The organism is Microbacterium sp. zg-Y1090, from assembly GCF_030246945.1.
In the GTDB taxonomy this organism is placed as follows: Bacteria; Actinomycetota; Actinomycetes; order Actinomycetales; family Microbacteriaceae; genus Microbacterium; species Microbacterium wangruii.
In genome coordinates, this window is record NZ_CP126742.1 from 622180 (window position 1) to 678111 (window position 55932).

Here is a 55932-nt window from a genome sequence, read left to right on the forward strand (position 1 = left end):
GCAGCTGGCCGACGACAAGGCGCTGGAGTCCCTCCCGGAAGCCGCGGCCGATACGGACCCCGGCCCGGGGGCCGCGCAGAAGTCGGGCGCCGCAGCGCACCCGGCGCCACCGCCGCAGCGCACGGGTGCGCTGCGGCCGACAGACCGGCAGGCCGCCCAGGCGACCGCCGCGACGGGGATCGCGCTGCTCCTCGGCTCGCTGGTCTCGTCGACGCATCAGTACTGGGCGGCCATGCCCGCGTTTCAGACCATCAGCGGCTCCGACGGGGAGACCCGGGTCAAGAGCATCCAGCGCATCGTCGCGACCGTCGCCGCCTCCGGCATCGCGTTCGGGCTGGCGATCGTCGCGGGGCACGATCCGCTCTGGGCCTACCCGCTGCTGATCGTGAGCGTCTTCTTCGTGGCCTTCACCCGTTCCATCTCGCCGGCGGCGATGGTCTTCTGGATCACGCTGGGGCTGGCGACCATGTACGACGTGATGGGCACGCTGAGCGTGGAGACCGTGCAGGCGCGCATGCTCGAGACGTTCGTCGGCGGCGTGGTCGCCATCGTGATCTCCGCGTTGCTGCTGCCCACCCGCACCGGGTCGCAGGTCGCGGCGGGTATGACGTCTACTGTGGGGCGGGCGCGGGCGCTGATGTCGGACCTGCTCGCCGCGCGTAGGGGGGAGCAGGCGCTGACCCCACAGCAGGTCGCCGAGCGCGAGCGCGAGCTGGCCGGCCAGCTGCGATCGCTGGAGATGCGGGCGGCTCCGCTGCGCCGGGACCCCGGCTCCTTGCGCACCGACGGCATCGAAGCGCAGCTGACGGCGCTGTGGTCGGTGCTCGACTACGAACGGCGCCTGGGACGCTCGCTCGTGCGGCTACCGCGCGCGGACAGCCCCGCCGACACCGCGCAGTGGTCGCGTCTCGCGCAGATGTCCGACGACAACTTCGCGGCCCTCCAGGAGGTGCTGCGAGGCGCTCTGCCCAGCAGGTTGCACCCCCTGGCCGATCTCGCGCTCAACCCTGGAACGGGCGAGGGGCCTGCAGCGGACGCGCTCATCCAGCTGACGCGCCTGAACCAGTCGGTGCTCGCACTGATCGAGTCGATCCGCCCCGGAACCGTGGACCCTCCCGACGGGACGACCGCGCAGGTGCCCGCCGACATCGGCCGTCGCCGCCGCGCGTCGCGCTGACCCGGCTCAGCGCTGAGCTGGGCTCAGTGCACGGCGGCGGGCTTGCGGGGCACGGGGATGTGCGTGCGTGGCGTGCTGACGGCGAGCACGGCGATGAGCGCCCCCGCCGCCACCAGCACCGCCCACACCCACCCGCCCATGTCGTCGAACGCGACCGCATCCGATGATGTGCCGGCGACGGCGAGGATCGATCCGGCGCCGGCGATGCCCAGCAGCTGGCCGGTCTGCTTGGACGTGGAGATGAGACTCGACGCCAGGCCGGACTCCTCGGTGGGCAGCTCCGAGAGCGCGGTGACGCTCACCGGGTCCGCGATGAGGCCGAAACCGAACCCGAAGACGAAGTACGGCACGATCACGGTCCACAGCGGGGCGCTCTCGGTCAGCCACAGGCCCGCGGCGCCGATGGCGATGAGCGCGCCGCTGGCGATGAGGGCGGCGCGGGAGCGCTGATGCGCAACGAGGCGGGCGGCCCACAGTGCGGACGCCGTCGCGCCGGCGGCCAGCGGGATCGTCATGAGACCCGCCGCCGTGGCATTCAGCCCCCGCTCGGACTGCAGGTAGAACGTGTTGAGGAAGAGCAGTGCCGCCAGCGACAGGTAGCCGGCGATCGCCATCGTCAGTGCGGTGACGAACGGCCTGTCGGTGAGCAGATGCAGGGGCAGGAGCGGATCCGGCTGACGTCGTTCGTACGGCACCAGAGCGACCAGCGACGCCACCGCCACGAAGATCGCCACGAGCACCGGCACCGAGGTCCAGCCGAGGTGCACGCCCTCGATGAGGGCGAAGGCCATCGCGGCGAGGAAGAGCGTCAGCAGCAGCTGTCCCACGCCGTCGAGCGGCGCCGGATGCTGGGCGCGGGACTCCTGCAGCAGGACCACGGCGAGGATCGAGGCGACCGCTCCCAGGGGCACGCCTGCCCAGAAGACCGAGGTCCAGCCGAGGTCCTTCACGATCAGTCCGCCGAGGATCGGGCCGGCTGCGAGCGACGCGGTGCCGATCGTCGTCCACCACATGACGGCGACGGCGCGGCGCGCGGTCTCGGGGAACGCCGCCGCAAGCAGCGACAGTCCGGCGGGTGCGATCAGGGCGCTGCCTGCGCCCTGGATCACCCGCCCGACGATGAGCAGCGGCACGGACGTGCTGACGGCGCAGATGATCGAGCCGGTGATCATCACGACGTTGCCGAGCACCAGCACACGGCGCCGCCCGATGCGATCGGCCAGGTTCCCCGCGAAGATCAGCAGGCTCGCCAGGGTGAGCACATATGCGCTGACGACCCACTGCAGCGAGTCGATTCCGGCACCCAGATCCCGCGAGATGTCGGGGAGGGCGATGTTCGCGACGCTGCCGTACACGGTGTGCAGGAACTGCGACAGACAGCAGACGAGGATCAGCCAGCCGCCCGCGACACTCCCCGATCTGACCATGCGACCCCCGTTCGAGGCCTCGACTATAGCCCCGCCGGAGGGCCATGCCCAGGGCTCCTGCGACCTCGTCGCAGGAGCGCTGGAACGGTCGACGACGGGCCTGGTCACACCCGTCTTCGCGTGTAATGCTGACCCCCTATCGACGCCCCACGCAGACACGTCGGAGCGCCTCCTCCCTCATCTGATGTCAGGAGTTGCAATGGACCTCACGCCACGAGAGATCGACAAGCTGTACGTCTACCAGGTCGCGGAGCTCGCGCGACGCCGCCGGGATCGCGGCACCAAGCTCAATGTCAGCGAGGCCATCGCCCTCGTGACCGAAGGCGTTCTCGAAGCCGCCCGCGACGGCAAGACCGTCTCGGACTGCATGGAGCTCGGCAAGAAGATCGTCACCGTCGACCAGTGCATGGACGGGGTGCGCGAGCGCGTCACGCTGCTGCAGGTCGAAGCGACCTTCCCCGACGGCACCAAGCTGGTCTCCTGCCACGATCCCATCGGCGGCTGACACGATGACGGGCGCCACCGGAGTGCAGGTCGTCCTGGTCGGTGGACACGAGAGCGACGACGCGCGCGACCTCGAACGGTTCGAGCCGCTCGCAGGTGGGGCGCGCACGACCGTCGCGGGCCGCGCGCTGGACAACATCGCCCGCGCCGCACTCGACCACGGCGACCGCGTCGTGGTGCTCCCGATGACCTTCGGGCGGGACCCCGCCATGGTCGCCGATGCGGCCAAGACGCTCCGTTGGCTGAACCGCACGCATCCCGGGCGGCTCGCGCTGGCCGCGCCCTTCGGCCAGATCGACCATCTCACCGCCTGGCTGCGCACCGCAGCCAATCGCGCGAGCCTCGTCGATCCGGCATCCGCCCTGCTCATCGTCGCGCCGCACTCCAACCCGTTCGACGAGGCGGAGCTGCACCGCGTGGCCTATCTCGTCGCCACGCACGGCGCGCTGGACGAGGTGGCGGTGGCGATCGCCGACGACGGCGCCCAGATCTCGGCAGCAGCGGCGCGGCTGCGCACGCTCGGCGCGACGCGCGTCGTGGCGGTTCCCGCGGGATTCGCCGCTTCGCTGCCCGCAGCAGACGCCGAATTCGGCGGGCCGCTGATGAGCGACGCGTCGATCGTGCGGGTGATCGGCACCCGGGTGCGCGACGCGCTCGCCGCCCTCGATGACGGTGACGACGGCATCGAGGCGGGGCTCCTCGCCGACCACGGCCACGGGTACGCCCACTCGCACGCGTTCGAGGGGGACGCCCACGCCCACCCCCACCCGCACGACCACGCCGACGGAACGCGGCACTCCCACACGCACGGGGGCCTTCACGCCCACGTGCACCATCACGACAGCGACGCGTTGGCGCTCTCCGACGCGCACCACGACCACGACCACTGAGTCGTAACCGGAGGGAACATCATGCTCAGCAGACGCCCCAGCTACCACCACGGTGCCGACACGATCGAGATCAACGAGGGTCGGCCCTCGGCGACGATGAATGTCACGAACACCGGCGACCGGCCGGTGCAGATCGGCTCGCACTTCCACTTCTTCGAAGTCAATTCGGCCATGCGCTTCCCGCGCGAGCAGGCGTGGGGGATGCACCTGGACATCCCGGCAGGCAGCGGGGTGCGCTTCGAGCCGGGCGAGACCAAGCAGGTCACACTGGTGGCCTTCGCCGGCGCGCGCCGGATCATCGGCTTCAACGGGTTCGTCAACGGCGGTCTGGACGCGCCGCAGACGAAGGTCGAGGCGCTGAAGCTCCTCGTCGAGCGCGGCTACCAGGACGGCGAAGCCGACAGCACCCCGAACGCTCCGGCCAAGACCGCGAAGACATCCGGAAACGGAAAAGCGAACAAGAACGCATCCGGAAGCAAGAAGGGGAGCAAGTAGCCATGGCCATCATCTCCAAGAAGCAGTACACCGACCTCTTCGGTCCGACCGTCGGCGACCGAGTGCATCTGGCCGACACGAACCTCGTCATCGAGATCGAGAAGGACTACGCCGCCGACAGCTACGGCGATGAGGTCGTGTACGGCGGCGGCAAGTCCGCCCGTGACGGCATGGGGGCAGACCCCCAGGCCAGTTCCTCCCAGGGGTCGCTCGATCTCGTGATCACGAACGTGATCGTCATGGATGCCATCCTCGGCATCGTCAAGGCGGACATCGGCGTGCGGGACGGCAAGATCGCGGGAATCGGCAAATCCGGCAACCCTCAGACTCAGAAGGGCGTGGACCCCCACCTCGTCGTCGGTCCCGGCACCGAGGTGATCGCTGGCGAGCACCTCATCGCCACCGCCGGCGCGATGGACCCGCACGTGCACTTCATCTCCCCGCAGCAGGTGTACAACGCGCTCTCCAACGGCATCACGACCCTCTTCGGAGGCGGCACGGGGCCCACGGACGGCACCAACGGCACGACGTGCACGCCGGGCACCTGGAACATCCACCGGATGTTGCAGGCGTGGGACGACCTTCCGATCAACGTGGGCATCCACGGCAAGGGCAACAGCTCGCTGCCGCAGGCTCTCATCGACCAGGTCGAAGCAGGCGCGGGCGGGCTGAAGGTGCACGAGGACTGGGGAACCACCCCGGCCGCCATCGACATGGCACTGCAGATCGCCGACGAGTACGACATCCAGGTCGCCATCCACACCGACAGCCTGAACGAGTCGGGATTCGTGGAGAACACCATCTCGGCCATCAACGGGCGGACGATCCACACGTACCACACCGAGGGTGCCGGCGGCGGCCACGCCCCCGACATCATGAAGATCGCCGGACAGTCCAACGTGCTGCCGTCCTCGACGAACCCCACGCTGCCGTACACGGTGAACTCGGTCGACGAGCTGCTGGACATGGTGATGGTGTGCCACCACCTGTCGTACGACGCGCCGGAGGACGTCGCGTTCGCCGACTCGCGCGTGCGTGCCGAGACGATCTCGGCAGAGACCGTGCTGCAGGATATGGGCGTCATCTCCATGTTCTCGTCGGACTCGCAGGCCATGGGCCGTATCGGCGAGTCAGTGACGAGGGCGTTCCAGACGGCGCACCACTGCAAGGACAAGCGCGGCAAGCTGCCGGAGGATGCCGAGGACAACGACAACTTCCGGGTGCTGCGGTACCTCGCGAAGGTGACGATCAACCCCGCGATCACCCACGGCATCTCGGACTACGTCGGCTCGCTCGAGCCCGGCAAGATGGCCGACATCGTGCTGTGGCCGGTGGACACCTTCGCGGCGAAGCCGAAGGTGGTCATCAAGGGCGGGCTGATCAACTGGGGCCTGATGGGCGACCCCAATGCGTCGCTGCCCACGCCCCAGCCGGTGTACTTCCGTCCGGCGTTCGGTGCCCTGCCCCAGACGCTTCACGCGACGAGGGCGACCTTCGTGTCGAAGGTGTCGATCGAGAAGGGGGTGCCGGAGAAGCTCGGGCTGAAGAGTCAGATCCTGCCGGTGCGCAACACCCGCTCGATCGGCAAGAGCAGCATGGTGCGCAACAGCGAGACGCCGGAGGTCACGGTCGATCCGGAGACGTACCGGGTGTCGCTGGACGGCGTTCCGGCCGAGATCGAGCCCGCCCAGTCGCTGCCGCTGACGCAGCTGTTCTTCCTTGCGTGATCGCCACGAGATGACGATCATCACGAGCGCGGGGTCGGCGGTGGCACCGCTGCTGGTCGGCCTGCAATTGACCGACTCCGCGTTCCCCAGTGGGTTCTACACGATGTCGCACGGCCTGGAGGGGTTCCACCAGGCCGGGCTGGTGGATGCCGGCACCGTGGGCGACCTGCTCGAGGATCTCTTGATCTCCGCGGTGGGCCCGGGCGACGCCACGGCGCTCGCGCGGGCGCACGGCTGCGCGTCGCGCGGCGAGTGGGACGCGGTCGCGGAGATCGACCGGGTGCTGTTCGCGTCGAAGCTGAATGCGGAGCTGCGCACATCCAGTGTGCGAAGCGGCAGGCAGCTCGCCGACATCACCGCGGAGATCTTCGAGGGGACCCCGGGGGCCGACGACATCGCGGCCTGGGCGGCACGGGTGAAGCAGCGCCGCACGCCCGGCTGTCAGCCCGTCGTGACGGCTGTCTGCTACGCGGCGGAACGGGTGCCGATCGCCGCGGCGGTGGCGGCGGACCTGTTCGCGTTCGCCGCGAGCTATGCGTTCGCCGCTCTGCGCCTGCGCCTGGCCGACCACCGGTCGGCGCAGGTGATGATCCGGCGTGTTCACCCGGTCATCGAGGCGGTGACCGCAGACGCGCTGGTGCGCCCGGTCGCCGACATCGGCGGCTTCGTGCCGATGGGCGACATCATGTCGGCCGGCCACGAGCGCGCCGAGGCGCGACTTTTCACCAACTGAGCACACGAAGGCAAGGAAAGAGGAACACATGAGCGACAACGTTCTGCGCGTCGGAATCGGCGGCCCCGTGGGGTCGGGCAAGACCGCGCTCACCGAGGCGCTGGTGCCGATCTTCATCGCCAGCGGCCGTACGCCGGGCGTCATCACCAATGACATCTACACCCAGGAGGACGCCCACCACGTGCGACGGGAGCTCGCCGGCATCCTCGACCCCGAGCGCGTCGTCGGTGTCGAGACGGGCGCTTGCCCCCACACCGCAGTGCGCGATGATCCCACCATGAACCTCGCCGCGGGGGAGGAGATGCTCGAGCGCTTCCCCGACATCGACACCCTCATCTACGAATCCGGCGGCGACAACCTGACGCTCACCTTCTCGCCGTCGCTGGCGGATGTGTTCGTGTTCGTGCTCGACACATCGGAGGGGGAGAAGATGCCGCGCAAGCGCGGTCCCGGCATCACCGAGAGCGACATCCTGGTGATCAACAAGATCGACATCGCGCAGTACGTGCGCACCGATCTGTCGATCATGGAGCGCGACGCCCACGCGGTGCGCAGCGGCAAGCCGGTCGTGCTGACCAACTCGCTCGACGGCACCGGGGTGCAGGAGCTCTTCGACACGATCATGTCGGTGTGGCACGCGAAGACGGGCGAGCTGGTCTCGTGACCGATCTCGAGGTGGGCGAGGTGGATGCCGAGTCGTCGTCGCCGACGCCGGAGCCGGCACCGCTGTACGGCGGGCCGCGCCTGCAGCCCGCCCACTTCGAGCCGACGCACGTGCCGATCGAGGTGGCCCGCTACGGCACCGAGAGCTATACGCTGCCCGTGGGGAGCCCGGGAAAAGTCGGCATCCTCGAACTCGGATTCGCGCTGCGCGGGCGGGGCGACGCGCAGCGCACGGAGCTGGTGCATCACTACCAGAAGGCTCCGCTGCAGATCATGAAGCCGCTGTACTACAACACCCTGCGGCCCGACATGCCGTATACGTACCTCATCACGACCGGCGGCGGCATTCTGCACAACGACCGTCAGCGCATGGACCTCACCTTCGGCGAGGGGACCTCGGCCTTCATCACGACGCAGGCGCACACGAAGGTGTACCGGATGGTCTCGGGCTACGCGACGTCGATCGTGAACATCGACGTTGCCGAGGGTGCATACGTGGAGTACCTCCCCGACCCCCTCATCCCGTATGTCGACTCGCGCTTCTATCAACAGCTGACGGCGCGCGTTCATCCGGATGCCACCCTGCTGGTCGGCGAGACGGTGTACGCCGGCCGCCTGACGCGCGGTGAGCGGTACGCCTTCAGTGCCTATGCGAGCGACCTCGACGTCCGCCGTCCCGACGACCAGGGCGGTGAGCCCGTCGCCATCGACCGCGTGCGGCTGGTGCCCCGCGACGGCCGCGTCGGCGGAGATGCGGTGCTCGGCGGCCGCGACATCGTGGCGTCGTTGTACGTCGTCACACCGCTGCAGCCCGCCGCACGGGTCGCGGAGGTGCTGCACGATGCCGTGGGTGCCGTGGTCGCGGCATCCGGCGACGCCGCCGCACGCTTCGGCGTCAGCGTGCTGCCGGGGGACACGGGCGCATGGCTGCGCTACGCCGGCGACGACACCGTCGTCTCGCTGCGCGTGCAGACGGCCGCCGCGGCTGCGATGCATGAACTGCTCACGGGGCGACCCGCCCCGCTCATCCGCAAGTAACAGCTTCGTGGGGAGGATGTCATGACCGACACGCAGACGGAGAAGCGCACGTCCGGCAGGCAATGGGGCCTGGGGTTCCTCCACGGTCCATCGCAGATCTACTTCCAGATCAACATCATCACCGGCATCCTGGTGCTCGCGGCCTTCGTCGTCGCGGACTGGCGGATGGGCGTGCTGGCGGCGATCGGCGCGATCGGCGGCATGCTCGGCGGCCGCGCGGTCGGGTTCCCGCCCAGCAGCGTGGAAGCGGGCATGCAGTCCTTCTGCGGCACGCTCGTGGGCGCCGCGGTCTTCGCGGCGCTCGGCGGCGACGCATGGTGGTCGTACGTGCTGGCCTTCGTCGGCGGTGTCGCGACCGGTCCGGTGACCTGGCTCGTCAACGCCCTGTTCACCAAGACGCCGCTGAAGGTCTACAACCTGCCCTACACCACCGCGCCCTTCGTCATCGTCGCCACGATCATCGCGCTGTCCACGCTGAGCCTCGCGGTCGCGTCGTCGCCGTCGGATCTCCCCGACGAGCCGTTGCCGGCCTTCCTGCTCTCGCTGCTGACGAACGTCTCACAGGTGGTACTCGTCGACAGTCCCATCGCGGGAGCGCTGATCCTTCTCGGCCTGTTCATCGCGAGCTGGAAGGTGGGGCTCGCGGCGATCATGGGATCGTTCGTCGGCACGCTGACGGCCATCGCGATGGGGGAGACTTGGAGCGAGATCGCCAACGGGCTGGCGAACTACTCGGGGGTGCTCACCGCCATCGCGTTGGCCGTGACGTTCCTGAAGAGCAGCACCGGCTCATGGTTGTACTCGCTGCCGTGGATCGTGGTGACCGCGGTCGTGACCCTCGTCATGCACCGGGCAGGCCTCGACACCTACACCTGGCCGTACATCCTCACCACGTGGGTCGCGCTCATCGTCGCGCACTACATCCCGGGTCTCAAACGCTCGTGACCGGTGCCATCGGCTCTGCGCTCGACATGGGGTAGAGGAAGCGCAGGGCCGGTGACACCATGAGGGCATGTCCGAGTCCTCGGCGTTCCCCGAGCACGATGCGCTGCATGCGGCGGCGCGCGGCGAGGACCTCCGTGCGGCGATCTCGACGCTGCGGTCCCGCGGCGAGCGGGTGACCGCGCCGCGCCGCGCGGTGCTCTCGGTGCTCGCCGCCCGAGCGGACCACCTGACCGCCGACGACGTGGCCGCCCTCCTCGGCGACGGGGACGTGCACCGCGCCACGGTGTACCGCACCCTCGACCTGCTCGCGGCATCCGGTGTGGTCTCGCGGCAGCACGTGCCGGGCGGGGCCGCGCGCTACCACCTGGCCACGACCGGGGGTCGGCGACGCCACCTGCACGGTCAGTGCACCGACTGCGGCGCGGTGGTGATGCTGCCGCCGGAAGCGCTGCGCGCGGCAGGACGGACGCTGCGAGCGATGACGGGCTTCGACTGGTCGCCCGATCAGAGCACGTTCAGCGGCAGATGCGCCACGTGCGTCGACCTCGCGCGCTGAGGCCGGGTGCCGGCTGCGGCTAGGGTGCCAGACGCGTGGGACCGCGGAAGAGGTAGGTGACCTCGCGGATCGAGTCCTGCCCGAGCAGCAGCATCAGCACGCGGGCCAGGCCCATGCCGAAGCCGCCGTGCGGCGGGGCGCCGTAGCGGAAGAAGTCGAAGTAGAACTCGAGGTGCTCCTGCTCCAGACCCTTCTCGCGCGCCTGTTCGATGAGCACGTCGACGCGGTGCTCACGCTGTGCACCGGTCGTGATCTCGACACCCTTGAACAGCAGGTCGTACGACTTCGTCAGCCCGGTCTGCTCGTCGCGCATGTGATAGAACGCGCGGATCTCGGGGTGGTAGTCGGTGATGAAGACGAACTGGTGGCCGTACGTCTCCTCGACGTACGCCGAGATCTGCCGCTCGCCTTCGGGGTCGAGGTCGCCATCGGTGCGGGGGATGTCGTAGCCGCGGCTCTTCACGATCTCGCGGGCCTCGGCCAGCGGGATGCGGGGGAACGGGATCGCCGGCACCTGCACCTCGATGCCGAACAGCTCCTCGATCTCGGCCCCGTGCTTGTCCTTGACGGCCTGGATCGCCGTCTGCAGCAGTTCCTCCTGCATCGCCGCGACATCCTCGTGCGAGTCGATCCAGCTGATCTCGGCGTCGATCGAGGTGAACTCGGTCGCGTGGCGGCTGGTGAACGACGGGTCGGCCCGGAAGGCGGGGGCGATCTCGAAGATCTTGCCGAAGCCGGCGACCTGGGCCATCTGCTTGAAGAACTGCGGAGACTGCGCGAGGTACGCGGTCTTGTCCTCGAAGTAGGGGACCTCGAACAGCTCGGCGTTGGACTCCGAGGCGGAGGCCATGAGCTTCGGCGAGTGCACCTCGATGTAGTCGCGCTCGATCCAGTAGGACCGCATCGCGTGCTCGAGCGTGGTCTGCACGCGGAAGATGAGGTTGTTGCGGCGCTGGCGCAGGTCGAGGAAGCGCCAGTCCATGCGCTTGTCCATGCCGCTGTCGGCGGCGATGGGGGTCTCGGGGAGAGCAGCGGATGCCACCTCGAGCGAGCCGATCTTGATCTCGACGCCCCCGAGCTTGACGCGCTCGTCGTGCTTCAGCTCGCCGGTGACGGTCAGGAACGTGCCCGTGGTCAGCTCGGAGATGAGCGAGGTCAGCGCCAGCTTGTCGGCATCCGGCTCGGGTGCGTCGACCGCGTCGGCGGCGGGCGGACGGGTGGCCGGGTTGACCAGCTGCACCGCCCCCGTCTCGTCGCGCAGGATGACGAACTGCACCTTCTTCTGGTCGCGGACCGTCTCGACCCATCCGGATACCGAGACGGGTCCATCGGGGAGACCCTGCAGCTGCTGGACGAGAACGCGTTCACTCACGATCGACCAGTCTACGTGGGCGGACGGGGCGTGCCCCCACCCCACTTCGGGGGCATCCTCCAGGTTTCCGGCCGCGCTGTTCCCTATCGTGGGAGGAATGACGCCTGACGCCGTGATCGCCGCCGCCGCCGCCCCCTCGGACGGCGGCTGGCTGACCGCTCTGGCGGACTGGACGGTGTCGCTCATGGACACCATCGGCCCGATCGGCGCCGGCGCCGCCATCGCGCTGGAGAACCTGTTCCCGCCGCTGCCGAGCGAGGTGATCCTGCCGATGGCGGGACTGGCTGCCAGTCGCGGCGGGTTCACGCTGTTCGAAGCGCTGTTCTGGACCACCGCGGGATCGGTCGTCGGCGCGTTCGCGCTCTACGGCATCGGCGCCTGGCTCGGCGCGCGCCGGCTGACCGCCTTCGCGGACAAGATGCCGCTGCTGCACCCGGAGGACATCGACCGCACGATCGCGTGGTTCCTCAAGCACGGCGGCAAGGCGGTGTTCTTCGGGCGGATGCTGCCGATCTTCCGCAGTCTCATCTCCATCCCCGCCGGGATCGCGCGGATGCCGCTGTGGCGCTTCGGCCTGCTCACCACCGCCGGCAGCCTCATCTGGAACACCATCTTCGTCCTCGCCGGGTTCTTCCTCGGCGAGCAGTGGCACATCGTCGAGACGTACGCCGACGTGCTGCAGTACGTCGTCATCGCGGTCACGGCCATCGGTGTCGCCTGGTTCATCTACGTGCGCGTCCGCGCGCTGCTGGCCGCGCGCGGCACCCCCGGCGCCGACGCGGTGTAGCCGCACTCAGCGCGCGCTCAGCCTGCGCACAGACCGGGCCACCGTAGACTTGGCGGGTGCCCGCCGATCGCCTTCACCTCGTGCGCCACGGCGAGGTCCACAATCCTGGCCGCGTGCTGTACGGACGGCTCCCCGGATTCGGGTTGAGCGCCGACGGCCGCCGCATGGCGCGGCAGGCTGCCGAGTACGTCGCATCGCTCGACCGGCCGGTGGGGAGTCTCGTCTGCTCGCCGCTGCAGCGCACGCAGGAGTCGGCGGAGCCCTTCACCGAGATCTTCGGCATCGAGCCACTCGTGGACGAGCGGGTCATCGAGCCGACCAACGTCTTCGAGGGCCGGCGGATGAAGCGGGCCATGTTCAACCCGTGGAACTGGCGCCACCTGCTCGCTCCCGCGCTTCCCAGCTGGGGCGAACCGTACCTGCAGGTCGTGGCACGCATGGATGAGGCGATGCGCGAGGCATGGGAGCGGACGGAATCGGGTGACGTGGTCATCGTCTCCCACCAGCTGCCCATCTGGGTGACGCATCTCTCGGTGACCGGGGCGGCGCTGCGCCACAACCCCACTCAGCGGCGCTGCGCGCTGTCGAGCGTGACGAGCTTCGACCTGGCCGATGACGAGTGGTCCGAGGTCGCCTACGCCGAGCCCGCCCGCCTGGACGGCGCCGTCGACGTGGGGGCGGTGTGATGCCCGCCGCACGCGCGTCGTCCTCCCGTACCCGCTCCGCACGCCGCCGGCTCCGCGCGGCCACCGCGGCGCTCGCCGCGGTGGCCCTGGCCGGGTCGCTGGCGGCCTGCACGGCTCAGAACGACGACCTGGTCGACGCCTACCGCGAGGGTGATACGTCCGGCTTCGTCTCCCGCGACTTCGCGGCGACCGAGATCGCGCTCGACGCACGCGACGAGGCGATCGTCTTCTCCGGCACCGGCGTGGACGGCAGCACGATCACCAGCGACGACATGCTCGGCGACGTCGTCGTCGTGAACTTCTGGTACGCCGGGTGCGGGCCGTGTCGCGCCGAGGCGCCGTTCCTGCAGGAGGCGAACGAGGAGTTCGCCGACGCCGACGTGTCGTTCCTCGGCGTCAACATCTACGACGAGGCCGCCACCGCCGAATCGTTCGATCGCACCTACGGCATCACCTACCCGTCGGTGCTCGCCCACCGCGACCCCGACCTCAAGCTCGCCTTCGCCGAGGTGACGTCGCTGCAGGCCGTGCCCACGACGCTCGTGCTCGACGCCGAGGGGCGGCTGGCCGCGCGCATCATCGGGCAGCTCCCCGACGCCTCGATCCTCACCACCCTGGTGCGCGACACGCTCGCGGAGACGCCGTGAGCCCGTTCGGGATCGTCTTCGACGGTGCGCTGTGGCTGGCGATCCCGATCGCGCTGCTCGCGGGGCTGGTGTCCTTCCTGTCGCCGTGCGTGCTGCCGCTGGTCCCCGGCTACCTCGGCTTCCTCGGCGGCGCCGCGCCCGAGCGCGCCGGCGCGCGCGCGGGCGGACGCTCACGACTGCTCTGGGGCGTGCTGCTGTTCATCGCCGGGTTCACGGCGGTGTTCGTCGCGATCTTCGTGCTCGGCGGCACGCTCGGACAGCTGTTCATCCGCTTCCAGGACCCGATCACGCGGGTGCTGGGCGTGGTGGTGATCCTGCTGGGTCTGGTGTTCATCGGCCTCTTCGGCGTCGCCCAGCGCACCGTGCGCCTGCGCACGAGAGACAATCTCGGGCTCGTCGGCGCCCCTCTGCTGGGGGTCGCCATGGGGATCGGCTGGGCCCCGTGCATCGGCCCCACGATGACGGCGATCCTGGCGATCTCGATCAACCAGGGCGACCCGGTGCGCGCCGGCATCCTGGGGGTGGCCTACTCGCTGGGGCTCGGGGTGCCCTTCATCCTGCTCGCCGTCGGCTTCGGCTGGGCGACCCGCTCGGTCACGTTCGTCAAGCGCCACATCCGCGCGATCAACATCACGGGAGGGGTGCTCCTCATCGCACTCGGACTGCTCATGGTCACCGGGGTCTGGACGGACCTGCTGTCGCGACTCGGGGCGGTGATCGGAAGTGTCCAGCTCCCGCTCTGACGACGGCACGCTCACCGAGCAGCCCATCGACGGCCCGCTGCGCCCCAGCGATCACGCCGATGGCGCCGGTGACGGCATCCGCGGACCCGCGCTGGGTGGAACCGGGTGGCTGCGGTGGGGCTGGCGACAGCTGACCAGCATGCGCACCGCGATCGTGCTGCTGCTGCTGCTGGCGATCGCGGCCGTTCCCGGCTCGATCGTGCCGCAGCGCTCGGCCGACCCCAACGGCGTCACGCAGTTCCGCTCCGACAACCCCGACCTGTATCCGGTGCTCGACGCGATGAGCATGTTCGACGTGTACACGTCGCCCTGGTTCTCGGCGATCTACCTGCTGCTGTTCATCTCGCTGATCGGCTGCGTCATTCCGCGCACCAAGCACCACTGGAAGGCGCTGCGCTCACGCCCGCCGCGCACGCCTGCACGGCTGACCCGACTCGACGACCACACCGATGCGGTCGTCACCGTGCCGGAGGGGCGGGATGCCGACGCCGTCGCCGCCGAGGCGATCGCCCTCGCCGACGAGCAGCTGCGCAAGGCCGGGTATCGGGTGGAGCGCTACGACGACCGCGGGACGATGTCGGTGTCGGCCGAGCGCGGGTACCTGCGCGAGACCGGGAACCTCGTCTTCCACGCCTCCCTGGTGGGGGTGCTCATCGCGGTGGGCGTCGGCGGCGGGTACACCTATACCGGCCAGGACGTGCTGGTGGAGGGACAGAGCTTCGTCAACACGCTCGCGGACTACTCCTCGTTCAACCCCGGACGGTTCGTCGACACCGAGACGCTGCCGCCGTACTCGATGACCCTCGAGGAGTTCCAGGTCAGCTACGTGCCCGTCGGCGAGCAGGGAGCCGGTCAGGCCGGGGACTTCGCCGCGGTGCTGACGACGCGGGTGCCCGGCGGCGACGAGCAGCCCGCCGAGGTGCGGGTGAACCACCCGGTCGACATCGAGGGCGACCGCATCTATCTGATGGGCAACGGCTACGCGCCGACGCTCACGATCCGAGACGCCGACGGCGACGTCGTCTACAGCGAGTCGGTGCCCTTCCTGCCCCAGGATGCCGCGATGACGTCGCTCGGCGTGGTGAAGGTGCCCGACGGCATGCCCGAGCAGCTCGGCATGGTCGGTTTCTTCTACCCGACGGCAGCCGCCCTCGGGACCGGGGCGCTGACCTCGGTCTATCCCGACCTGGTGAACCCGGTGCTGACCCTCGACGTCTACGCCGGCGACCTCGGCATCGACGACGGCACGCCACGTTCGGTGTACACCCTCGACCCCGAGGGCATGGAGCAGCTGACCGGCCGCGCGATCGGCGTCGACTCGATCGAGCTGGCGCCGGGGGAGACCGCCGACCTGCCCAACGGGTGGGGGACGATCACCTTCGAGAACACGTCGCCGGCCGGCGTCGCCGGCTACGCCGAGTCGGTGCCCCGGTTCGCGTCGCTGTCGATCCACCGCGACGTCGGTGCGCCGTGGGTGCTGCTGTTCGCGGTGCTGGCGACGACCGGGCTGATGGTGGCGCTGTTCGTTCCCCGCCGCCGCATGTGGGTGAAGGCGACGGTCGACGGCGACGCCGTGCGGCTGGAGTACGCCGGCCTCGCCCGCGGCGAGGACCCGACGCTGCGCGCCGCGGTCGACGACGTGGCGCGCCGCCACGGCGACGCCCTCGAAAGCCGTCTCCGAACCCGCGAGTGACTGTTCCCGCGCCCGCGCGCACTCGTTCCACCCCCTTGTTCCGCCCTCTGCGCCCCGGTTCCCCGGGACGCGCCCGACGTAGACTGGATGCCATGCCTGCGACCGAAGCGCTTTCGCTCGACGACGTGTCCGTGCTGCTGGTGTGGACCGCGATCGCGATCTATGCACTGGCCTTCATCGCGTACGCGGTGGACCTGGCCCGCCGCTCCGAGCAGGCTGTGAAGGCTCAGGACACCCGCGCCCGCACGCTCGTGTCCGCCGCTGCGACCGCGGGAGCCACCGGATCCGCCGCCGGAGGCGGTTCGCCGGACCCCGCGGCATCCGCCACCGACGTCGAGGCCCGCCCGAGCGAGCGCCCCCGGCACCTCTGGGCCCGCATCGCCACGGCGATGATGTGGCTGGGCTTCCTCTTCCACGTCGCCGCCGACGTGCTGCGCGGTATCGCCGCCGAGCGCGTGCCGTGGGCGAACATGTACGAGTTCGCCCTCACCGGCACGATGCTGATGGTCGCGGTGTACCTGGGCGTGCTGTTCCGGTACGACCTGCGCTTCCTCGGCGCGTTCGTCAGCGGCCTGGTCGTGGTTCTGCTGGGCGGGGCGACCCTGGCGTACTACGTCGAGGTGCAGCCGCTCATGGACCCTCTCAAGAGCGTGTGGCTCGTCATCCACGTGTTCGTGGCTTCGCTGTCGACGGCGTTCTTCGCCCTCGCGTTCGCCCTGTCGGTGCTGCAGCTGTTCCAGGTGCACCGCGAGGCGAAGCTGCGGCGTCTGGCCGAGACCGACAGTGCGTCGCTGGCCGCCCCGGGCGCCGGATCGCGTCTGCTGCGCACGCTGCCGAACGCCGACACGCTCGAGTCGCTGGCCTACCGCTTCGCGATCATCGGCTTCATCTTCTGGACCTTCACCCTCATCGCCGGATCGATCTGGGCGAACGAGGCGTGGGGCCGCTACTGGGGCTTCGACACGAAGGAAGTCTGGACCTTCGTGATCTGGGTGCTCTACGCCGGCTACATCCACGCCCGCGCCACGCGCGGCTGGCGCGGCGTGCGTTCGGCGTGGCTGTCGATCATCGGCTTCGTGACGGTCATCTTCAACTTCACGATCGTCAACCAGTTCTTCAAGGGGCTGCACGCCTACAGTGGCCTGAACTGACCGACCGGCACCCGCCCCCGGGCGGGTGAGTGGATGCCGCCAGGTCCACCGGTCGCTCAACTCGACCGGCGGGCGACGTCCGCTTCTCGGCGCAGGCGGTCGAGAGCCTCCGCGTTGTCCGTCACGTCCTCCTGCGACGCGACTTCACGCGCTCCGCTCATACTTCGTCTCCAGAAGCGCCAGGACGTCGTCGTAGAGCGCGGCGAACGTCTCCGGCGACGCGAACACCCGGATGGACAGCTCGGCGAGGGTGAACTGCTCGATGTCGTTCATGGAGGTCATCCTCGCGTTCGCTCCCCGTCTCCTCCACCTCACGGCCCCGGCCCTCACCCCGAACCGCACCCGGACGCTCGACTCCTGATCGGCCACGGACGTCGACGAAGAACACACCGTCCCACCGAACGACGCAACGGGCGCGCCACCCGAAGGCAGCGCGCCCGTTGCGGAGCGCCTCGACGTGGCGGCTACACCGCGGCCGCCGCCACGATCGCCTTGGCCGACGTGGAACGGCGCCGCGCGACCACGAGCGTGGAGGCGATGAACGCCAGCGCGCCCCAGACGATCAGCCCGGCCACCGCGGCGCCGACGCCGCCGGCGTCGGTCAGCGCGCCCAGCAGAGCCTGGTACGCGGGCGTGGTGGGCATGAGCCCCGCCAGGGAGGCGAGCACCCCGGGCACCGTCGACACCACGCCGGTCGCGACGGCGAGCACGCCGACGAGGGCGGCGATCCAGCGGCCGGCGCCGCCGAACACGGCGATGAGCGCCTGGTTGACGGCGGCGAAGGCGACGCCGGCCAGCACGCACAACAGGGCGAACAGCGACCAGGTGCCGCCGTCGTAGTCTGCGGCCAGCTGCACCACGATCGCGACCAGCAGGCCCTGCGCAGCGCCGATCGCGGCGGCGGGCGCGAGCGATCGCAGTGCCAGCAGCACCGACGGGCGGCGCGAGGTGAGGGCGCGGGCCGAGACGGCGCGCAGCGCGACGAACGAGGCGACACCGCCGAACCACAGCGCCAGGGTCACCAGCAGCGGCACGGCGGATGCTCCGAAGAGGTTGTTGCCCAGCCCCTCGGCGGCCACCGGGTCGGCGACGACGGAGGCGAGGTCGGCTGCCTCCTCGTCGGTGTAGGACGGCAGTGCGTCGGTCGCGGTCGTCAGCCCTTCCGAGAGCGTGTCGGCCCCGCCGGCGAGCTCGCCGATGCCGTCGGCGAGGGCATCCGCGCCGTCTGCGGCATCCGTCGCCCCCGAGGTCAGCTGATCGGCACCGGATGCCAGCTGGGAGGCGCCCGTCGCCAGGGCGCCCGCTCCGCCGCCGAGCTCCCGCACGCCGCCCGCGGCCTGCTCGGCGCCGCCCGCGAGACCGGCGACGCCGTCGGCGATCTGCCCGGACTGCGCGGCGATCTCGGTCAGGCCGGCTCGCAGCTGCGGCAGGTCGTTCAGGCCCTGCAGCGCCCCTCCGATCGGTCCGGCCTGCCCCACGAGCGTGGTGAGCGTGGGCAGCAGCTGCTGGGACTGCCGGCTCGCCGCCTCGAGCTGCGTGCAGAGCTGCGGGGTGGCGGCCGGGTCGCACGCCGCGGCGAGGGCCGCGAGCTGGGTCGCGGAGTCGGTCAGCTGACCGATGATGGCGTCGCTGTTCGCACCGATGCCCGCGAGGGCGTCGGTGAGCTGCGCCGGCACCTGCGCCTCGCTGGGAAGCTGCGCGGCGATGCCGTCCAGCGCTCCGGCGACCTGACGCTGGCCGTCGGCGAGGGTCGTCGCTCCGCCGGCGAGGGTGTCGAGACCGTTCGCGGCCTGCGTCGCGCCGCCCGCGAGCTGCCCGGCACCCGATGACAGTTCGCGTGCACCGTCGGCGATGGCGCCCGCTCCCGTGCCCAGCGCCCGCACGCCGTCGGCGAGGCTCGTCGTGCCGTCGGCGATCGTGCGTGCGCCGTCGCCCAGCTCTGCGGCGCCGTCGGCGGCCTCGCCCAGCTGGTCGCCGAGCGTCGTGAAGCCGAGGAAGACGTTCTCCAGGTACACCTGCGACAGCTCGCTGCCGAGCAGCGATGCGGCGGCCTGCGTGACCTGGGCGGTGATCGCCTCGTCGACGATCAGGCTGTCGGGCGCGGTCTCCACGACGATCGTCGCCTGCTCGGGGGTGCTGCCGGGCGCGGTGGAGGTGGCGGCGGCGGAGAAGTTCTCCGGAATCGTCACGATGGCCGCGTACGTCCCGTCGGCGAGCCCGTCGCGGGCGTCGTCGTCGTTGGAGATGGTCCAGGTGAGGTTGCTCGGCAGCTCATCGGACCCCTCGACCAGGCCGGCGGTGAGCTGGCGACCGAGCGGAACCATCTGGTCGTCGATCGTGACCGGTTCGTCGTCGTTCACCACGGCCACGTTCATCGCATCGAGGCGCTCGACCGGGTTGTACAGCGCGGCGACCAGGACGCCGCCGATGAGCACCGGCAGCAGCAGCACCCCGATGAGGGTGAGCCACGTGACGGGGCGACGCGAACGGGCGCGCTCGAGGGGGAGGGTCATGCGTGGGCCTTGCTTTCGGCGAATCGGGGGGAGCCGGCGTCCGCGTCGCGGCGCAGGGAAGCCGGGTCGTCCAGGGTCAGAAGGATCGCATCGGTGCGGCCGGCATCGGCGAGCACCGCGCGGGCGGTGCCGTCGGCGCGACCGGATGCCACGATCGTGAGGGCCGCGCGGGGGTCGCTGGAGCGTTCCCGCAGCGCGTCGACAGCCGCGCGCAGCAGCTGGGCCGCGGTCTCGCGCTGCTCGACGGGAAGGGTGTCGAGACCGTCGATGACCACCAGCCGCGGTGAGCCCGACAGGGCGTGACGGAGAGCGCGGATCGGGTCGTCGGGGGCATCGAGCAGAGCGACCGACACGTGTGCCCGCACCCAGGCGGCGCGCCCGGGCAGCAGGTGGCCGGCCACCCGCAGCAGGCCGGCGTCGGGGGTGATGCGACCGGCGATCATCAGCGCGAACGCCCGCGCGGCGCGGGGGTCGCCGTCGACGATCAGCGTGCCGCCGTCGGGGACGCGCACGTCGACGTCGGCGAACAGGGGGATGTCGTCGTGGCGACCGCCGTCGGCGGTGAGCGTGAGCCCATCGCCGGCGATGGCGGCCGGCTGCTCCGGCCAGTGCGCCGTCGCGAGCTCGCGCTCGACGGCCTCGCCCTCGATGTCGAAGTGGGGGAGGCGCCGGTCGAGCCACCGGGGGATGCGCCAGGCGCGCTCGCCCAGCAGCGCCATGACGGCCGGCACCAGCGTCATGCGCACGAGGAACGCGTCCACTGCGATGCCGGCGGCCAGTCCCAGCGCGATCGGCTTGATGGAGGAATCGCCCTCCGGGACGAACGCGGCGAACACAGCGAACATGATCACGGCGGCCGCGGTCACCACGCGAGCCGATGCGGTGAAGCCGGAGCGCACCGCGCCGACGGCGGTGTGGCGATCCGATCGACCGCCGCGGTCGCGCCGGGCGTGCACGTAGTCCTCCCGCATCCGCGACACCAGGAACACCTGGTAGTCCATGGCGAGCCCGAACAGCACGCCCATCAGGATGATCGGCATGAAGCTGATGACCGGGCCGGTGCGGGTGACATGCAGCAGGTCGGCGAACCAGCCCCACTCGAACACCGCCGCGACGACGCCGAACGAGGCGGCGACGGACAGCAGGTAGCCGGCGGCGGCGGTCAGGGGCACCCAGATGGAGCGGAAGACGATCGTCAGCAGGATGAGCGAGAGGCCGACGACGAAGAGACCGAAGGGCAGCAGCGCCTCGCCGAGCCGGTCGGAGATGTCGATGCCGACGGCGGTGAACCCGGTCACCACGAGGTCGACGCCGTACTCGTCCAGCAGCCGGTCGTGCTGGGCGCGCAGCTCGCGCACGAGATCGGCGGTGGCCGGGTCGTCGGGCGCCGTCTCGGGCACGATCTGGATGAGGCCGGTGTCGGCGGTCTCGTTGGGGGTCGCGAGCGCCACCTCGGCGACGCCGGGGATCTTCTCGATCTCGTCGGCGAGGTCGCTCATGAGGCCCAGGGGGTCGGTGGATGTCACGATCGTGCCCGTCATCACCAGGGCGCCGTTGGTGCCGGGGCCGAAGTGCTCGGCGGTCAGGTCGTAGGCCTGGCGGGCTTCGCTCGACGGCGGCTGCACGCCGGCGTTGGGAAGGGCGAGGGTGAGGGATGCCGCGGGGATCGCGACGACGCCGAGCCCCACGATCACGGCGATGGTCGTGACGACGGGATGCCGGGTGACTCCGGTCACCCAGCGCTGCGCGAAGCCGCGGTCGCTGCGGGGCGCCCGGGCCTTGCGAGGACGGCGCGGCGCGCGGCGGGGACGCCCCGCCACCCGGCCCTTGGCGAAGCCGAGCAGCGCGGGAGTGAGCGTGATGGCGACCGCGACGGCCACGGCGACCGACGCGGCGGCGGCGATGCCCATCGTGGTGAGGAAGGGGATTCCCGCGAACGACAGGCCGATCAGCGCGATGAGCACCGTGACACCGGCGAAGACGACCGCCGAGCCGGCGGTGCCGGTGGCCCGTGCGGCGGACTCCTCCGGCTCGACGCCGGCGCGGACCTGGTCCTGGTGGCGGGCGACGATGAACAGCGCGTAGTCGATCCCGACCGCCAGTCCGAGCATGATCGCGAGCATCGGCGCCGTCGACGGCACGGACTCGAACGCCGTCGCGACGTAGATCAGGGCGATGCCGAGCCCGACACCGATGAGGGCGCTGACCAGCGGGAAGAAGGCGACCGCGATGGAGCGGAAGGTGACGATCAGCACGAACAGCGCGATGAGCACACCGACCGCCTCGATCAGCGACAGGGTGGGGATCGACGTGCCGAACAGGTCGCCGCCGAGCGCGACCTGGGCGTCCGCGGGCAGTGCGTCGCGGGCGTCGGCGGCGATCGCGCGCATCGCATCGGTGGTCTCCTGGGAGACGTCGATCGACTGGCCGTCGAACTGCAGGCGCACGATGGCGGCGCGCTCGTCGTCGGACACGAGACCGGACACCATCTCGTCGAACGGGTCGGTCACCGCCAGCACGCCGTCGAGGTCCTCGAAGGCCGCGACCGTGTCGTCGATGGCATCCACGTACGCGTCATCGGCGACGGTGTCGCCGTCGGCGGCCACGATCACCAGCTGGGCGCTCGTGCCGCTGGCCTGCGGGAAGGTGCGCTCCAGCAGCTCGATGCCCTCCTGCGCCTCGGTGCCGGGGATCCTGAACGCGTCGTCCGTCCCCTTCATGAAGGCGAGGGCGCTGCCCCCGACGATGGCCAGCAGCAGCAGCCACCCGATGAGGACGCGCCACGGGTGGCGGTACGACCAGCGGCCCAGGGAGAACAGGAGAGTGGACACGGCGTCCTTCGATCGAGGTCGGACAATCTCGATACATCACTGTATCCGATACACAGGTGTATCCTAAGGGCCACAGGGTGTGCCAATCTGTGGAACACGTGTGAAGAGAGGGACAGGGCCATGGTCGATGTGCGTCCACCCGTCCGCAGCCGTGAGAACACGCGCGGACGGCTCATGGATGCCGCTCTCGACGTCTTCGCGCTCGTCGGACTGGACGGAGCATCGGTCGAGGCCATCTGCGAGCGCGCCGGCTTCACCCGCGGAGCCTTCTACTCCAACTTCGCCTCGAAGGACGAGTTGTTCCTGGCGATCATCGCCCGCCTCGCGGAGGCCAAGGTCGAAGAGGTCGAAGCGCGTGTGCGCGACCTGGGCGAGCTCGGCACCCCGCTCGGCCCGACCGAGATCACCCACCGGGTGGCCGACCTCTCGATCGGCCCCAGCATCGACCCCGCGCTCACCGGAGAGATCCGGGCGCAGGCCCTGCGCGACCCCGAGATGGCACGGGCGTACCTGGAGTGGCAGGACGGCATGATCGCCCGCATCGCGCAGATCGTGTCGTCGCTGGTGGACACCTACGGCTTCCGGCTGCGGCTGCCCGCCGACGAGGTGGCACGACTGTTCGTCGAGATCGCCGACGACACCGCGACACGAGCGGCGCTGCAGGGCATGGACCGGGCGGAGGCCAACCGCCTGCTCAACGAGCGCGCCCAGCGTCTCGCCGGCGCTCTGGTCGACCTGCCCGCGAGCTGAGCCCCGATCCGTCGGGTTGCGGCGCGGGTCGCTAGCCGGCCGCGGTGCCGGCGTCGGCCTGCGCGGCCAGCAGGGCGTGGCAGCGCGCGATGCGCGCGAACCACCAGTCCCGGTGGGCGTCGTCGACGGCGAGGGCGCGCACCACGGCGTCGTCCACGGCGACCCGGCCCACGCGCAGCATCCCGTCGATCGGCGCGAGCGGCGGCGTCGTCACATCGGCGGTGAACAGCGCCGCCGTCCCCAGTCCGCAGTCGTAGTCGAGGTCGGGCAGGGCCGCCGCCAGGGCCACGCCCATCGACAGGCCGACCGAGGTGTCCAGGGCGCTCGAGACGACCGCCGGCAGTCCTGCCTCTGCCACGATCCGCAGCGCCCGGTGCACGCCGCCGAGCGGCTGGGCCTTGACGACGAGGATGTCGGCGGCGCCCGCCCGGGCGACCGCGAGGGGGTCGGTGGCTTTGCGCACGCTCTCGTCGGCGGCGACCGGGATGTCCATGTAGCGGATGCGGGCGCGCAGTTCGGCCAGCTCGGGAACGGTCGCGCAGGGCTGCTCGACGTACTCGAGGTCGAACGGCGCGAGGGCGTGCACCGCATGCTCCGCCTCGTCGACGTTCCAGCCCCCGTTGGCGTCGACGCGCACCCGGCCCTCCGGGCCCATCGCGGCGCGGACGGCGCGGACGCGGGCCACGTCGTCGGCGAGCACCTGGCCGCGCTCGGCGACCTTGACCTTCGCCGTGCGGCATCCGTCGTAGCGGGCCAGGACACGGGCCACCTGTTCGGCCGGCACGGCGGGCACCGTGGCATTGACCGGAATGCGGTCGCGCTGGACGGTGGGCTGCCCCGCCCAGCCGAAGTCGACAGCGCCCGCCAGCCACGCCGAGGCCTCGGCGTCGTCGTACTCCGCGAAGGGCGAGAACTCCGTCCATCCGGCCGGACCGCGCAGCACGACGGCCTCGCGGACGTCGACCCCACGGAAGCGGGTGGCCAGCGGCAGGGCGACGACGGCGGCGTTGCGGAGGATGTCGTCGAGTGCGGGAAGCGGAGTCACCTTCCCATCCTGGCCCGGCCGCGCGCGGCTCGCCCGGGTCCGCGCCGTGCATACCTGCCACCGGTGCGGAACTTCGATGATTGCATCAATGTGTTATTGACTATAGTGTGTGTCGCACAGTACAGTGTGATCCATGAGCGAGAACGAAGCCCTCGACACCCACCTGCAGGAGCTGCGGCGCGGCACGACGGTGCTGGCGTGCCTGCGGCTGCTGCAGCAGCCCGGCTACGGGTACGGGCTGCTCGAGGAACTGAGCCGGCGCGGGTTCGACACCGACGCCAACACGCTGTACCCCCTGCTGCGCCGACTGGAGAAGCAGGGGCACCTCACGAGCGAGTGGAACACCGACGAGGCCCGGCCCCGCAAGTTCTACCGCACGAGCGAGGCCGGGCAGCGCCTGGCCCGTGCCCTCACCGCCGACTTCACCGCGATCGCCGACGCGATCGCCGGCCTCCCCGAGGAGAACTGAGATGCCCACCACCACCGCCACCCTCACCGACCGCTACGTCGAAACCGCCATGCGCACGGTGCCCGAGAAGCAGCGGCCCGACCTCGCCGCCGAGCTGCGCGCATCGATCGAGGATGAGATCGAGGCCCGCATCGCCGCCGGCGACACCCCGGATGCCGCCGAGATCGCCGTGCTCACCGAGCTCGGCGATCCCGACGCGCTGGCGGCGGGATACATCGACCGTCCGCTCTGGCTGATCGGCCCGAAGTACTACCTGACGTGGTGGCGCCTGACGAAGCTGCTGTGGGCCATCGTGCCGGCCTGCGTCGCGTTCGCCGTCGCCCTCGGCCAGGTGCTGGCGGGGGAGAGCATCGGCACCGTCATCGGCGCGGTCGTCCCCGCGGTGATCTCGGTCATCGTCAACATCGGCTTCTGGACGGCGCTGGTGTTCTTCATCATCGAGCGCTCCACCGGAGACAAGGATGCCGCCGTCGTCTCCGCGTGGACCCTCGACCGCCTCCCGGAGAAGAAGGAGCGCGGCGCGGGCCTCAGCGACCTCGTCGCGAGCCTGGTGTTCCTCGCGCTCGCGGCCGGCGCCGTCATCTGGGACCAGCTGTTCGGCCTGGCCTACCTCACCGACGCCGGCGGCTGGCTGCCGGCGCTGTCTCCGGCGCTGTGGCCCGGGTGGATCCTGGGTCTGCTCGCCCTCATCGTGCTCGAGGCGCTGCTCATGACCGTCGTCTACCTGCAGGGCCGCTGGACCGCAGTGACGGCCACCGTGAACGCCGCGCTCAACGTGGCCTTCGTCATTCCGCTGCTCTGGCTGCTGTCGCGGGGGGAGCTGCTGAACCCGGAGTTGTTCCCCGGCCTGATCCCGGCCGGCTCGGCCGACACCGTCGAGACCGTGCTGGTGACGCTCCTCGGCTTCGGAGCCGTCGCCATCGCCGCCTGGGACACGATCGACGGCTTCCTCAAGGCGCGTCGCGCCCGGTGACACCGGACGCCAGAAGAGAGGCACGAAAATGGAATCGATGGCCACCGGCGACCACACCAGCCGCTACATCGCGGCGGCAACGCGGCCCCTGCCGGCGCGCGAGCGCGCCGACCACGCCGCCGAGCTGCGCGCGTCGATCCGCGACCAGATCGACGGTCGTCTCGGGCAGGGGCAGGACGCCGACGCCGCTGAGATCGCCGTGCTCACCGATCTCGGCGACCCGGCCGTCCTCGCCGCCGACTACGCCGACCGACCGCTGCACCTTCTCGGCCCTCGCTGGTACCCCACATGGCGGCGCATGCTGCGGATCGTGCTGTGGAGCGCGCTGCCGTTCGTCGCGTTCGCCGTCGCCCTGGCGATGGCCCTCGAGGACCGGCCGTTCTGGGGGATCGTCGGGCCGACGATCGGCGTCACGCTCGCCGTCGGCGCCGGCATCTTCACGGGCATGACGCTCGTCTACGCCGCCCTCGAACGCGCGGGGGAGCAGGCGCAGCCGTGGAACGTCGAGCAGCTGCCGGGGGGCGATGCCGACCAGATGTCGCCGGTCGGCCGCGGCGAGTGGATCGCCGGGATCCTCGCGGTGGGCTTCGCCATCGCGGGGCTTGTCGTCCTCACCGTCCCGTGGGACATCGACGGCCCCGGGCGCCTCTCGGTGCTCGATCCGGCGCTGTGGCCGTGGAACCTCGTCGTCGGAGTGCTGCTGGTCCTGGCCGGTGCTTTCGCGACGCTGCGGGCACGCATCACCGGGCTCTGGGGGAGGGGCAGCGCAATAGCCGGCGCCCTGCTCGCGCTCGCGTGGGCGGTGCCGATCGTGGTGCTGACGGTCACCGGTCGGCTGTGCGATCCCGCGTTCGTGGCGTACCTCGACATCGACGCCGACGCGAAGACGGCGATCGCGGGCTGTCTCGTCGCGGGCGCCGTCGCGATCGCGGGCTGGACCGTCTTCGCCGCCGTGCGGCGTGCGCGCCGCGCCGGCTGAGGCGATCGGGTGGATGCCGCCCCGTGCGGCATCCACCCGCCTTAGGCTGTGCCGCATGCCTCTTCTCGACACGCCCGTCCGCCTGGGGATCCAGCTGCAGCCCCAGCACGCCCTGTACCCCGACTTCCGCGAGGCCGTCATGCGGCTGGAGGAGATGGGGGTGGACGTCCTGTTCAACTGGGACCACTTCTTCCCCCTCTCGGGCGATCCCGACGGCCTGCACTTCGAGTCGTGGACGATGCTCGCCGCCTGGGCGGAGCAGACCGAGCGTGTCGAGTTCGGGGCGCTGGTCAACTGCAACAGCTACCGCAACCCCGACCTGCAGGCGGACATGGCCCGCACCATCGACCACATCTCGGCCAAGGGCGGCACCGGACGGTTCATCTTCGGCACCGGGGCCGGCTGGTTCGAGCGGGACTACGACGAGTACGGGTACGAATTCGGCACCCCGGGCTCGCGCCTGCGCGACCTCGAGCAGGGTCTCGCCCGCATCGAGCGGCGCTGGGAGAAGCTCAACCCGGCCCCGACCCGGCGGATCCCGGTGATGATCGGAGGCGCGGGCGAGCAGAAGACGCTGCGTCTGGTCGCCCGCCACGCCGACATCTGGCACAGCTTCGTGGGGCCCGACAACCTGTCGCACAAGCTCTCGGTGATCGAGAAGTGGGCCGACGTCGAGCAGCGTCCGACGGATGGGCTCATCATCTCCAACGAGTTGAAGGACCGTGACGAAGACGTCGCCGACGCCCTCTACGACCACGGTGTGCGCCTGTACACCCTCGGCTTCCAGGGGCCCGACTGGGACTACGCGCTCGTCGAGCGGTGGCTGCGCTGGCGCGACGGCAAGAACGCCTGACAGGCTCCGTCGCCCACGGTGGCCGGGAATAGGCTGGAGCCATGGTCTCCGAGCTGTTCGACCCGGCCGCGTGGGTGCCCGCGCCCGGCGCCGATGCCTACACCGACATCACCGCGCATGTCTCCACCGACGGGCGCATCGCGCGCATCGCGTTCGACCGGCCCGAGGTGCGCAACGCCTTCCGGCCGCACACCGTCGACGAGCTGTACCGGGCGCTGGACATCGCGCGGCAGGACTCGCGCATCGGCGTCGTGCTGCTCACCGGCAACGGCCCCAGCCCCAAGGACGGCGGGTGGGCGTTCTGCTCCGGCGGCGACCAGCGCATCCGAGGCCGCGACGGCTACAAGTACGAGGGCGATGAGGCGTTCGTGCCCGACCCCGCCCGCTCCGGGCGCCTGCACATCCTCGAGGTGCAGCGGCTCATCCGCTTCATGCCGAAGGTCGTCATCGCGGTGATCCCGGGATGGGCGGCCGGCGGCGGGCACTCCCTGCACGTCGTCTGCGACCTGTCGATCGCGTCCCGCGAGCACGGAAGGTTCAAGCAGACGGATGCCGACGTCGGCTCGTTCGATGCCGGGTACGGGTCGGCCTACATGGCGCGCCAGGTGGGGCAGAAGATCGCCCGCGAGGTGTTCTTCCTCGCCGAGGAGTACTCCGCCGACCGAGCGTACGAGATGGGCGCGGTCAATCGCGTCGTGCCGCACGCCGAACTCGAGCGCGAGGCGATCGCGATGGCGCAGACCATCCTCACCAAGTCGCCCACGGCGATCCGCATGCTGAAGTTCGCCTTCAACGCCGTCGACGACGGCCTGGTGGGCCAGCAGGTGTTCGCCGGGGAGGCCACGCGCCTGGCCTATGGCACCGACGAGGCCGTCGAGGGACGGGACGCGTTCCTCGAGAAGCGCGACCCCGACTGGTCGCCCTACCCCTGGCACTACTGAGGTGGCGATGGACCTTCAGGCGGTGTCGGGGGACGACCCCCGTGAGGTGCTGCGTGCCGTGCGCGCCGCGATCGACGGCGCAGGTCCCGCGCTGGGGCTCGGAATGGTCGACACCGCACCGCGGGAGGTGCCGGCCGGCACCGCGGTGGTCGTCACGACGTCGGGTTCCACCGGCATCCCGAAATCCGTCGTGCTCAGCCGCACCGCGCTGACCGCCGGAGCACGTGCCACCGCGGCGCGCATCGGCGAGGGTGCGTGGCTGCTCGCTCTGCCGGCGTCGTACGTCGCCGGGCTGCAGGTGCTCGTGCGCTCGATCGTCTCGGGGCGCGAGCCGACGATGCTGACGGGTGCGTTCACCCCGCAGGCATTCGCGGCGGCGGCGCGCGACATGGCGTCGGCCACCGGTGCGCGGGAGGTGCCCGCCTACACCTCGCTCGTCCCGGCGCAGTTGACGAAGCTTCTGGATGCCGCGGAGCACGATGCCGCGGTGGGGGACGCGCTGCGGTCGTTCGAGGCGATCCTCGTGGGCGGCCAGTCGCTCCCCGCCGCCGTGTACGACCGTGCCCGCGAGTGCGGCGCGCGCATCGTGCGCACCTACGGGTCCACCGAGACCAGCGGCGGGTGCGTCTACGACGGCGTGCCGCTGGACGGCGTGGAGCTGCGCCTGGTCGACGGCGAGGTGCAGGTGGCCGGCCCGACGCTCGCCGACGGCTACCTCGACGATCCCGAGCGCACCGAGGCGACGTTCGTCCGTGACGGCGACGGGACCCGCTGGTACCGCACCGGCGATGCCGGGGTCATCACCGACGGCGTGCTGGCGGTGCGCGGCCGCCTGGACAACGTGATCATCTCGGGCGGCGTCAACATCTCGCTGGACCGCGTCGAGCAGGTCGTGCGCGGGGTCCCCGGGCTCGCGAATGCCGTCGTCGTCGCTGTCCCCGACGCACGGTGGGGGGAGGCATCTGTCATCGTCTGCGCCCGCGGCAATGCGCTGCGCCGCAGCGATGCCGACCACCTCGCCGCCGCCCGCAGCGCCGTGGCGGACGAGATCGGCGCGCATGCCCGCCCCGTGCGGCTGGTGCTGCTGGACGAGGTCGCGACGCTCGCCAGCGGCAAGCCCGATCGTGAGGCGATCCGCCAGGCGGTGCGACAGACGCCGCACTGACGCGGCCGGGCGCGTGGCGGGGAGTGTCCCGGCACGGCCTAAACTGACTGGTCGTGGCCGCACCCTCCCGTAAGAAGAAGCGCACCCCGTCGGCATCCGCCCGCAAGACGCGCGGCAACCCGCAGCGGTCGCAGGCGCCGCAGGCGCCCGCCCGCGTCGAGCCCGCGACGCTCGGCGACTGGATCGGAGCCGCCCGGCTGCGCACACTGCCGCTGGCGGTGACGCCCGTGCTCATCGGCACCGGCGCCGCGCTGGTCGTCGAGCCGGCGTTCCACTGGGCGCTCGCCCTGGCCTGCCTCGTGGTGGCGGTCGCACTGCAGATCGGCGTCAACTTCGCCAACGACTACAGCGACGGCATCCGGGGCACCGACGACCACCGCGTCGGCCCGGCGCGCCTCACCGCCTCACGCAAGGCCCGGCCGCGCACCGTGCTGATCGTGGCCCTCGCGTTCTTCGCCGTCGCCGCGATCGCCGGAATCGCGATCGTGATCCGCACCCAGCACTGGTGGATGCTCGCGATCGGCGCGGTCTGCATCATCGCGGCCTGGTTCTACACCGGCGGCAAGCGGCCCTATGGCTATGCCGGCCTCGGTGAGCTCTTCGTCTTCGTCTTCTTCGGGCTCGTCGCCACCGTCGGCACCACGTTCGTGCAGGTCGGCGTCGTGCCGCAGGAGGCGTGGTTCGGCGCGGTGGGCGCGGGTCTGCTGGCCTGCGCGGTGCTGCTGGCGAACAACCTGCGCGACATCGACCAGGACCGTCTGGCCGGCAAGCGCACCCTCACGGTGCGCATCGGCAAGCGCGCCACTCAGGCGCTGTTCACACTGTTCCTGCTGATCCCGTTCGCCATCGCGGCGTACCTGGCGCTGTTCTACCCGATCGCCTGGCTGACGCTGCTGGCACTGATCCCGGCCGCCGCGGCGATCCTCATCGTGTGGACCTACCGCGCCCCGCGGGAGCTGGTCGTCGCCCTGGGCGTCACGTCGCTGACGTCGGTGGCGTACGGCGCGCTGCTGCTGTGGGCCTTCGCGGGCTGAGTCAGCGTGCGGCGGGACCGGCCGTGGTGCCGGGGCCGGCAGCGTCGGTGTCGTCGCCGGTAGATCTGCTCACGGCGTCGTTCGCGGCATCCTCCGCGTCGGCATCCAGGTGCTCGGTGCGCCGCGCACGGCGGTCGGCCAGGCCCGCCGTGACGTCGTCCAGCGGCGCGCGCAGGAACAGCAGCGACAGGCTCAGCCCGATCAGCGCGGCGAAGATCGCCGAGAGCCAGTAGAACTCCCGCATGATCGGAAACAGCATCATGATGCCGAACGGCACCAGGAACGCCAACAGTCGCAGCACCGAGTAGACGATCACGGAGCGTGCTTTCACACCCGCCATCCTACGCGGCATGACGAGGGCGGCCCGGTTCCACTCCTCTGGGCGCCCGCTCAGCCCAGCGCGCCTAGGATGGAACGCGTGGCGCGTATCCTGCTCATCGTTGCGCTGCTGTTGATCCTGTTCTGGGTCTACAGCATCGTCGACTGCGCCGTTCAGCACCCCAGCCGGCACCGTGGCGTCAGCAAGCCGGTGTGGATCCTGATCGTGGCGCTGCTGCCGGTGCTCGGTGGCGTGCTCTGGTTCGCGGTGGGCCGCACTCGTTCCTCGGCGATGCCGCGGCCGAAGGCGCCGGATGACGACCCCGAGTTCCTCGGCCGCATCGGCGACATCCGCGACACGGATGAGCGCATCCGCCGCATCGAGGAGGAGCTGAAGGCCCTCGACTCGGAGGACGACGATCCGCACTGGGGCAACCCCCCGCCGCCGCGCCCGACCGACGCATGAGCGCAGGGGAGCGGTCCCCGGCCACGGATGCCGCCGCCGCGCTGCTGGGCCGACTCGTCGAACGCGGCGTGCGCGACATCGTGCTCAGCCCGGGCTCGCGCTCGCAGGCGCTCGCGCTGATCGCCGCCGAACTCGAAAGCCGCGGCGTGGTGCGGCTGCACGTGCGCATCGACGAACGGGTCGCCGGGTTCACCGCTCTGGGCCTCGGCCGTGAGTCGGGCGTTCCCGCTGCGGTGATCTGCACCTCCGGCACCGCCGCCGCCAATCTGCTGCCGGCCGCCCTCGAGGCGCACCACGCGGGCGTTCCGCTGCTGCTGCTCACCGCCGATCGTCCCCCGGAGCTCCGCGGCGTCGGCGCGAACCAGACCACCCGCCAGCCCGGCATGTTCTCCGCCGCGGTGCGGCGCGAGGCCGACCTTCCGGTGCCCGACCGCATCGACGCCGACGGCACCGACGAGCAGTCGGCGATGCTGCGCGCCGTCGCGGACGACGCGTTCGAGGCGAGCCTGGGCTACGGGGCGCTGCCGCGCGGACCGGTGCATCTGAACCTTCCGTGCCGGGAGCCGCTGGCCGGGACCCTGCCCCCGTGGCTCATCGCGGCCGCGGCCGTCGACCCCACCGCTGCGGACGATCCGTCCGGCGCGCCGGACGCCGCCCCGATCCCTGCCTCCGGGGACGATTCGGGCGCGCTGTACCAGGGCGGTGGCGGCATCGGACGGGCGGATGTGCCCGCCGCCGACGACGCACCGGTCGTGCTGGAGCCGGGCCCGCGCACCCTCGTGATCGCCGGTGCCGACGCCGGGCCCGCCGCAGAGGAGCTCGCCCACCGCGGCGGGTGGCCGCTCGTGGCCGAGATCGTCAGCGGCGCGCGGTTCGGCCGTCAGCTCGTGCACGGCTATCGCGGGCTGCTGCGCGATCCGCGCCTGGGCGGTCGCGTGCAGCGTGCCGTCGTCTTCGGCCACCCCACCCTCAGCCGCGAGGTCGTCGCCCTGCTCTCGCGCGACGACGTCGAGGTCATCGCCGTCCGCGGCCCGGGGGAGCCCCTCAACCTCAACGGAGCGACCGTGGCCGCCGCCGCGGTGACGGTCTCCGCCAGGGACGCCGACCCGCAGTGGCTGCCGGAGTGGATGCGGGCCTCGCGGGACGCCGCGGTCGATCTCGCCCCGCCCGCGCCCGACGCGGTCGGCCTCGCCTCGGCCTCGCCCGCCGCGCGACTCGGTGCGATCGCCGCCGAGCTGCAGGCCATCAGGGCGCCACTGGACCGCGAGGCGCTCGTCGACGCGGTGTGGCGCGCCACGTGGCCGCACGACCGCCTGGTGTTCGGGTCCTCGCGCCTCGTGCGCGTCGCCGATGCGGTGCTCGGCGGCAAGAAGGTGCCCGTCCACGCCAACCGTGGCCTCGCGGGCATCGACGGCACGATCGCGACGGCCACGGGCATCGCCCTGGCCTCGCAGGTGATCGGCGCGCCGGGCGTCACCCGCGTGCTCATGGGCGACCTCACGTTCCTCCACGACGTCGGGGCGCTGCTGCTCCCGCCGCATGAGGAGGAGCCCCGCCTGCAGGTGATCGTCGGCAACGACGGGGGCGGAACGATCTTCGACGGGCTCGAGGTGGCCGCCGTCGCACAGGCCTCGGCCATGGAACGGGTGCTGTACACCCCGCAGACCGCGCGGCTGGAGCAGCTGGCCACCGCCTATGGCTGGGAGTACCAGCGGGTCACGACGCGGGCGGCGCTCGACCAGGCGCTCACCTCGCCTGTCGGCGGACGCCAGCTCATCGAAGTGCCGCTGCCGCGGTGAGCGCCGGGCGCTGAGGGTTCGGCGCACGAACCCGGTGCCGCGGGCTCCGGCATCCGCCATGATGACTGCATGACCGCGAGAAGTCAGTCCAATGTCACCGTCGACCTGATCGAGACGCTGCGGGTGCGGGAGGGGTTCCGCCTCGCCGACGTCGACAGCCGTGCGACACCCGGGTACGGCAAGGACAAGGCCAAGGCCGCGGAGGATCTCGTCGCCGGAGCGCATGAGTTCGACGAGCTGCAGGAGCGCCTCTACGCCCAGAGTCGCGAGGATCCGACCAAGCCCTCGGTGCTGCTGGTGCTGCAGGCGATGGACACCGCAGGCAAGGGCGGCATCGTGCGGCACGTCATCGGTGCGACGGACCCGCAGGGCATCCACCTGAAGGCGTTCAAGAAGCCGACGGCGGAGGAGCTCGCCCACGACTTCCTCTGGCGCATCGAGAAGCACGTGCCCCACCCCGGTTACATCGGCGTCTTCGACCGCTCGCACTACGAGGATGTGCTGATCGGCCGGGTGCGCGAGCTCGCGCCGCCGGAGGAGATCGAGCGCCGATACGGGGCGATCAACGACTTCGAGCGGCGCATCTCCGACGCCGGCACCACCATCGTGAAGGTGATGCTGCACATCTCCCCGGCTGAGCAGAAGGAGCGCCTGATGCAGCGCCTGGAGCGGCCGGAGAAGCACTGGAAGTACAACCCCGGCGACATCGATGAACGCCTTCTCTGGCCGCAGTACATGGATGCCTACCAGACGGTGTTCGACCGCACCTCCACCGACGTCGCGCCCTGGTACGTCGTCCCCGCCGGTCGCAAGTGGTACGCGCGCATCGCGGTGCAGCACCTGCTGCTGGCGACGCTGGAACGCCTCGACCCGCAGTGGCCGCCGGCCACCTTCGACGTCGAGGCGGAGAAGCGACGCCTCGAGGCCACATGACGCTCCGTCCGGCAGGGCGGGCCGTGCGTGGCGGACGCTACGCCAGCGCGTCCACGATCGGCCGGAACTTCACCCGCGTCTCGATGAGCTCGGTCTCGGGGTCGCTGCCGGGCACGATGCCGGCGCCGGCGTAGGCGGTCACAGCGATCGGCGCCGCCTCGTCGGCGGGAAGGTCGAACTGCGCGCAGCGCAGCGCGATCGCCCACTCGCCGTCGCCGTGCGCGTCGATCCAGCCGACGGGCCCGGCGTACCGGCCGCGGTCGAAGGGCTCCAGGCGCCGGATGACCTCGATCGCCGCGGCGGTCGGGGTGCCCGCCACGGCGGCGGTGGGGTGCAGCGCGCCGACGAGGTCCAGCGCCGAGGCCACGCCGCCGAGCTCGCCCTCGACGTCGGTGGCCAGGTGCCAGACGTTGGGCAGCTTGAGGGTGAACGGCGCCTCGCCGGCGACGAGCGCCCGGGTGTAGGGGCGCAGTGACGACAGCACGCTCTGCACCGCGAACTCGTGCTCGTCGAGATCCTTGCCGCTCGAGGCGAGCGCGGACGCCGCGGCCGTGTCGGCGTCGGCGTCGGCGCCGCGGGGGGTGGTGCCGGCGAGCACGCGGGCGGTCACAGTGCCCCCGTGCACGGTGACGAGGGTCTCCGGACTCGCGCCGATGATCCCGTCCACGGCGAAGGTCCAGGTGTCGGGGTAGTCGGATGCCAGCGCACGCGCGAGCCGGCGAAGATCCGAACCGGCCGGGGCGGTGCCGCGCAGGTCGCGCGCGAGCACCACCTTGCCCACCTCGCCCGCGGCGATGGCGTCCAGCCCGGCGCGCACGGAAGCGAGGTATCCCTCGGCGGACTGCTCGCCCGGCCCGAGCGTGCCGGCCCAGTGCCCGCCGTACGGCGTCTCGTGCGGCTCCAGGGGTCCCTCGCCGGCGGGGTCGATGGTGGTCACCCAGCCTCGTCCCCCGCGGCGGCCCACGATGACGCGCGGCACGTGCAGCTCGCCCGCCCGGCGCGATCGGGTGTCGAACGTCAGCGCGCCGAACGCCACGAGCCCGGTGCCGGGAAGACCCACCGGGTCGTCGATGTCGGCGGCGGCGGCCAGAGCGGTCCACTGCCGCGAGAGCTCGCCCGCGGCATCCCCGTCGGCGACCGTGAACGTGTGGGCCGCGCCCCAGCCGACCATGCCGTCGCCGCGGCGCATCCACGCGGTCGGGCGGGTCGGGGAGGTGAAGGTCAGCAGGTCTTCGACGTGGTCCGTCTCGCGGGTCCGGACGACGAGATGCGGAAGGGACACAGACACGCCTTCCAGCCTAGACTCGCGAAGATGACCGTCGCCCCCGAGCCGCCGCGTCGTCCCGCGCCCGGCACCCGCCTGTCATTCCGCTGGCGCAAATGGGACGGCGGGGTGCACTGGGTGCACGAGTGCGTCTATCTCGGCAGCGACCGGTGGGGCGACTGGGTCGGTCAGCGACCGGGCGATCGCAGCGTACGGCCGGGGCGCGATGTCATCGCCCAGCACCCGAACGTCAGTCTGATCCCGCCCGACGGTGACTGGGTGCTGACCATGAACGCGCCGCCGCACCGCACCCGGATCTACATCGACCTGGCCTGGGACGCCGGCTGGCAGGACGGCGAGCCCGTGGGCGTCGACATGGACCTCGACGTCGTCGACCATGTCGGCACCGGCGTCTACGTCGACGACCGCGACGAATGGGAGGAGCACCGCGTGGCATACGGGTACCCCCTCGACGTGGTGGAGCGGCTCGAGGACGTCGCCGTGACGCTCGAGGCGCGGGTGCGCGCGCACGAGGCGCCGTTCGACGACGCGACGGCGGCGCACTGGTTCACCCGTCTCGCCGCGCTCGCTGCGGACGCGCGCGCCGCCAGCGGGGCTGCCGCCGACGCGGACGACCCTGACGCCGCGCCGTAGGATCGAATGGTGACTTCCGAACCGCTGCGCGCCGACCTCGGCAAGGACCCTGCTCGTGTGAGCGGCATGTTCGACGAGGTCGCCCCCGCGTACGACCGCACCAATACGGCGCTGAGCCTCGGCAACGACAAGCTGTGGCGTGTCGCCACCACCCGCGCCGTCGCCCCTCGGCCCGGTCAGCGCATCCTCGATCTCGCCGCCGGCACCGGCGCGAGCTCGGTTGCGCTCGCCGCGAGCGGCGCCGAGGTGGTCGCGGCCGACTTCTCGCCCGGCATGATCGCCGAGGGGCGACGCCGTCACGGTGCGGTGCCGAACCTCTCCTTCGTCGAGGCCGACGCCACCGCGCTGCCCTTCGCCGACGACACCTTCGATGCCGTGACGATCTCGTTCGGCCTGCGCAACGTCGCCGACCCGCAGAAGGCGCTCGCCGAGATGCTGCGCGTCACCGCGCCGGGCGGTCGCATCGTGGTGTGCGAGTTCTCGCACCCGCGCTCGCCCGCGTTCGCCGGTCTCTACCGCTTCTACAACGACCGCGTCCTCCCGGTCATCGCGCGGGCCCTCAGCTCGAACGCCGCCGCGTACGACTATCTCAACGAGTCGATCCGCGACTGGCCCGACCAGACGACCCTGAGCGCCTGGATGCGGCAGGCAGGCTGGGCGGACGTCGCCCACCGCGACCTCACGTTCGGCATCGTCGCCCTGCACCGGGCTCGCAAACCCCTGACCACTCCCTGAGCGGCGGCATCCCCCCTGCCTGACCCCGGTAGGCTGGAGAGCGTGACTGCAAGCCACCCTGCGCCGGGCATGCGCCTGTCGAACCGCCTCGGCCTCACCGAGAGGGTGTTCGCCGGACCCCGCGCGCGGAAGCTGCTCACCCGCGTGGAGGACGGCCTCGACCGCGTCGAGGCGAACCTCGCCGCCGAGCTGCGGGTCGCCGACACCCTCGCCGACGCCACCAGCCGTTACCTGTACGAGGCGGGCGGCAAGCGCGTGCGGCCCATGCTGACCCTGCTGACCTCACAGCTCGGCGACGGCATCACCGACGACGTCATCACCGGCGCCACGGCGCTGGAGCTCACCCACCTCGGCTCGCTGTACCACGACGACGTCATGGACGGGGCGGACGTGCGCCGCGGCGTCCCCAGCGCCCAGACGGTGTGGGGCAACAACGTCGCGATCCTCACCGGCGACCTGCTGTTCTCCCGCGCCAGCCAGCTGATGGCGCGACTGGGGGAGCGGGCCATCCGCATGCAGGCCGACACGTTCGAGCGCCTCGTGCTCGGCCAGATGCACGAGACCGTCGGGCCGCGCGCCGACGAGGAGCCCGTGGCGTTCTACCTGCAGGTGCTCGCCGACAAGACCGGGTCGCTGATCGCGGCATCCGCGCAGGCCGGCGTCGCGTTCAGCGACGGGCCGCGCGAGTACGAGGAGCCGTTGGTGACCTTCGGCGAGAAGGCGGGCGTCGCCTTCCAGCTGCTCGACGACGTCATCGACCTCTCCGCCGACCCCGACGAGACGGGCAAGGTGCCCGGCACCGACCTGCGCGCGGGGGTGCCGACCATGCCCTACCTGCTGCTCGGCCAGCGCACCGATGCCGCGTCGCAGGCGCTGCACCGTGAGATCGACGAGGGCGTCGCGGCCATCGCCGAGGGCGCCGACCCGGCCGTGCTCGACCGTCCGCTCGCGCGGCTGCGCGACCACGAGGCCACTGCCGCGACCCGCGACCTGGCGGGCGACTGGTCGGATGCCGCGATCGCCGCGCTGGACCCCCTCCCCGACGGTGCGGTGCGCGAGGGCCTCACCCGCTTCGCGCGCGCCGTCGCCGACCGCTCCAGCTGACGGCACCCGACACGCTGCGACGGGACCGGCAGGTGCCGGCCGTCGATCACGAAAGGACATCATGACCAAGTTGCGACTCGCGATCGTGGGCGCCGGCCCCGCAGGGATCTACGCCGCCGACATCCTGCTCAAGGCCGAGCGCCGCTTCGACGTCTCGATCGACCTGTTCGAGCAGCTTCCCGCCCCCTACGGCCTGGTGCGCTACGGCGTCGCGCCCGACCACCCGCGCATCAAGGGCATCGTCACGGCGCTGCGCGGCGTGCTCGACAGCGGCGACATCCGCTTGTTCGGCAACGTGCGCTTCGGTGAGGACATCACCCTCGACGACCTCAAGCGTCACTACAACGCGGTCATCTTCGCCACCGGCGCCATCCGCGACACCGCGCTGGACATCCCCGGCATCGACGCCGAGGGCTCGTTCGGCGCGGCCGACTTCGTCAGCTGGTTCGACGGTCACCCCGACGTGCCGCGCACGTGGCCGCTCGAGGCCGAGTCGATCGCGGTCATCGGCAACGGCAACGTGGCCCTCGATGTCACGCGCATGCTGGTCAAGCACCCCGACGATCTGCTCCCCACCGAGATCCCCGACAACGTCTACGAGGGCCTGAAGGCCTCGCCCGTCACCGACGTGCACGTGTTCGGCCGCCGCGGTCCCGCACAGGTGAAGTTCACTCCCCTCGAGCTGCGCGAGCTCGGTGAGCTGCGCGACGTCGACATGGTGGTCTACGACGAGGACTTCGACTACGACGAGGCGTCCCGCGCCGCGGTCGCCAGCAACAAGCAGGTCATGGTCATCGACCGCGTGCTGCAGTCGTGGCGTCAGCGTCCGTCGGCGAACAACGCCGGCGGCGAGGCATCGCGCCGGCTGCATCTGCACTTCTGGGCACGTCCGGTCGAGGTGAAGAAGGATGCCGAGGGCCGGGTCACCGCCTTCGTCTACGAGCGCACGCGTCCCGACGGTCAGGGCGGCGTCGAGGGCACGGGGGAGCTGCGCGAGATCGCCGTGCAGGCGCTGTACCGGGCCGTCGGCTACTTCGGGTCGCCGCTGCCGGGCGTGCCGTTCGACAAGCGCCATGGCGTCATCCCCAACCAGGAGGGGCAGGTGCTGCACAAGGACTCCAACGAGCGGGTCCCCGGCGTCTACGCCACCGGCTGGATCAAGCGCGGCCCCGTCGGCCTCATCGGCCACACCAAGTCGGACGCCATGGAGACGGTGAGCCACATCATCAATGACCAGGGCTCGTGGTGGACGCCCGAGGACCCCTCGGAAGAAGCGATCCCCGAGCTGCTGGCATCCCGTGGGGTGCGGTGGACCGACCTGGAGGGCTGGCACCGTCTCGACGAGTACGAGGTCGCCCTGGGCGCCGCACGCGAGCGTGCCCGCGTGAAGGTGGTCTCGCGCGAGGAGATGATCGCCGTCTCACGCGGCGAGTAGCGCGCGGGCGCGGGGCGCCGCGATGGCCAGGACGACGGCCGTGGTGATCGCGATCTGCCCGGCGACCATCAGCGCGGGCCCGAATGGCGTGGCATCCGCGCCCGACGTCATGAAGGTGTCGGCCAGGCCCATGCCCATGGTGAACGACGCCATCCACTGGGTCGTGGCGATCAGCCCGAGCATCGCGCACCCGATCACGATCCCCGAAGCATAGGGGGATGGCATTCCGCGAGCGTGGACGAGCATCGCCACCCCGCGCCACCGGCCGCCGCCCCCGTAGGCTGGCCGCATGCCCGAGCAGTGGATCACCGACATCCTCGGAGCGCCGTTCGAGAGCCTCACCTTGCCCCTGGGCGAGGACGACGAGGGGCCGGTCGTCGCGACACTCGTGCGCAGCCTGCCCTCGTTGACCGCGCGCCTGACCCAGCCCCTGCGCGACGTCGACGTGCTCTACGTGCACGGCTGGTCGGACTACTTCTTCCAGACGGAGCTGGCCCGGTTCTGGAACCACCTCGGGGCGCGGTTCTACGCGCTGGACCTGCGCAAGTACGGGCGCAGCCTGCGCGAGGGGCAGACGCCCGGCTACATCACCAACCTCGACGAATACGGAGCCGACATCGGCGCGGCGCTCGCGGTCATGGGCCACCCGCCGGACGCCGCGTCGGGGCGGCGGCTGGTGCTGATGGGGCACTCCACCGGCGGATTGACCCTGACCCTGTGGGCCGCCCGGCACGAGGGTCGCGCGGCAGCGCTCGTGCTCAACAGTCCGTGGCTGGAGCTGCAGCTGGGCGCGATCGGGCGCCAGGCCATCGCGCCACTGGTCCAGGTGCGGGCGCGGATGGACCCCCTCGGCGCGCACCCGGTGGTCGACCTCGGGTTCTACACGCGCGCGCAGACCGAGCTGGGGTCGCTGCCCGCGGACCCGCCACGCGCCCTGTGGCGACCGGACCGGGGGTTTCCGACCCACCCTGGATGGCTCGCCGCCATCCTCGACGGGCACCGGCGGGTGGCGGCGGGGCTCGACGTGGGGTGTCCCGCCCTGGTGATGCTGGCGGAGCGGTCGTCGAATCCCATGGTGTGGTCGCAGCACATGACCTCCACCGACTCGGTGCTGATCGTCGACGACATCGCCAAGGCCGCCACCCGCCTCGGGCGGCGCGTCAGCGTGGAGCGCATCAGGGGCGGCATCCACGACCTCTTCCTCTCCAGCGCCGATCCCCGGGCCGAGGCCTACGCGGCCCTGCAGCACTGGCTCACCCGCGGCGCGCTGCGGTGAGCGGTTCCGTACGCTGGAGTCATGGACGCGACGACGGGATGCCGCAGCGGCGGGGAGGCCTGAGATGAGCGGGGATCTGCTGCTCAACATCGCCCTCGTCATCCTCTTCGTGCTGATCGGCGGGGTGTTCGCGGCGACCGAGATGGCGCTGGTCACACTGCGCGAGAGTCAGCTGAACGCGATCGCGCTGCGCGGGCCGCGCGGACAGAAGGTCGCCGAGCTGGCACGCAACCCGAACACGTTCCTCTCGGCCGTGCAGATCGGTGTGACGGTCGCCGGTTTCGCCTCGGCGGCGTTCGGCGCCTCGTCGATCGCACCCTCGGTCGCGCCGCTGTTCGTCTCCTGGGGGTGGTCCGAGTCGACCGCGACGCTCGTCGCCACCATCCTGCTGACCCTCGCGATCGCCTACCTGTCGCTGGTGCTGGGGGAGCTCGTGCCCAAGCGGCTGGCCATCCAGCGCAATGCGCAGTTCGCCTACGGTGTCGCGCCGCTCGTGAACGGCTTCGCGCGGCTCATGCGCCCGGTGATCTGGCTGCTGTCGGTGTCGACGAACTTCATGGTGCGACTGCTCGGGGGCGACCCGGACAAGACGGCGGAGGGCCTCAGCGACGAGGAGCTGCGCGACATCGTGTCGAGCCACGAGGGCCTTCCCGAGGACGAGCGGCGCATCCTCGACGACGTGCTGTCGATCCGCCACCGTCACCTGAGCGAGGTCATGCGCCCCCGGCCCGAGGTGGTCACGCTGGACCTCGACAACACCGTCTCCTCCGCGGCAGCGCGGGTGCGCGACCTGCCATTCTCGCGGTACCCGGTGCTGGATCAGTCGATCGACGACATCACCGGGTTCGTGCACGTGCGGGACGTGCTCGAAGCGGCCGCGACCGACGCCGAAGCCCCGCTGGCCGGCATCCTCCGTCCCATCCGCTATCTGCCCTCCACCGCGCGGGTGCTTCCCACCCTCACCGGCATGCGCGCCGAGAACGACCAGATCGCCGTCGTCGTGGACGAATACGGCGGCACCGACGGCATCGTGACCCTCGAAGACCTCGTGGAGGAAGTCGTGGGGGAGATCTTCGACGAGTACGACACCGAGGTGGCGCCCGCGCAGCTCGCCGCCCACGGCGGGCTCGTGGACGGCCGGCTGAACCTGCAGGACTTCGAGGAGGCCACCGGCATCAGTCTGCCCCGCGGGGCGTCCGACACCGTCGCCGGCTTCGTCGTCGAGCAGCTCGGCAGGCTGGCGGTCGTCGGGGACAAGGTGGAGGTGCCCGGTGCGACGATCCAGGTCGCCGAGATCGACCGACGCCGCATCTCGCGGGTGCTCGTGACGCCGCACGGGGCCGGGGAGACGGTCGTGGCGACCGACGCCGACTGAGCGCCTCGGTGGACGAGGGGCGCGCAGATCGACCGTGGTCATTGTGCCGACGGGGTGTCGGTAAGGTGGGGGCATGGAGATTCTGAAGAACGTCATCCTCGCCATTCACATCATCGGCGTGGCCGCTCTGCTCGGAGGCGTCCTCTACCAGATGGGATCCGCCCGTCGCGGTACCCCCCGAGTGCTGCCCGCCATGATGCACGGCGCCTGGACGATGCTCGTGACCGGCGTGATCCTCGTCGGTCTGCAGTACCCGATCGGCAACGAGCCGAACAACGTCAAGATCAGCGTCAAGCTGGTCGTCCTGATCGCGATCATCGTCATCGCGCTGATCAACCGCAAGAAGGAGCAGGTCGCTTCGTGGGTGCTGCCCACGATCGGTCTGCTCACCGTCGTGAACATCCTGCTTGCGACGGTCTGGAAGTAGCCCCTCGCCGGGCTTGCCGGCATCCGCATGACGCCCGTCCCGCTCGCCGGGGCGGGCGTCATGCGGATGCGGGTACGCGCTGATCTTCCTCCCAGCTTTTGGTGACAGACTGTCGGCATGATGTCGACGGACCGTCGATAACCCCCGAGAACGGAATCCTTCATGTTCCTCGCCTTGCGCGAACTGAAATTCGCCCGTGGCCGCTTCGCTTTGATGGGGGTCGTCATCGCCCTCATCTCCCTGCTCGTCGTGCTGCTGTCCGGCCTGTCGTCGGGACTGGTCAACGACGGCGTGTCCGGCCTCAAATCGATGCCCGCGACCGCGTTCGCCTTCGACGGCGGCACCAAGAAGGACAACGCCTTCAGCCGCTCCGTCGTCGACGGTGACCAGCTGGCCGCCTGGCAGGACGCCGAGGGCATCGCCGAAGCCGAGCCGATGGGCGTCAACATCGTCAACGGTGTGACCGACGACGGCACCCAGATCGACCTGACGCTGTTCGGCGTCGAGCCCGACGGGTTCCTGGCGCCTCCGGTGTCTTCCGGTGACGGGATCGCCACTCCCGGTGGCATCGTCGTCTCGGAGCCGATGAAGGATGAGGGCGTCGAGATCGGCACCGTCGTGACGCTCGACCGCCTCGACCTCGAGCTCACCGTGGTGGGGTTCACCGAGGGTCAGGCCACCTTCGGCCACGTCGACGTCGCCTACCTGCCGCTGGACACCTGGAAGCTCATGGCCGCCGGTGCCACTCAGCCCGGTGCGCCCACGCAGGCGCAGATCGCCGAACTGGACTTCCCGTTCTCGAGCGTCGTCGCACTGAAGGCCGCCGACGGGGCGAAGCCCGATTACGCCGCCATCGACGCGGACGCCGATACGACCACGATGACGCTGACCGAGTCGTTCAACGCCTCGCCCGGCTACGAGGCCGAGACGCTGACGCTCAGCATGATCCAGTTCTTCCTGTATGCCATCTCCGCGCTCGTCGTGGGTGCGTTCTTCACCGTCTGGACCATCCAGCGCAGCCACGACCTCGCGGTCCTGCGCGCCGTCGGAGCATCCAGCCGCTACCTGCTGCGTGACAGCCTGATGCAGGCTGCCATCCTCCTCGTCGGCTTCACCGCCCTCGGTGTGGCCGCCGGCGTCGGCCTGGGTGCGCTCATGCCCGCCGCCATGCCCTTCGACCTCGAAGCGGCACCGATCGCCCTGGCATCCGGCCTGACGATCCTGCTCGGACTCATCGGCGCCGGCGTCGCGGTGCTGCGCATCGTCCGAATCGACCCGCTCCGAGCCCTGGGAGGCCAGCGATGAGCACCGACAACACCCCCGCCCTCGACATCAGCAACGCCGTGCTCGAGCTCGGCGACGGCGACTCGCGCGTGCGTGCCCTCGATGACGTGTCGCTGACCGTCATGCCTGGCGAGTTCCTCGCCATCGTCGGTCCCTCGGGCTCCGGCAAGTCGTCGCTGCTGGCGATCGCCGGCGCGCTGGCACACCCCGACAGCGGCACCGTGCGCGTGCACGGCACCGATCTGGCGACGCTCTCCAAGCGCACCCGCGCACGGTTCCGTCTGCGCAACATCGGGTTCGTCTTCCAGTCCGGCAACCTGCTGCCCGCCCTCACGGCCGCGGACCAGCTGCGCCTCGCCGGGCGCCTGGCGGGCAACCGCCACGTCGACCCGGCGCCCGTGCTGGAGTCGGTGGGCATGAGCCACCGCGCCGGTCACCGTCCCGGGGAGCTCTCCGGCGGCGAGCGTCAGCGTGTCGGCATCGCCCGTGCGCTGGTGAACCAGCCCACCCTGCTGCTGGTCGATGAGCCCACTGCGGCCCTCGACCGCCGCCGCAGCCACGAAGTGGTCCAGCTGCTCGCCGACCGGGCGCACGACGCCGGCGTCGCCGTGGTCATGGTCACCCACGACCGCGATGTGCTGGAGCACTGCGACCGCGTGCTCGAGATGGTCGACGGTCGCCTGGGAGTTCCCGCCACGGTCTGAGCCATCGCCCCCGTCGCCCGCGGCAGCTTCGGCTGTCGCGGGCGACGTGCTCCTTCTCCCGAACATTGCAGCCGCCGCGCCGCTCCGTGCGAGGGCTGCCGATGAGGACGATAATTGCCGGATGCCCAAGATCACTGCGCCCACGGTCGCCGAGCACCGCGCCTCGCAGCGCGCCGCTCTCGTGCGCGCGGGTGAGGCGCTGCTGCAGGAGGCCGGTCTCGCCGGGGTGACCCCGGGGAGCGTCTCCGAGCGCGCCGGCATGTCGCGCTCGAGCTTCTACGACTATTTCCCGTCCAAGGACGACCTGCTCGTCGCGATCGCGATCGATGCGATCGAGCGGTGGGACGCCGACATCGAGCGCACGCTCGACGGCGTCGATCGCGGCCTGCCCGAGCTGCGCGCCTTCGTCGACGCCACGATGCGGATGACCGCCGACGGCCGTCACGCGATCGCCGGGGCGTTGCGCGACGCGAAGCTCTCCCCGAGCCGGTTCGAAGACCTCATGACGCTGCACGACGCGCTCATGCGTCCGCTGACCCGGGTGCTGGCGGATCTCGGTCTGTCGGCATCCCGGTCGACTGTCGCCCTGGTGCAGGGTGTGCTGGGCGCGGGCGTGCAGCTCGTGTCGCACGGCGTCGATCCGCAGGTCGCCGCCGACGACGTGTACGGGCTGCTGACCCGCGGCATCATCACCGCCTGACGGCAGCCTGCGCGCTGCGGCGACGCGGGTGCCAGCGTGCCATGTTCGCCGTGCCGCGCCGTGCCGCGCCGCCGTGCCGGACGCGCGGTGCCGCGCTGCCGTGCCGCGCTGCCGTGCCGGACGCGCGGTGCCGCGCCGAGCGCGTGCACAACGTCGCTGATCCGCGCCGCCCACCACGCTGATCGTGGCCGTCGCGGTCCGCGCGCGCCGTATCGGCGACGTTATGCACGCAGGCTCGCCGCGATCTGTGCTCGGCGTCAGCGCTCGCAGGCGTACCCGTCGCCGTCGCGGTCGAGGCCGTAGACGTCCGATCCCACGACCCGCGCAACACCGTCGAAGTAGGCGGGACCGTCCCCGGTTCCCCAGGCGCAGTCGACATCGCTCGCGATCGGAACGCACGCGTCGGCATAGTTCGGGTCGCAGCTGGGTGCGGGCGGGGGAGGAGGTGCGACGTAGGTCCCGATCGACGTCACGTGGGTGACGGGCTCGGCGGTCACGACGTCCGAGATCAGTTCCCGCTCGATCTCCACACCATCGAGCTCCGTCACGCGGTATGTGAGGGTGCGTTCGCCGTCGCGCCCCTCCGTCGTCACAACCGTCTGTCCCTGCGCGAGCGCGCCATCCTCGACCGTGGTGGACGAAAACGCGATCGGCTCGGTGGCGACCACCTCACGGAACGTCGGTGTGGGCGTCGGCGTGGGTGTGGGCGTCGGCGTGGGCGTCGATGTCGGGGTCGGGGCGGCGGTCGCCTCGGCCAACGCCGGGCGAGACGACTCCGACGAGCTCGCCGCCCGCTCGGTGCCGCCGTCGCCGGAGGACATCGCCGACGAGATGCCGCTGCTGACGAACAGCAGGACAGCCGCGAGCAGGGTGGCGCTCAGGGCCCATCCGCGGGAACGGAAGCGCAACCAAGTCGGCGAGTTGCGGACGAGTGCCACGATGCCGGTGATCATCACGGTCAGTGCGATCACGGCCACGAGCGGAGCGAGGAAGACCAGCAGCAGGATTCCGATGACCCCTGCAACGACCCAGCCCCAGACCGGAAGGCGGAAACGGGGTCCGAGTACAGAGGGCAGCGGTGGCGGCGGCAGCGTGCCCACCGCTGGGGCAGCGTAAGTCTGCTCCGTCCATACGGCGCCGTTCCACCATCGCTGCTGAGCCGGCTCTGAAGGATCGGCGTACCATCCCGCCGGCGGCGCGCTCACCGACGTGCTTCCGACGTGCGCATGACGAATGTACGAGCGCTGAACCCCATTGTTTTCTCCCCAGTGCGACGCGCCCTTCCCCAACGAAACATGAGAGCGCGCTAATAACCTACATCGACCGGCTCACGCACGGGCGGGTCTTTTCGCGCGGCGACGCGAGCACAACGTCGCCAATCCGTGCACCACGGTGCGATATGGCGGGGCGACCGCGCCCGGCACACGACGGATCAGCGACGTTGTGCACGGGCGGGCACCGGCACCGAGCCCGCGACCCCCGTCCCGGCGACCCTGCGCGCGGGATCCCGCCGCCCGGCCCCCGCGCCCCACCCCGGACGTAGCCTGGAAGCATGAGCCTCGCGCCCGAGACCACCGTCGACCTGGGCTCGCGCTTCGCCCGCGAGTTCCCGGAGCTGTCCACGCCGTGGTCCGCGGCGGACTTTCCCGACGCCCGTCTGCTGGTCCTGAACGCCCCGCTCGCCGTCGAACTGGGACTCGACCCCGAGGCCCTCCGCGCAGCCGACGGCGTCGCCTTCCTCACCGGAAACCGTGTGCCCGCGTCCGCCGCCCCGGTCGCGCAGGCCTACGCCGGTCACCAGTTCGGCGGCTACTCTCCCGTGCTCGGTGACGGGCGCGCGCTGCTGCTCGGCGAACTCACCGCCCGTGACGGCGCCCTGCGCGATCTGCACCTCAAGGGGTCCGGCCCCACTCCCTTCGCCCGCGGCGGCGACGGGCTGGCCGCCGTCGGCCCGATGCTGCGGGAGTACGTGATCAGCGAGGCCATGCACGCGCTGGGAGTGCCGACCACCCGCGCGCTCGCCGTCAGCGCGACCGGCCTCGGCGTGCAACGCGAGACGATGCTCCCCGGCGCCGTGCTCACCCGCGTCGCCGCGAGCCACGTGCGGGTGGGAACGTTCCAGTTCGCGGCTTCCACCGGCGAAGTCGACCTCGTGCGCCGGCTCGTCGCCCACGCCCTCGAGCGCCACTACCCGGAGCGCGTCGGTGCCGAGAACCCGTCGGTGGCGCTGCTCGAAGCCGTCATCGACGCCCAAGCCTCGCTCATCGCGAAATGGATGCTGCTCGGCTTCGTCCACGGCGTGATGAACACCGACAACATGACGATCTCGGGGGAGACGATCGACTACGGCCCGTGCGCCTTCATGGATGCCTTCGACCCGGCATCCGTCTTCAGCTCCATCGATCTGCAAGGCCGCTATGCCTTCGGCCGGCAGCCGCTCATCGCCGAGTGGAACCTCACCCGCTTCGCCGAGGCGCTGCTGCCCACGCTCGATGACGACGAAGACCGGGCGATCGAGCTGGCGCAGAACGCGCTCGGGCGCTTCCGCGACGCGTACAACGCGGCATGGTTCGGCGGGATGCTGGCCAAGCTCGGCATCCGGGCCGACGCCGACGACGCGGTCACGACGGCCCTGCTGACCGACCTCGTCAGCCTGCTGCAGATCGGTCGTGTCGACTACACGGGCTTCTTCCGGCGCCTCGGTCAGGCCGCGCGCGGCGACGAGGCTCCCGCCCGCGCGCTGTTCGCCGACCCGGGGCCGTTCGACATCTGGGGCGCCCGGTGGCGGGCGCTGAACCCCGACGCGGATGCCATGGACGCGGTGAACCCGGCGTACATCCCGCGCAACCACCTCGTGGAGGAAGCGCTGGCGGCGGCCACCGAGGGCGACGTCACCCTGGTCGAGCGGCTGGTCGAGGTCGTAGGCTCACCGTACGTCGAGCGGACCGGGGCTGAGCGCTATGCGGAGCCCGCGCCGGAGGCGTTCGGCCCGTACCGCACCTTCTGCGGCACCTGACCGGATCGACGCGCGCACGTCGAGAGGGGCGGCCCATGCCGGAGACCACCTGTCACATCTCGATGTCCCTCGACGGCTTCGTCGCGGGGCCGGACCAGAGCCTCGACGATCCGCTCGGAAGGCGCGGACTCGAGCTGCACCGCTGGCACCTGGGAGATCCGCGCGCCACGGAGGCCGATGCCCTCGCCTCCGCCTGGGTGGGACGCCCCCGGGGCGCTTACGTGATGGGCCGCAACATGTTCGGCCCGATCCGCGGCGCCTGGGATGGTGACTGGCGCGGGTGGTGGGGACCTGAGCCGCCGTACCACGCACCCGTGTTCGTGCTCACCCACTACGCCCGCGACCCGATCGAGATGGAAGGCGGAACCACCTTCCACTTCGTCACCCGAGGCTTCGACGATGCCTACGCGCGCGCGGTGGAGACCGCCGGCGATGACGGCATCCACATCGCGGGCGGTGCCTCCACCGTGCGCCAGGCGCTCGCCGCCGACCGGGTCGACGAGATCACCCTCGACATCGCGCCCGTGCTGCTCGGCTCGGGGGAGCGCATCTTCGACGGCAGGGAGACGTTCGACTACGAGCCCGTGGAGGTGCTGCACTCGCCCCTGGCGACGCACATCCGCTACCGCCGCGCCTGAGCGCGCACGGGATGCCGGGTGCGGCGGCGGGTCAGCGGTAGTTGATGAACTGCAGGTCGACGTCGAGGTCGGCCGCCTTCAGCAGGCGCTGCACCTCCTGCAGGTCGTCGCGGCTCTTGGACTGCACGCGCAGCTCGTCGCCCTGGATCTGCGACTTGACCGACTTGGGGCCCTCGTCGCGGATCATCTTGCTGATCTTCTTCGCGTTCTCGGAGGAAATGCCCTCCTTGAGCGTGGAGACGATGCGGTACTCGCGACCGCTGGCGACGGGGTCACCCGACTCCAGGCTCTTCAGCGAGATGCCGCGTTTGATGAGCTTCGACTGGAACACGTCGAGCACGGCCTTCGCGCGCTCTTCGCTGTTCGCCTTGATGAGGATCGACTCGCCGCTCCACTCGATCGACGAGTCGGTGCCCTTGAAGTCGTAGCGCTGCTCGACCTCTTTGCGCGCCTGGTTGAGAGCGTTGTCCGCCTCCTGGCGGTCGATCTTCGAGACGATGTCGAACGAGGAATCAGCCATGGCGTGAGTCTACCGAGAGCCGTCAGCGGCGGTGGCGGATGCCGGCGAGGAAGTACGCCGCCGGACCGATCCAGTTGATGAGGATGATCGGGGTCCACAGCGCCTTCGGGCCGCGCACGTCGCCCGGGTCTCGGTGACCGAGGTCCCAGTAGGCGAGGAAGGCGAATGCGGCCTGCAGCACGCCCACCAGGCTGAGTCCGACCTTGGCTCCTGCGCTGAGAGCTGCGGCTTTCTTGGCCATGTCCCACCCCTTTCGTCGCGCTCATTCTGCCCCAGGTGGTGCCGGTGTGGGTCCTCCTCGCGGAAAAGCGTGCGCCCTCGGGTGCCGTCGGGCACGATGTGGTCCATGGGATCAGCGTTGACCACCATCGGATTGCCCGTCGCCCTCGGCATCATCATGTTCGGCTTGGGCCTCAGTCTCACCCCGCGCGACTTCGCGCGGGTCGCCACCCAGCCCAAGGCGGTGATCGTCGCGCTGGGATGCCAGCTGGTGCTGCTGCCGGCGATCTGCTTCGGCCTGGTGCTGCTGTTCCAGCTGCCGCCGGTGCTCGCCGTGGGCATGATGATGCTCGCCGCCTCACCGGGAGGGACGACCGCCAACCTCTACAGCCACCTGTTCCGCGGCGACATCGCGCTGAACATCTCGCTGACCGCGATCAACTCCGTCATCGCCGTGGTGACGCTGCCGATCATCACGAACCTGGCGATCGCCTACTTCGACCCCTTCGACGGGGAGCTCGGGATGCAGTGGGCCAAGACCGCCGAGGTGTTCGCGATCGTGCTGCTTCCGGTGGCGCTCGGGATGATCGTGCGGCGCGTGCGTCCGGGGTTCGCCGATGGCATGGACAAGCCGGTGCGCATCGTGTCGGTGATCGTGCTGGTGGTCGTGATCGCGGGAGCGGTGGCATCCAACTGGGCGCTGCTGGTCGACAACGTCGCGAGCCTGGCGCTCATCACGGTGCTGTTCTGCCTCATCAGCCTGGCCGTCGGATACCTCGTGCCGCGGCTGCTGCGCGTCGGGCAGCGCCAGGCGGTCGCGTCGTCGTTCGAGATCGGCATCCACAACGCCACGCTCGCCATCGTCATCGCCCAGACCGTGCTCGGCTCGATGGAGCTGAGTCTTCCGGCCGCCGTCTACGGCGTGCTGATGTTCTTCATCGCCTTCGGGTTCGGCTTCGTCATCCGCGGGCGCGGCGACGCCGCTGCCGCCGAGCGCGAGGAGAGGGACGGTGCCGCCGAGCGCGTGCCTTCGTAGACTGGCCGCCATGCGTCCGCTCACTGAGGACGAACTGCGCACCTCGTTCGTCAACGCCGGTCCTGAGGACATCCGCCAGGTGACCGTGCCCGCCGACTTCCCCTTCGCCGACTGGGACCACCTGGACTTCTACGCGTGGCGCGACCCGCGCACCCGGGGGAGGGGCTACGTCGTCGCCGAACTCGACGGCCGGCTCGCCGCGGTGATGCTGCGCGCGGCCGACGGATCGGGGCGGGCGCGAGCGGCGATGTGCAACCTCTGCCACACGATGCAGCCGGCTGATCAGGTGGCTCTGTTCACGGCGCGCAAGGCCGGGGATGCCGGAGCGCACGGCGACAGCATCGGCACCTACATCTGCGCCGATCTGTCGTGCCACGAGAACGTCAGGCTGGCGGCTCCCCTCGCGCCGAGCGAGGTCCGCGCGAGCGTGGACCGCCGCATCGACGGCACCCGGCAGCGCGCCGAAGCCTTCGTCGCGCGGGTGCTGGATGCCGAGGCGTGAGCCGATTTTCGCCACCCGCCGCGACAGAGTACGATAGACAATCGCGCCTCCGATCGCCTGATAAAGCCGGTCGGGTGCGCACCTGGCGAGTTACCCAAGCGGCCAAAGGGATCTGACTGTAAATCAGCCGGCGTAGCCTTCGGGGGTTCGAATCCCTCACTCGCCACCCTCAAGTGAAGGAGACAGCGGAGCGATCCGCGGTCTCCTTCACCTTTTTGCGTGCCGGGAGCGGGTCGCGGCAGCGACGAGGCCGTAACCGTCCAGTCGTGTCCAACATCGATCCCATGCTGGTGCTGTGTGGTTGCTATGCGCCATCGTGGACATACGAGACCGTGAGGGCCGTCCAGGAGGGGGGCTGAGCGATGGACCGAAGGCGATCTGTCCGCGCGGTGGTGCTGCCCGTCCTCATCATGTGGTGGGTGTTCACCGGACTCTTCGTGGTGAGCCTCCTCTCCGCTCCGCTCGGGGTGGGCGAGGAGCGAGGGTGCCTGCAGCGGCACGTGGGATTCAGCGTCGACCGCTCGATCATCGTCGAGGGGAGCTGGGAGCTTTTTCCGCTCGGACTCACCTGCTCGTTCACGATGCCGTCAGGCGAGCAGATCGTCTATGGCGCCGACCCGGTGCCGTCGGTGATGCTGGTGACGGGGGTCGTCCTGACGGTTGTGGGCGCCGTCGCCCTGATCGTCTCGCACCGTGACCCCGAACGTCAGCGTCGGGGTCGAGCGAGCAGTCCGTCACTGTAGAGGGCCCACGAGCCGTCAGAACGACGCCGGCCCCCGCCATCGCAGCGGGGGCCGGCGTCGGTCGCGCCGGATCAGACCATCAGGCCATCGCGGTGGTCGCTGCGACGCAGACCCGCAGGCTCTCGCGGATCGCGGCTTCGACGTCCTCGGGGCCGTAGCCGAGAGCTGCCTGCACCGGCTCCGGGTCGATGTAGGCGAAGCGCTCCTGCACGCGCGCGGCATCCTCCTGGTGCATGCCGTGCTCGATGCCGCGTGCGGCTTCGGCCTTGTCGTACGCCGTCATACCGGGGAGGAAGACCTCCGCAGGCAGGGGTGTCACGCGGGCCGGGTCCATGCCGGCCTCCTCCGCGATCATGCGGTGGAAGTCGGCGTACGTCATGTTGATGCCGCCGAGCGCATAGGTCTTGCCGTGCTCGCCGCGCTCGATCGCGCCGCGCGCGGCCTTGGCGACCTGGCCGGTGGTGATCATGACGGTGCCACCTGCGGGGACGGCGATGGGGGCGTCCTCGGGCACCGCGGCATCCATCGCCACGAACATGCTCCACAGCGGCACGGTGTCGGGCATGGTGCCGAAGATCCAGGGGAGGCGCAGCGACGTGACCGTCATCGCGCCGTCGCCCTCGAGGAAGGCGACCTGCTCCTGCAGGAGCCGGGTGCGGACGTACCCCGCCTTCTCACGCAGCCCCAGTTCTGGCCACCGCTCGGCGAACTCGGCGAAGTAGGAGCCGAACACGACGAACGAACTGACGCCGGCCTGCCTGGCCAGGCGCGCCATCCGCTGGGTGGGCAGCACGTTGGCGCGGTAGAAGAAGCCGGCAGCGGGTGCCTGCGGGGCGACCCGCTCGTCCACGCCGGCGGCGTAGGCCACAGCATCGACGCCGTCGAGCAGCGCGAGCAGCTCGTCATCGGATGCCGCGGCGACGTCGCAGTACGCGTAGCGCACGCCCTCGAGAGGGTGGGCGGTCTCCGGCGGAAGTGCGATGGAGAGCACGTCATAGCCGTGGGCGAGGAGCTCCTCAGCCGTGGCGCGTCCGAGGAGGCCGGTTCCGCCGATGATGGCAACAGTGGACATGATGTTCCCTTCGTTCTGGGTCAGTCCGCTGTCGTCAACCGCGTCTGGCCTGTGGTCTGACCACAACATATCGCGGGGGGTGCCCGCGGCGCCAGTGGTGGGCCGGGAAAACTCGCTCGCCCGTTCTGCGGCCGGGCTGTGCCGCCGTCAGAGCCGCAGACAATGGATGACCGTGGTCCGACACGCGGGGGCGTGTCAGGATGGGGGGATGCCGCGGCGTGGCGCCGCGCGAGAGGACCGATGATGAGCGAACCGATCACCAGCCCCGCCTCCGCCAAGCTTCTGCGCGTCGCGCTGTGGGTCGCCATCGGCGCGCTCATCGCCGCCGCCTTGGTGTGCGTCGTCTGGGTGCTGTTCGGGCCGGAGACCGGTCTCGTCGGCCGCGCGTTCCTGACGATCCTGTTGCTGGCGGCCTTCGCGGGGGTGGCCATCCTCGAAGCCCAGCTCGCCCCGCGCCGTCCCGCCTGGTTCGCGCTGGCGAGCATGACGACGTGGGTCGTCTCGCTGCTCATCGGCGCCTTCATGATCTGGATGCCGGAGCCGGACCGCTACTTCGGACTCGGTGCCGAGCGCTTCTTCCGCTTTCTGCTGATCGTGCTCATCTTGCAGCTCGCGCTGCTGCACGTGCGGCTGTTCACCAAGTCGCACACCCGCAACTCGACCACGTTCATCTCGATCGTCACCTACGTCACGATCGCGCTCGTCGTGATCCTCGCGGTCATGCTGGTGCTGCCGCTCATGCTGTCGGACTACTTCGACTTCCTCGCGGTGTACTGGCGCATCGTGGTCGCGCTCGCCATCCTGGCGGCGGTCGGAACCGCCCTGGTGCCGCTGGTCAACGCGCTGTTCGCGCCGAAGCGCGAGCGGCCCCTGCGCCACGCGCGCGAGGGGCACGATCCCCGAGTCGTGCAGCAGTACGCCGGACAGTCGCCGTACGCCGGGCAGGGTCAGTACACCGCCGAGGGCACATACGGCGGGCAGGGCTACGGCACCACCTCGCCGTACGGCGCGCAGCAGCAGGTGCCGCCGCAGTGGCCGACCTATGCCGACGGCTTCACCCCGCTCCCCGTCATGCCCGATGGGCAGCCGGATTGGAACGCCTACTACACCGGGCAGCCGACCTTCCCGCAGCAGGCATACGGCGCCCCGTCGCCGCAGCCGCCCGCAGCGCCGCACGAAAGCGCGCCCGAGGTCGCACCGGCGCCGCCCGCGCAGCCGGATGCCACGGCGACGGCGCCCGCAGCGCAGCCGGAGGCGCCGGCATCCGTCGACGCCACCGACATCCCGCCGGTGCCGCCGCTGCCTCCGGTCCCGCCGCTGCCGCCCCGGCCGTAAGCGATACCGCAGCCGCCGCCCGTGACGTTCGTCGCGGGGCGGTCGCGCGTTCCGGCGCAGCGGGTGCGCGTAGCGTGGGCGCATGGCTCTGGAGCAGGAACTGTCCGCACTCGCCGTCGACATCGCCGCGGAAGCCGGGGAACTCGCCCACCGCCGCCGCGCGGAGGGGGTCTCGATCGCGGCGAGCAAGTCCGCCCTTGCGGATATCGTCACCGAAGCCGACCGCGAGGTGGAGAACCTCATCCGGGATCGGCTGTCCGCCGCGCGCCCGGGCGACGGCTTCCTCGGAGAAGAGTCCGAGGCCGACCGCGGCACCACCGGCATCACGTGGGTCGTCGATCCCATCGACGGCACCGTCAACTACGCCTACGGCATCCCCTCCTATGCGGTGAGCATCGCCGCCGTGTCCGGCGAACCCGACCCGCGTGCGTGGCAGGCGCTGGCCGGCGCCGTGTATGCGCCGGCTCTGGGAGAGATGTTCCGCGCGGAGCGCGGTGGGGGTGCGTGGCTCGGCGATGAGCGTCTGCGCGTCAACAGCGACCTGAACCCCGCCGGGTCGCTGCTGGCGACCGGTTTCGGATACGACCCCGCCACGCATGCGCCCCAGCTCGCCCTGCTCGGCCGGGTCATGCCGCTGGCTCGCGACATCCGCCGCATCGGCGCGGCGTCGCTGGATCTGGCCTACGTCGCGGCGGGCCGGCTCGACGGCTATTTCGAGCGCGGGCTGAACCCGTGGGATCACGCCGCTGGCGTGCTCATGGTGCAAGAAGCGGGTGGCATCGCGGTGGGCGTCGACGGCGGCGCCCCCAGCCGGGACATGACCATCGTGGGTGGGGAGCAGCTCGTCGACCGGCTGGCGGCGATCGTCTTCGGCGAGCAGGGAATCCCGACGTGACAACGGGGCCGTCGGAGGGATAGGGTTTACCCGATCGTTATCTTTTCCGCCCGAAGGAAAAGGTGACATCAACCGAATACGAAGACGTCCCTCGCCCCCCGAGTGGCTGACCCGAGAGCCCCCCGATTTGACCCTCGACGCCCCCTCGGCCGTCCCGGCGCCCGCGCGCAGGTCCGACCGCATCGCCGCCGCGAACGCGCGCGACGCCGTCGCTTCCGACGCGCCCCGCGTTCTCACGCGCGCGGAACTGCGCCAGCGCGCGGCCGTCGCTCCGGTCGAGCCCTCGCGTTCGTCGCTGCGCCGGCGTGCCTCGGGCATCCCGGGGGAGTCGTGGCGCGTCGAGCAGCCGACCGAGGTCGCGCCGGAGCCGCAGGCGGATGCCGCGCAGGCGACGGCGCCGCAGGCGGACGCACCGCAGGCGGATGCCGCGCACTCGGACGCGTCGCAGGTCGATGGCGCCCAGGTCGCGGGTCTCGCCGCATTCGTGGTTGCCGCGGCGGCCGTCGAGCTTCCCGCGGCGCTGACGCGCCGGTCTCCCGAGCCCGCCTCCGTGCTCCAGCCCTCCGCCGCCCCGATGACGCGCGCGGCCCGCGCGGCTGCGGCGCGCGCGGCCCGTGCCCCCGAGCCTCTCGCGATCGTGGCTCCCGATGCGCAGGTCCCCGCAGTCGAAGCGCCCGCAGCCGAGGCGCCCGCAG

The 55932-nt window shown here is 71.0% G+C and carries 58 protein-coding genes, 1 tRNA gene and 1 pseudogene (2 of these 60 cut by a window edge); 46 read left to right on the forward strand and 14 right to left on the reverse strand.

What is annotated here, in order from left to right:
* Window positions 1-1177 carry the 3' end of an FUSC family protein gene (locus QNO26_RS02810; RefSeq protein ID WP_257526133.1) on the forward strand. The gene continues 2339 nt to the left of window position 1, outside the view, so the window shows 1177 of its 3516 coding nt (coding positions 2340-3516); its start codon lies off the left edge, out of view; it ends in the stop codon at window positions 1175-1177.
* A gap of 23 nt (window positions 1178-1200) precedes the next feature.
* On the opposite strand, the gene QNO26_RS02815 is transcribed toward QNO26_RS02810, so the two are convergent.
* A complete protein-coding gene (locus QNO26_RS02815) occupies window positions 1201-2604 on the reverse strand; it encodes an MFS transporter (protein WP_257526132.1) in 1404 nt (467 codons plus the stop codon).
* Window positions 2605-2803: 199 nt separating this feature from the next.
* On the opposite strand from QNO26_RS02815, the gene QNO26_RS02820 reads away from it, so the two are divergent.
* From QNO26_RS02820 to QNO26_RS02860, 9 genes are all read left to right on the forward strand, one after another.
* Window positions 2804-3109, forward strand: a complete 306-nt coding sequence (locus QNO26_RS02820) for an urease subunit gamma (protein ID WP_257526131.1) — start codon at window positions 2804-2806, stop codon at window positions 3107-3109.
* Window positions 3110-3113: 4 nt separating this feature from the next.
* Window positions 3114-3998, forward strand: a complete 885-nt coding sequence (locus QNO26_RS02825; RefSeq protein WP_257526130.1) for a sirohydrochlorin chelatase family protein — start codon at window positions 3114-3116, stop codon at window positions 3996-3998.
* A 21-nt stretch (window positions 3999-4019) separates the two neighbouring features.
* Window positions 4020-4493 (forward strand): urease subunit beta, encoded by a 474-nt coding sequence (locus QNO26_RS02830; protein WP_257526129.1) that lies wholly within the window; start codon window positions 4020-4022, stop codon window positions 4491-4493.
* A 2-nt stretch (window positions 4494-4495) separates the two neighbouring features.
* Window positions 4496-6220: an urease subunit alpha gene (gene ureC, locus QNO26_RS02835; RefSeq protein ID WP_257526128.1), complete on the forward strand. Its 1725-nt coding sequence runs from the start codon at window positions 4496-4498 to the stop codon at window positions 6218-6220.
* A gap of 10 nt (window positions 6221-6230) precedes the next feature.
* A complete protein-coding gene (locus QNO26_RS02840) occupies window positions 6231-6953 on the forward strand; it encodes an urease accessory protein UreF (protein ID WP_257526127.1) in 723 nt (240 codons plus the stop codon).
* Between the two features lie 28 nt (window positions 6954-6981).
* Complete coding sequence (ureG, locus tag QNO26_RS02845; RefSeq protein ID WP_257526126.1) at window positions 6982-7617, forward strand: urease accessory protein UreG; 636 nt, start codon at window positions 6982-6984, stop codon at window positions 7615-7617.
* On the forward strand, window positions 7584-8654 hold the full coding sequence (locus QNO26_RS02850) for an urease accessory protein UreD (protein ID WP_257526125.1): 1071 nt from the start codon (window positions 7584-7586) through the stop codon (window positions 8652-8654). The genes ureG and QNO26_RS02850 overlap by 34 nt, the downstream gene beginning before the upstream one ends.
* Before the next feature lie 21 nt (window positions 8655-8675).
* Complete coding sequence (locus QNO26_RS02855; RefSeq protein ID WP_257526124.1) at window positions 8676-9599, forward strand: urea transporter; 924 nt, start codon at window positions 8676-8678, stop codon at window positions 9597-9599.
* Window positions 9600-9666: 67 nt separating this feature from the next.
* Window positions 9667-10155, forward strand: a complete 489-nt coding sequence (locus tag QNO26_RS02860) for a Fur family transcriptional regulator (protein WP_257526123.1) — start codon at window positions 9667-9669, stop codon at window positions 10153-10155.
* 19 nt (window positions 10156-10174) lie between these two features.
* Here QNO26_RS02860 and aspS read toward each other — a convergent pair whose 3' ends face one another.
* Window positions 10175-11527, reverse strand: a complete 1353-nt coding sequence (gene aspS, locus QNO26_RS02865; RefSeq protein ID WP_257526121.1) for an aspartate--tRNA(Asn) ligase — start codon at window positions 11525-11527, stop codon at window positions 10175-10177.
* Between the two features lie 97 nt (window positions 11528-11624).
* Between aspS and QNO26_RS02870 the strand changes: the two genes are divergently transcribed.
* From QNO26_RS02870 to ccsB, 6 genes are all read left to right on the forward strand, one after another.
* Window positions 11625-12314, forward strand: coding sequence for a DedA family protein (locus tag QNO26_RS02870; RefSeq protein ID WP_257526120.1), 690 nt, complete (start codon window positions 11625-11627; stop codon window positions 12312-12314).
* Between the two features lie 56 nt (window positions 12315-12370).
* Window positions 12371-13000 carry a histidine phosphatase family protein gene (locus tag QNO26_RS02875; RefSeq protein ID WP_257526119.1) on the forward strand — a complete coding sequence of 210 codons (630 nt, stop codon included), beginning with the start codon at window positions 12371-12373 and terminating at the stop codon, window positions 12998-13000.
* A complete protein-coding gene (locus tag QNO26_RS02880) occupies window positions 13000-13647 on the forward strand; it encodes a TlpA family protein disulfide reductase (RefSeq protein ID WP_257526118.1) in 648 nt (215 codons plus the stop codon). Before QNO26_RS02875 ends, QNO26_RS02880 begins: the two co-directional genes overlap by 1 nt.
* Window positions 13644-14390: a cytochrome c biogenesis CcdA family protein gene (locus tag QNO26_RS02885; protein WP_257526117.1), complete on the forward strand. Its 747-nt coding sequence runs from the start codon at window positions 13644-13646 to the stop codon at window positions 14388-14390. The genes QNO26_RS02880 and QNO26_RS02885 overlap by 4 nt, the downstream gene beginning before the upstream one ends.
* Window positions 14371-16083 carry a cytochrome c biogenesis protein ResB gene (resB, locus tag QNO26_RS02890; RefSeq protein WP_257526116.1) on the forward strand — a complete coding sequence of 571 codons (1713 nt, stop codon included), beginning with the start codon at window positions 14371-14373 and terminating at the stop codon, window positions 16081-16083. The genes QNO26_RS02885 and resB overlap by 20 nt, the downstream gene beginning before the upstream one ends.
* 92 nt (window positions 16084-16175) lie before the next feature.
* Window positions 16176-17234, forward strand: a complete 1059-nt coding sequence (ccsB, locus tag QNO26_RS02895; protein ID WP_257526115.1) for a c-type cytochrome biogenesis protein CcsB — start codon at window positions 16176-16178, stop codon at window positions 17232-17234.
* 144 nt (window positions 17235-17378) lie between these two features.
* Here the strand turns inward: ccsB and QNO26_RS02900 are convergent, their stop codons facing one another.
* From QNO26_RS02900 to QNO26_RS02910, 3 genes are all read right to left on the reverse strand, one after another.
* The gene (locus QNO26_RS02900) at window positions 17379-17507 is read right to left on the reverse strand and encodes a hypothetical protein (RefSeq protein WP_257526114.1); all 129 of its coding nucleotides are present in this window, start codon (window positions 17505-17507) and stop codon (window positions 17379-17381) included.
* Between the two features lie 191 nt (window positions 17508-17698).
* Window positions 17699-19747: a YhgE/Pip domain-containing protein gene (locus QNO26_RS02905; protein ID WP_257526113.1), complete on the reverse strand. Its 2049-nt coding sequence runs from the start codon at window positions 19745-19747 to the stop codon at window positions 17699-17701.
* Window positions 19744-22578, reverse strand: a complete 2835-nt coding sequence (locus tag QNO26_RS02910; RefSeq protein WP_257526112.1) for an MMPL family transporter — start codon at window positions 22576-22578, stop codon at window positions 19744-19746. Before QNO26_RS02910 ends, QNO26_RS02905 begins: the two co-directional genes overlap by 4 nt.
* 120 nt (window positions 22579-22698) lie before the next feature.
* On the opposite strand from QNO26_RS02910, the gene QNO26_RS02915 reads away from it, so the two are divergent.
* Window positions 22699-23328, forward strand: a complete 630-nt coding sequence (locus QNO26_RS02915; RefSeq protein ID WP_257526111.1) for a TetR/AcrR family transcriptional regulator — start codon at window positions 22699-22701, stop codon at window positions 23326-23328.
* A gap of 31 nt (window positions 23329-23359) precedes the next feature.
* Here the strand turns inward: QNO26_RS02915 and QNO26_RS02920 are convergent, their stop codons facing one another.
* Entirely contained in the window at window positions 23360-24373 is a 1014-nt protein-coding gene (locus QNO26_RS02920; RefSeq protein ID WP_257526110.1) for an o-succinylbenzoate synthase, read from the reverse strand.
* A gap of 133 nt (window positions 24374-24506) precedes the next feature.
* Between QNO26_RS02920 and QNO26_RS02925 the strand changes: the two genes are divergently transcribed.
* From QNO26_RS02925 to QNO26_RS02955, 7 genes are read left to right on the forward strand one after another with little or no spacing between them, the layout of a single operon-like run.
* Window positions 24507-24842: a PadR family transcriptional regulator gene (locus tag QNO26_RS02925; protein ID WP_257526109.1), complete on the forward strand. Its 336-nt coding sequence runs from the start codon at window positions 24507-24509 to the stop codon at window positions 24840-24842.
* 1 nt (window position 24843) lies between these two features.
* Window positions 24844-25815 (forward strand): permease prefix domain 1-containing protein, encoded by a 972-nt coding sequence (locus QNO26_RS02930; RefSeq protein WP_257526108.1) that lies wholly within the window; start codon window positions 24844-24846, stop codon window positions 25813-25815.
* Between the two features lie 37 nt (window positions 25816-25852).
* A complete protein-coding gene (locus QNO26_RS02935) occupies window positions 25853-26794 on the forward strand; it encodes a hypothetical protein (RefSeq protein ID WP_257526107.1) in 942 nt (313 codons plus the stop codon).
* A 55-nt stretch (window positions 26795-26849) separates the two neighbouring features.
* On the forward strand, window positions 26850-27647 hold the full coding sequence (locus tag QNO26_RS02940) for an LLM class F420-dependent oxidoreductase (protein ID WP_257526106.1): 798 nt from the start codon (window positions 26850-26852) through the stop codon (window positions 27645-27647).
* A 41-nt stretch (window positions 27648-27688) separates the two neighbouring features.
* Window positions 27689-28588 (forward strand): 1,4-dihydroxy-2-naphthoyl-CoA synthase, encoded by a 900-nt coding sequence (locus tag QNO26_RS02945; RefSeq protein ID WP_257526105.1) that lies wholly within the window; start codon window positions 27689-27691, stop codon window positions 28586-28588.
* A gap of 7 nt (window positions 28589-28595) precedes the next feature.
* On the forward strand, window positions 28596-29753 hold the full coding sequence (locus QNO26_RS02950; RefSeq protein WP_257526104.1) for an AMP-binding protein: 1158 nt from the start codon (window positions 28596-28598) through the stop codon (window positions 29751-29753).
* 53 nt (window positions 29754-29806) lie between these two features.
* On the forward strand, window positions 29807-30787 hold the full coding sequence (locus QNO26_RS02955; RefSeq protein WP_257526103.1) for a 1,4-dihydroxy-2-naphthoate polyprenyltransferase: 981 nt from the start codon (window positions 29807-29809) through the stop codon (window positions 30785-30787).
* 1 nt (window position 30788) lies between these two features.
* On the opposite strand, the gene QNO26_RS02960 is transcribed toward QNO26_RS02955, so the two are convergent.
* Window positions 30789-31118, reverse strand: coding sequence for a DUF4229 domain-containing protein (locus QNO26_RS02960; RefSeq protein ID WP_257526102.1), 330 nt, complete (start codon window positions 31116-31118; stop codon window positions 30789-30791).
* An 87-nt stretch (window positions 31119-31205) separates the two neighbouring features.
* Here QNO26_RS02960 and QNO26_RS02965 point away from each other — a divergent pair, with 87 nt between their 5' ends.
* From QNO26_RS02965 to QNO26_RS02975, 3 genes are all read left to right on the forward strand, one after another.
* Window positions 31206-31571: a PLD nuclease N-terminal domain-containing protein gene (locus QNO26_RS02965; RefSeq protein ID WP_257526100.1), complete on the forward strand. Its 366-nt coding sequence runs from the start codon at window positions 31206-31208 to the stop codon at window positions 31569-31571.
* Window positions 31568-33370 carry a 2-succinyl-5-enolpyruvyl-6-hydroxy-3-cyclohexene-1-carboxylic-acid synthase gene (gene menD, locus QNO26_RS02970; protein WP_257526099.1) on the forward strand — a complete coding sequence of 601 codons (1803 nt, stop codon included), beginning with the start codon at window positions 31568-31570 and terminating at the stop codon, window positions 33368-33370. The genes QNO26_RS02965 and menD overlap by 4 nt, the downstream gene beginning before the upstream one ends.
* A 69-nt stretch (window positions 33371-33439) precedes the next feature.
* On the forward strand, window positions 33440-34303 hold the full coding sequence (locus QNO26_RS02975; RefSeq protein WP_257526098.1) for a polyphosphate kinase 2 family protein: 864 nt from the start codon (window positions 33440-33442) through the stop codon (window positions 34301-34303).
* Window positions 34304-34340: 37 nt separating this feature from the next.
* On the opposite strand, the gene QNO26_RS02980 is transcribed toward QNO26_RS02975, so the two are convergent.
* The gene (locus QNO26_RS02980; protein WP_257526330.1) at window positions 34341-35600 is read right to left on the reverse strand and encodes an isochorismate synthase; all 1260 of its coding nucleotides are present in this window, start codon (window positions 35598-35600) and stop codon (window positions 34341-34343) included.
* 15 nt (window positions 35601-35615) lie between these two features.
* Here QNO26_RS02980 and QNO26_RS02985 point away from each other — a divergent pair, with 15 nt between their 5' ends.
* From QNO26_RS02985 to QNO26_RS03000, 4 genes are all read left to right on the forward strand, one after another.
* The gene (locus tag QNO26_RS02985) at window positions 35616-36221 is read left to right on the forward strand and encodes a DUF402 domain-containing protein (RefSeq protein ID WP_257526097.1); all 606 of its coding nucleotides are present in this window, start codon (window positions 35616-35618) and stop codon (window positions 36219-36221) included.
* 66 nt (window positions 36222-36287) lie between these two features.
* On the forward strand, window positions 36288-36956 hold the full coding sequence (gene ubiE / locus QNO26_RS02990; protein WP_374679345.1) for a bifunctional demethylmenaquinone methyltransferase/2-methoxy-6-polyprenyl-1,4-benzoquinol methylase UbiE: 669 nt from the start codon (window positions 36288-36290) through the stop codon (window positions 36954-36956).
* A gap of 69 nt (window positions 36957-37025) precedes the next feature.
* A complete protein-coding gene (locus QNO26_RS02995; protein ID WP_257526329.1) occupies window positions 37026-38060 on the forward strand; it encodes a polyprenyl synthetase family protein in 1035 nt (344 codons plus the stop codon).
* Between the two features lie 61 nt (window positions 38061-38121).
* The gene (locus tag QNO26_RS03000; protein WP_257526095.1) at window positions 38122-39495 is read left to right on the forward strand and encodes an FAD-dependent oxidoreductase; all 1374 of its coding nucleotides are present in this window, start codon (window positions 38122-38124) and stop codon (window positions 39493-39495) included.
* Here the strand turns inward: QNO26_RS03000 and QNO26_RS03005 are convergent.
* Window positions 39481-39720, reverse strand: coding sequence for a hypothetical protein (locus tag QNO26_RS03005; RefSeq protein ID WP_257526094.1), 240 nt, complete (start codon window positions 39718-39720; stop codon window positions 39481-39483). The genes QNO26_RS03000 and QNO26_RS03005 overlap by 15 nt on opposite strands.
* 64 nt (window positions 39721-39784) lie before the next feature.
* Here QNO26_RS03005 and QNO26_RS03010 point away from each other — a divergent pair, with 64 nt between their 5' ends.
* From QNO26_RS03010 to QNO26_RS03035, 6 genes are all read left to right on the forward strand, one after another.
* Window positions 39785-40771 carry an alpha/beta hydrolase gene (locus QNO26_RS03010; RefSeq protein WP_257526093.1) on the forward strand — a complete coding sequence of 329 codons (987 nt, stop codon included), beginning with the start codon at window positions 39785-39787 and terminating at the stop codon, window positions 40769-40771.
* Window positions 40772-40835: 64 nt separating this feature from the next.
* The gene (locus QNO26_RS03015) at window positions 40836-42146 is read left to right on the forward strand and encodes a hemolysin family protein (protein WP_257526091.1); all 1311 of its coding nucleotides are present in this window, start codon (window positions 40836-40838) and stop codon (window positions 42144-42146) included.
* Between the two features lie 73 nt (window positions 42147-42219).
* Window positions 42220-42573 (forward strand): hypothetical protein, encoded by a 354-nt coding sequence (locus QNO26_RS03020; protein ID WP_257526090.1) that lies wholly within the window; start codon window positions 42220-42222, stop codon window positions 42571-42573.
* A 162-nt stretch (window positions 42574-42735) separates the two neighbouring features.
* Window positions 42736-43878 (forward strand): ABC transporter permease, encoded by a 1143-nt coding sequence (locus QNO26_RS03025; RefSeq protein WP_257526089.1) that lies wholly within the window; start codon window positions 42736-42738, stop codon window positions 43876-43878.
* A complete protein-coding gene (locus QNO26_RS03030) occupies window positions 43875-44561 on the forward strand; it encodes an ABC transporter ATP-binding protein (RefSeq protein WP_257526088.1) in 687 nt (228 codons plus the stop codon). Before QNO26_RS03025 ends, QNO26_RS03030 begins: the two co-directional genes overlap by 4 nt.
* A 121-nt stretch (window positions 44562-44682) precedes the next feature.
* Complete coding sequence (locus QNO26_RS03035) at window positions 44683-45261, forward strand: TetR/AcrR family transcriptional regulator (RefSeq protein WP_257526087.1); 579 nt, start codon at window positions 44683-44685, stop codon at window positions 45259-45261.
* Window positions 45262-45518: 257 nt separating this feature from the next.
* On the opposite strand, the gene QNO26_RS03040 is transcribed toward QNO26_RS03035, so the two are convergent.
* Window positions 45519-46361: a G5 domain-containing protein gene (locus QNO26_RS03040; protein ID WP_257526086.1), complete on the reverse strand. Its 843-nt coding sequence runs from the start codon at window positions 46359-46361 to the stop codon at window positions 45519-45521.
* 12 nt (window positions 46362-46373) lie between these two features.
* Window positions 46374-46466 (reverse strand): annotated as a pseudogene (locus QNO26_RS14440) (DUF2510 domain-containing protein); the annotation flags it as partial.
* A 347-nt stretch (window positions 46467-46813) separates the two neighbouring features.
* Here QNO26_RS14440 and QNO26_RS03045 point away from each other — a divergent pair.
* Both QNO26_RS03045 and QNO26_RS03050 read left to right on the forward strand, forming a co-directional pair.
* Window positions 46814-48277, forward strand: coding sequence for a protein adenylyltransferase SelO (locus QNO26_RS03045; RefSeq protein ID WP_257526085.1), 1464 nt, complete (start codon window positions 46814-46816; stop codon window positions 48275-48277).
* 35 nt (window positions 48278-48312) lie between these two features.
* The gene (locus tag QNO26_RS03050; protein WP_257526084.1) at window positions 48313-48915 is read left to right on the forward strand and encodes a dihydrofolate reductase family protein; all 603 of its coding nucleotides are present in this window, start codon (window positions 48313-48315) and stop codon (window positions 48913-48915) included.
* A 31-nt stretch (window positions 48916-48946) separates the two neighbouring features.
* Here QNO26_RS03050 and QNO26_RS03055 read toward each other — a convergent pair whose 3' ends face one another.
* Complete coding sequence (locus QNO26_RS03055; protein ID WP_257526083.1) at window positions 48947-49435, reverse strand: YajQ family cyclic di-GMP-binding protein; 489 nt, start codon at window positions 49433-49435, stop codon at window positions 48947-48949.
* 22 nt (window positions 49436-49457) lie between these two features.
* On the reverse strand, window positions 49458-49676 hold the full coding sequence (locus QNO26_RS03060; protein ID WP_257526082.1) for a PLDc N-terminal domain-containing protein: 219 nt from the start codon (window positions 49674-49676) through the stop codon (window positions 49458-49460).
* Window positions 49677-49781: 105 nt separating this feature from the next.
* Here QNO26_RS03060 and QNO26_RS03065 point away from each other — a divergent pair, with 105 nt between their 5' ends.
* The 4 genes from QNO26_RS03065 (at window position 49782) to QNO26_RS03080 (ending at window position 51935) form a co-directional block, all read left to right on the forward strand.
* The gene (locus QNO26_RS03065; RefSeq protein ID WP_257526081.1) at window positions 49782-50690 is read left to right on the forward strand and encodes a bile acid:sodium symporter family protein; all 909 of its coding nucleotides are present in this window, start codon (window positions 49782-49784) and stop codon (window positions 50688-50690) included.
* 10 nt (window positions 50691-50700) lie between these two features.
* Window positions 50701-51192 (forward strand): FBP domain-containing protein, encoded by a 492-nt coding sequence (locus QNO26_RS03070; protein ID WP_257526080.1) that lies wholly within the window; start codon window positions 50701-50703, stop codon window positions 51190-51192.
* An 84-nt stretch (window positions 51193-51276) separates the two neighbouring features.
* Window positions 51277-51358: transfer RNA gene (locus tag QNO26_RS03075), tRNA-Tyr, on the forward strand.
* A 223-nt stretch (window positions 51359-51581) separates the two neighbouring features.
* Complete coding sequence (locus QNO26_RS03080; RefSeq protein ID WP_257526079.1) at window positions 51582-51935, forward strand: hypothetical protein; 354 nt, start codon at window positions 51582-51584, stop codon at window positions 51933-51935.
* Between the two features lie 79 nt (window positions 51936-52014).
* Here the strand turns inward: QNO26_RS03080 and QNO26_RS03085 are convergent, their stop codons facing one another.
* A complete protein-coding gene (locus QNO26_RS03085; RefSeq protein ID WP_257526077.1) occupies window positions 52015-53007 on the reverse strand; it encodes an NAD-dependent epimerase/dehydratase family protein in 993 nt (330 codons plus the stop codon).
* A gap of 243 nt (window positions 53008-53250) precedes the next feature.
* On the opposite strand from QNO26_RS03085, the gene QNO26_RS03090 reads away from it, so the two are divergent.
* The 3 genes from QNO26_RS03090 to QNO26_RS03100 all read left to right on the forward strand — a co-directional run.
* On the forward strand, window positions 53251-54342 hold the full coding sequence (locus QNO26_RS03090) for a hypothetical protein (protein ID WP_257526076.1): 1092 nt from the start codon (window positions 53251-53253) through the stop codon (window positions 54340-54342).
* An 82-nt stretch (window positions 54343-54424) separates the two neighbouring features.
* Window positions 54425-55237 (forward strand): inositol monophosphatase family protein, encoded by an 813-nt coding sequence (locus QNO26_RS03095; RefSeq protein ID WP_257526075.1) that lies wholly within the window; start codon window positions 54425-54427, stop codon window positions 55235-55237.
* Window positions 55238-55364: 127 nt separating this feature from the next.
* A protein-coding gene (locus tag QNO26_RS03100; RefSeq protein ID WP_257526074.1) for a M23 family metallopeptidase crosses the window boundary here: on the forward strand, window positions 55365-55932 show its beginning. Its footprint extends 1181 nt past the window's final position; the window shows 568 of its 1749 coding nt (coding positions 1-568); its start codon is at window positions 55365-55367; its stop codon lies off the right edge, out of view.

Coding starts and splice junctions, on each gene's coding strand:
- QNO26_RS02900 (WP_257526114.1), bottom strand. CDS start 17,507: ATGAACGACATCGAGCAGTTCACCCTCGCCGAGCTGTCCATCCGGGTG.
- menD (WP_257526099.1), top strand. CDS start 31,568: ATGAGCGCAGGGGAGCGGTCCCCGGCCACGGATGCCGCCGCCGCGCTG.
- QNO26_RS02815 (WP_257526132.1), bottom strand. CDS start 2,604: ATGGTCAGATCGGGGAGTGTCGCGGGCGGCTGGCTGATCCTCGTCTGC.
- QNO26_RS03095 (WP_257526075.1), top strand. CDS start 54,425: ATGGCTCTGGAGCAGGAACTGTCCGCACTCGCCGTCGACATCGCCGCG.
- QNO26_RS02855 (WP_257526124.1), top strand. CDS start 8,676: ATGACCGACACGCAGACGGAGAAGCGCACGTCCGGCAGGCAATGGGGC.
- QNO26_RS03005 (WP_257526094.1), bottom strand. CDS start 39,720: ATGCCATCCCCCTATGCTTCGGGGATCGTGATCGGGTGCGCGATGCTC.
- QNO26_RS02985 (WP_257526097.1), top strand. CDS start 35,616: ATGACCGTCGCCCCCGAGCCGCCGCGTCGTCCCGCGCCCGGCACCCGC.
- ureC (WP_257526128.1), top strand. CDS start 4,496: ATGGCCATCATCTCCAAGAAGCAGTACACCGACCTCTTCGGTCCGACC.
- QNO26_RS02975 (WP_257526098.1), top strand. CDS start 33,440: ATGACCGCGAGAAGTCAGTCCAATGTCACCGTCGACCTGATCGAGACG.
- QNO26_RS03035 (WP_257526087.1), top strand. CDS start 44,683: ATGCCCAAGATCACTGCGCCCACGGTCGCCGAGCACCGCGCCTCGCAG.
- QNO26_RS02905 (WP_257526113.1), bottom strand. CDS start 19,747: ATGACCCTCCCCCTCGAGCGCGCCCGTTCGCGTCGCCCCGTCACGTGG.
- QNO26_RS02840 (WP_257526127.1), top strand. CDS start 6,231: ATGACGATCATCACGAGCGCGGGGTCGGCGGTGGCACCGCTGCTGGTC.
- QNO26_RS02925 (WP_257526109.1), top strand. CDS start 24,507: ATGAGCGAGAACGAAGCCCTCGACACCCACCTGCAGGAGCTGCGGCGC.
- QNO26_RS02880 (WP_257526118.1), top strand. CDS start 13,000: ATGCCCGCCGCACGCGCGTCGTCCTCCCGTACCCGCTCCGCACGCCGC.
- QNO26_RS02830 (WP_257526129.1), top strand. CDS start 4,020: ATGCTCAGCAGACGCCCCAGCTACCACCACGGTGCCGACACGATCGAG.
- QNO26_RS03055 (WP_257526083.1), bottom strand. CDS start 49,435: ATGGCTGATTCCTCGTTCGACATCGTCTCGAAGATCGACCGCCAGGAG.
- ubiE (WP_374679345.1), top strand. CDS start 36,288: ATGTTCGACGAGGTCGCCCCCGCGTACGACCGCACCAATACGGCGCTG.
- QNO26_RS02945 (WP_257526105.1), top strand. CDS start 27,689: ATGGTCTCCGAGCTGTTCGACCCGGCCGCGTGGGTGCCCGCGCCCGGC.
- QNO26_RS02950 (WP_257526104.1), top strand. CDS start 28,596: ATGGACCTTCAGGCGGTGTCGGGGGACGACCCCCGTGAGGTGCTGCGT.
- QNO26_RS02930 (WP_257526108.1), top strand. CDS start 24,844: ATGCCCACCACCACCGCCACCCTCACCGACCGCTACGTCGAAACCGCC.
- QNO26_RS02860 (WP_257526123.1), top strand. CDS start 9,667: ATGTCCGAGTCCTCGGCGTTCCCCGAGCACGATGCGCTGCATGCGGCG.
- QNO26_RS02915 (WP_257526111.1), top strand. CDS start 22,699: ATGGTCGATGTGCGTCCACCCGTCCGCAGCCGTGAGAACACGCGCGGA.
- QNO26_RS03010 (WP_257526093.1), top strand. CDS start 39,785: ATGCCCGAGCAGTGGATCACCGACATCCTCGGAGCGCCGTTCGAGAGC.
- QNO26_RS03060 (WP_257526082.1), bottom strand. CDS start 49,676: ATGGCCAAGAAAGCCGCAGCTCTCAGCGCAGGAGCCAAGGTCGGACTC.
- QNO26_RS03030 (WP_257526088.1), top strand. CDS start 43,875: ATGAGCACCGACAACACCCCCGCCCTCGACATCAGCAACGCCGTGCTC.
- QNO26_RS02940 (WP_257526106.1), top strand. CDS start 26,850: ATGCCTCTTCTCGACACGCCCGTCCGCCTGGGGATCCAGCTGCAGCCC.
- QNO26_RS02870 (WP_257526120.1), top strand. CDS start 11,625: ATGACGCCTGACGCCGTGATCGCCGCCGCCGCCGCCCCCTCGGACGGC.
- QNO26_RS02935 (WP_257526107.1), top strand. CDS start 25,853: ATGGCCACCGGCGACCACACCAGCCGCTACATCGCGGCGGCAACGCGG.
- QNO26_RS03085 (WP_257526077.1), bottom strand. CDS start 53,007: ATGTCCACTGTTGCCATCATCGGCGGAACCGGCCTCCTCGGACGCGCC.
- ureG (WP_257526126.1), top strand. CDS start 6,982: ATGAGCGACAACGTTCTGCGCGTCGGAATCGGCGGCCCCGTGGGGTCG.
- QNO26_RS03020 (WP_257526090.1), top strand. CDS start 42,220: ATGGAGATTCTGAAGAACGTCATCCTCGCCATTCACATCATCGGCGTG.
- QNO26_RS03065 (WP_257526081.1), top strand. CDS start 49,782: ATGGGATCAGCGTTGACCACCATCGGATTGCCCGTCGCCCTCGGCATC.
- QNO26_RS03000 (WP_257526095.1), top strand. CDS start 38,122: ATGACCAAGTTGCGACTCGCGATCGTGGGCGCCGGCCCCGCAGGGATC.
- QNO26_RS03090 (WP_257526076.1), top strand. CDS start 53,251: ATGAGCGAACCGATCACCAGCCCCGCCTCCGCCAAGCTTCTGCGCGTC.
- QNO26_RS03015 (WP_257526091.1), top strand. CDS start 40,836: ATGAGCGGGGATCTGCTGCTCAACATCGCCCTCGTCATCCTCTTCGTG.
- QNO26_RS03025 (WP_257526089.1), top strand. CDS start 42,736: ATGTTCCTCGCCTTGCGCGAACTGAAATTCGCCCGTGGCCGCTTCGCT.
- QNO26_RS02825 (WP_257526130.1), top strand. CDS start 3,114: ATGACGGGCGCCACCGGAGTGCAGGTCGTCCTGGTCGGTGGACACGAG.
- QNO26_RS03050 (WP_257526084.1), top strand. CDS start 48,313: ATGCCGGAGACCACCTGTCACATCTCGATGTCCCTCGACGGCTTCGTC.
- QNO26_RS03045 (WP_257526085.1), top strand. CDS start 46,814: ATGAGCCTCGCGCCCGAGACCACCGTCGACCTGGGCTCGCGCTTCGCC.
- QNO26_RS03070 (WP_257526080.1), top strand. CDS start 50,701: ATGCGTCCGCTCACTGAGGACGAACTGCGCACCTCGTTCGTCAACGCC.
- QNO26_RS02995 (WP_257526329.1), top strand. CDS start 37,026: ATGCGCCTGTCGAACCGCCTCGGCCTCACCGAGAGGGTGTTCGCCGGA.
- ccsB (WP_257526115.1), top strand. CDS start 16,176: ATGCCTGCGACCGAAGCGCTTTCGCTCGACGACGTGTCCGTGCTGCTG.
- QNO26_RS02820 (WP_257526131.1), top strand. CDS start 2,804: ATGGACCTCACGCCACGAGAGATCGACAAGCTGTACGTCTACCAGGTC.